We start from the raw sequence: 56,362 nt of genomic DNA on the forward strand, positions 1-56,362 counted from the left end.
ACCAGGGCGGTGCGGCCTTGCAGGGAAAAGTAGGGATGCATGGCGAATCCTGAGAACTGAGGTCTTTACACCCTAGTCGTCAGCCGCGGTCAGCGGAGCCATTATTTTCGAAGAGAATGAGGGGGCATTCGGCCTTGTAGGAGCTGGCCAGCGATGGTCGCTAACGATGACGCGTGTTTGCTGGATAATCGCGGCGTTGTCGAATCCATCGCGAGCAAGCTCGCTCCTACAGGGAACGGTTTACTGCGGGCGCACTCGCAGAGTCAGCCCCTTGAGGAAATTGCGCAGCAACTGGTCGCCGCACGGGCGATAGTTGGTATGGCCGAACTTGCGGAACAGCGCGCTCAGCTCAGGCTTGGACACCGGGAACTCGGCGGCCTTGAGGATCGCGTGCATGTCGTCTTCCTTCAACTCGAACGCGACCCGCAGTTTTTTCAGGATGATGTTGTTGGTCACCGGCACTTCGATCGGCTGCGGCGGACGGCTTTCGTCCTTGCCGCGCTTGAAGATCACCAGGCCGTCGAGGAAATGTGCCATGACTTCGTCCGGGCAGCGTACAAAGCCTTCCTCGTCTTCCTCTTTCTTGTCGAGATAGGTCACCAGGTCTGCCAGGGTCACGTCCAGGCCGCCGAGCTTGATGATCTCGATGACTTTCTTGTCGCTGATGTCGAGCATGTAGCGCACGCTGCGCAATACGTCGTTATGAATCATGTGTGCAGTCCTGATAATTCAGCTATGGGTGCCGCCGAAAACAGCAGCACCGAAAAGTGTGGCGGTGCGCAAAGCCTTAGAACTTCTCTTTGCCGGACAAGTAGCGCCATTGCCCCACGGGCACTTTGCCGATGGACACGCCGCCGATGCGGATGCGGCGGATGGCGACGACCTTCAGGCCGACGGCCTGGCACAGCAGGGCGATGATGCCCGGTTGCGGGTTCTTCATGGCAAAGCGCAGGCGGTTTTCGTTCTGCCAGCTGGCCTTGACCGTCGGCAATTCCTTGCCCTTGTAGGTCAGGCCATGGTTCAGACGGTTGAGGCCGTGAGCCACCATCTCGCCTTCAACCTCGACCACATACTCTTGCTCGATCTTGCTGGAGTCGGCGGTGAGCTTGCGCAGGATTTTCCAGTCCTGGGTGAACACCAGCAGCCCGCTGGCGTTGGCCTGCAGGTCGGTGCTGGCGGTCAGGCGCAGGAAGTGCCCACGCAAGGGGCGCTTGCCGTAACGGTGTTCTTCGCTCAGGGTCTCGGCGCCGAGGGTGGCCATGGCGGTGTCTGCGTCCATGCCGGCCGGCACGTTGAGCAGCAGGGTCACCGGTTCTGGCGCGGTGGCCTTGGCTTCTGGATCAAGCTCGACTTTCTGGGTGTCGACCTTGAATTGCGGCTCGTCGATGACCACGCCGTCGACGGTGACCCAGCCGCCCTCGATGAACAGCTCAGCCTCCCGACGGGAACAGCCGACGAGTTCGATGAGGCGTTTGGAGAGACGAATCGGGTCAGTCATGTCAGGGCCGTAACAAAAAGGGGGTGGGCATTGTACCTGCCTGGCGCCGGTTAATCCCGGTTCCATTTACGCTGTTTGACTTTTGTGGGAGCGGGCTTGCTCGCGAAGGCGGTGTGTCAGCTAACATAATTGTTGAAGTTGATGACCCCTTCGCGAGCAAGCCCGCTCCCACAGTGGTTTTGTGTTGTGTCAGCCATGTCGGGAGTGTTGCTGGCTTTGACGCATACGCATGTGCAACAACGGATACGGCTGGCCCATGCCATCGACTTCCGAGCGACCGATGACCTCGAAACCCTGTTTGAAGTAAAAGCCGAGGGCTTGCGGGTTCTGTTCGTTGACGTCCAGTTCATCGGCGTTCAGGTGTTCCAGGGCATAACGCAACAATTTCTTGCCCAGGCCCTGGCCACGATGGTCGGGGTCGATGAAGAGCATTTCGATCTTGCCGGCCGCGACGCCGGCGAATCCGGTGATGCGCTGGTTCGAATCCTTGGTGCAGATCAGCATCACCGAGTCGAGGTAGCGGGTCAGCACCAGGTTTTTCAGCAGTTCGATGTAGCTGTCGGGCAGGAAGTCGTGGGTGGCGCGCACCGAGGCCTCCCAGACCCGGGTCAATTCTTCGTAGTCGCCGAGTTTCGGCGTGTGGATGACCGAATGCTGACGCATGCCCGTCTGCCTCTTATGCAGTGGTTGATAGGAATCCTTCCATGTGCAAACGATAGCCGTAAAAAAGCCCCGCATCTCGTCAAGAGAGCGGGGCTTTTTGTATTTTTTGCGTTTAGATCTGTTCAGCCCACAGGTCGTATTCGTCGGCGTCGGTCACTTTGCACCAGACCTTGTCGCCCGGCTTGAGGTTGCTGCCGTTGTCGATGAATACGTTGCCGTCGATTTCCGGGGCATCGAAGAAGCAGCGGCCCACCGCGCCTTGCTCGTCGACTTCATCGACCAGCACTTCGATTTCACGGCCGATGCGCATTTGCAGGCGCGCCGAGCTGATGGCCTGCTGGTGCGCCATGAAGCGCTCCCAACGGTCCTGCTTGACGTCGTCCGGGACGACTTCCAGGTCCAGGTCATTGGCCGGTGCGCCTTCAACCGGCGAGTACTGGAAGCAGCCGACACGGTCGAGTTGCGCTTCGGTCAGCCAGTTCAGCAGGTACTGGAAGTCCTCTTCGGTTTCGCCCGGGAAGCCGACGATGAAGGTCGAGCGGATGATCAGGTCCGGGCAGATTTCGCGCCAGTTCTTGATGCGTGCCAGGGTCTTGTCTTCGAAGGCCGGGCGCTTCATCGACTTCAACACCTTCGGGCTGGCGTGCTGGAACGGGATGTCCAGGTACGGCAGGATCTTGCCGGCGGCCATCAGCGGGATCAGCTCGTCAACGTGCGGGTACGGGTAAACGTAGTGCAGGCGAACCCAGACGCCGAGGGTGCTCAGGGCTTCGCAGAGTTCGGTCATGCGGGTTTTCACCGGCGCGCCGTTCCAGAAACCGGTGCGGTATTTCACGTCGACGCCATAGGCACTGGTGTCCTGGGAAATCACCAGCAGCTCCTTGACGCCGGACTTGACCAGGCGCTGGGCCTCGTCGAGCACGTCGCCCACCGGACGGCTGACCAGTTTGCCGCGCATCGACGGGATGATGCAGAAGCTGCAGCTGTGGTTGCAGCCTTCGGAAATCTTCAGGTAGGCGTAGTGGCGCGGAGTCAGTTTGATGCCTTGTGGCGGCACCAGATCGATCAGCGGGTTGTGGTCCTGGCGTGGCGGCACGACTTCGTGCACGGCGTTGACCACTTGCTCGTACTGCTGCGGACCGGTCACGGCCAGCACGCTCGGGTGTACGTCGCGAATGTTGCCTTCTTCGACGCCCATGCAGCCGGTCACGATGACCTTGCCGTTTTCCTTGATGGCTTCGCCGATCACTTCCAGGGACTCGGCCTTGGCCGAATCGATGAAGCCGCAGGTGTTGACCACCACGACGTCGGCGTCCTGGTAGGTGGACACCACGTCATAGCCTTCCATGCGCAGCTGGGTAAGGATGCGCTCGGAGTCGACCAGTGCTTTGGGGCAACCCAGGGATACGAAGCCAACCTTTGGATTGGCCGGCGCAGGAGTGGTGGACATGTCTAACCTCGGTATTTTGTGACGCCGCTTGCCGGGCAGGGCAAAACCGACGGACGGGCGCTTGAATGGCGCCTCTGATCAAAAAGTGCGCAATTCTAGCGATGAGTCGCTCACTTGACCAGCTTTATGCGGGGAAATGCGACGAGTGCTGCGCTATGCTTCGCGCCGTTACGCTTTACTGGTTTTTTACAGTCAACTAAACGTCTGTAACCTGATGTAAAACAGCGCATGCTGCACGACAAAGCATAGTGCTTCTTTCAAACAAGCCCGGGTCTGAGAAGTAGGAGTGGTGGATGGGTCAGGCAAGTAGTCAGGCTGCCGGTGCCGAGCATTCGGCGGTGAAGCCGATCGGCATGCTGGTCGCGGCAGTCGGGGTTGTTTATGGCGATATCGGCACCAGTCCGTTGTACACCCTCAAAGAAGTGTTTTCCGGAGGCTATGGTGTGCCGGTCAACCATGACGGGGTGCTGGGGATCCTGGCGCTGATCTTTTGGTCGCTGATCTGGGTCGTGTCGATCAAGTACATGATGTTTGTGCTGCGCGCCGACAACCAGGGCGAAGGCGGGATCATGGCCTTGACCGCGCTGGCGCGGCGGGCGGCGGCGGGACACGCCAAATTACGCACGTTGCTGGTGGTCTGCGGACTGATCGGTGCGGCGTTGTTCTATGGTGACAGCATGATTACCCCGGCGATTTCCGTGCTTTCGGCAATTGAAGGCCTGGGCCTGGCATTCGATGGCATCGATCATTGGGTCGTGCCACTGTCGCTGGTGGTGCTGGTCGCGCTGTTTCTTATTCAGAGTCACGGTACCGCGCGGATCGGCATTCTGTTCGGGCCGATCATGGTGACCTGGTTCCTTGTGCTGGGCGCACTGGGCGTCTATGGCATCAGCCAGCATCCGGAAGTCCTGCAAGCGATGAACCCGGTATGGGGTGTACGTTTCTTCATGGTCCATCCGGGCATGGGCGTGACGATTCTCGGCGCCGTGGTGCTGGCATTGACCGGTGCCGAGGCTCTTTACGCGGACATGGGCCACTTCGGTCGCAAGCCGATCGCTCGTGCCTGGTTCATCCTCGTGCTGCCGGCGCTGGTGCTGAACTATTTCGGTCAGGGTGCCTTGCTGCTGGGCGACCCGGAAGCGGCGCGTAACCCGTTCTACCTGTTGGCACCGAGCTGGGCATTGATCCCTCTGGTCGGTCTGTCGACCCTGGCCACAGTGATTGCCTCACAAGCGGTGATTTCCGGTGCGTTCTCCCTGACCCGTCAGGCGATCCAGCTCGGTTACATTCCGCGTATGCACATCCGGCACACCTCCAGCGCCGAACAGGGCCAGATCTACATCGCCGCGGTGAACTGGGCGCTGATGGTCGGCGTGGTGCTGTTGGTGCTGGGTTTTGAATCCTCCGGTGCCCTGGCCTCGGCCTACGGTGTGGCGGTGACCGGGACCATGCTGATGACCAGTATCCTGGTGTCTGCGGTGATCCTGTTGCTGTGGAAGTGGCCACCGGTGCTTGTGGTGCCGATCCTGTTGGGTTTCCTGCTGGTAGACGGTGTGTACTTCGCCGCCAACGTGCCGAAAATCGTTCAGGGCGGTGCATTTCCGGTGATCGCCGGTTTCGCGCTGTTTGTGCTGATGACCACCTGGAAGCGCGGCAAGCAGTTGCTGGTCGAGCGCATCGATGAGGGTGGTTTGCCGCTGCCGATCTTTATCAGCAGCATCGCGGTACAACCGCCCCATCGCGTGCAGGGCACGGCAGTGTTCCTCACTGCGCGACCGGACGCCGTGCCCCACGCGCTGTTACACAACTTGTTGCATAACCAGGTACTGCACGAGCAAGTGGTGCTGCTGACGGTGGTCTACGAAGACATCCCGCGGGTGCCGCCATCGCGACGGTTCGAGGTCGATGCCTACGGCGAAGGTTTCTTCCGGGTGATCCTGCACTTCGGCTTCACCGACGAGCCGGACGTACCGAAGGCGTTGAAGCTGTGTCACCTTGATGAACTGGACTTCAGCCCGATGCGCACGACGTACTTCCTCAGTCGCGAGACGGTCATCGCCTCCAAGCTCGAAGGCATGTCGCGCTGGCGTGAGGCGCTGTTTGCCTTCATGTTGCAGAACGCCAATGGCAATTTGCGTTTCTTCAATCTGCCGCTGAACCGGGTGATTGAGTTGGGGACGCAGGTCGAGATGTAAGCGCCCCACAAAAAGCCCCCGTTGCCCTTGTGGCAGCGGGGGCTTTTTTGTGGGCGAGTGCAAAGCTGGAAGGCTATGAAGATCCAGTGTGGGAGCGGGCTTGCTCGCGAAAGCGGTGTGTCAGATTCATCTATGTCGCCTGATCCACCGTCTTCGCGAGCAAGCCCGCTCCCACAGGGGATCTGTGGTGTTCGAGAATCAGAAAGCCCCCGGAACCTTAAGGTAGCGAGGGCTTTTTGCAGGCTGTCAGATCACTCTGCAGCCGCCGTTTCCTTCACCTGCCGCTTCTCGATCACCTCCACCAGACGCTTGGCCAGCGCCGGGTAGTTCTCGTCGAAGTGGTGGCCGCCAGGCAGCTTGATGGCTTCGCCCACCGCGGTCTTGTCGGTGCAGCCACTCTCGTCGGTTTCTTCTTCGCCGTAGATGCACACCACTTTGGCGGCTGGCAGCTTGGCCATTTCCGGGCCGGTGGCGGCTTCCTTGCCGGCGTTGCCGAGCCAGCCTTCGACTTCGATTTCGAAGCTGCCGGTGCGGGCGAAGGCCAGCAGGATGATCGCGTCGACGCGCTGCTGTTCCGATTCGGCCAGGCGGTTGTAGATCGCCGGCAGAACATCGGCACCGAATGAGTAACCGGTCAGGATGAAGCGCTTGGTGCCCCATTTCTGCCGGTAGTGCTGCATCAGTTCGGTCAGGTCCAGTGCGCTTTGCTCAGGGCTCTTGTGCTGCCAGTAGTAGCGCAGGGTGTCGATGCCGACCACCGGGTAGCCGATCTTGGCCATCTCGCCCGCCACGTCGCGGTCGAGGTCGCGCCAGCCGCCGTCACCGGACAGGAACAGGGTCACGGTGTCCCTGGCCTGGCCGGCTGGCACTTCGACCACCGGAATCTGCAGGCCGCCAGCGGCTTTGTCGCCGCCGACGAGGATCTTGCGCAGTTCGTTGTTCAGTACTTGCGGCAGGTTGATGTCGTAGTCGCTGATGCTGGTTTCGGCGTTCGGTTGATCACGCACGAAGCCGGCACTGGTGTCGTCCGGGTTGTCGTTCCACGCGACCAGCCAGTGACCGTGGGCAGCGCTTTTGGGCAGCAGGTGAGTGCAGCCACCCTTTTCCAGGGCCAGGTCGACCGAGACGGCCTGGGCCTTGTCATTCTTCTGCTCGGACAACCAGCGCCAGGCCAGCACGGCACCCGGGCCGATGCCGCTGACCAGGGTTGCCGGGCCTTCGAGTTCTCTCAGGCCCGATTGCAGGGCGCGACTTTGCAGCAGGCAGTCCTTGGGCAGGATCACCTGGACAATCTGCGCCGAGCCACTGCGGCTCAGGGTCATCAATTGTTTGTCGCTGAGTTTCTGGTCTTCGTTGACCGCCACCAGCACCTGGGCGCGTGGCGTGGTGCCGGGGATGACACGGGTCATCGCCGCACCGTCGGTCGGGGTCAGCCATTCGAGGGTCGGTTCCGGTGCCGGGCGTTTCAGGTACCAGAAACCGCCAGCGAGAATCAGGGCCACTATCACCAGTGTGCCCAAAACATACCGCAAGGAGCGTTGAATCATCAGCGTTTCACCAATCCGGTCAAGCCGCCCGCGATCAGGGCGGCAGTGTCGGCCAGCGCAACCAGCGGATCGAGTCCGGCGGGCACGGCCATATAACGGGGTTCCCAATCAGGCTGGAACTTGTCTTTGAAGCGGCGTAAACCCTGGAAGTTGTACAGCTGCTCACCACGGCGGAATACCATCGAGCCCAGGCGCTGGGTCAATGGCGCGCCGCGACGGGGTTGCAACCCCGACAACGGCACCATGCCCAGGCTGAAACGCGCGTATCCATGGTTTTTATAATGTTGAATCAGGCCGACCATCATGAATTCCATGGTCAGCTTCGGCGCGTCCGGGTGCGCGCGCATCAGGTCGAGGCTGGCCAGGTCATGGCCGTAGGTCTCGAGCAAGTTGGCGAACGCCACCGGGCGTCCTTCGAAGCGAATCACCGCAATGCGGAAATACTTGAGGTAGTCATCGCTGAAACGGCCCAGCGAAAAGCCTTTCTCGCGGACGTTCTTGCCGGTCAGCCAGGCATCGGAAATCACCTTGAGTTCATCCATCGGCGCCTGGCCCGGTTCGAAGATCTCCAGCGACAGGCCGTCACGGGTGCCACGGTTCCAGGTGTAGCGCAGGTCCTTCATCTCCTTGCCCTTGGCTTCGAGATCAAAACGCTTGAGATCGACCCGGGCTTCTTCGCCGAGCTTGATCGCGGTCAGGCCGATGTCCATGTAGTACGGCAGGTTTTCCGCGCGTACCTGATAGAACACGGGGCGGGCGTGGTGGATGTCGCACAGGTCGCGGAACTGCCAGATCATTTCCGCCCGTTGCTGGCCCGGGCCGATCGGGTCATACAGCGCCACCAGGCTGCGGCCGCGACGGGCGTACATCAGGAATGCCTCGTCGTTGGGGTGGAACAGCAGCGCCTTGTCACCGGTCAGGGCCAGGCCGCCATCGGGTTGCGCGGAGGCCATGAGGATCTTGCTGGCGCGCTCCAGCTCCTCGGGTGTCGGCAGGTGAATGACCGGGCGCGCGGTGCGCAGCAACCAGGTCAGCGACACCACTACCAGCAGCACGGCGGCCCCGAGCAGTGAACGCAGGCCGCGAGGGGCATCGGCGTCCAGAGTGAATTGCCACCAGAGTTGATGACTGTACGGAACGTCCTGATAGGCGAACAGCAGCAACCAGATCGACGCCCCGAGCACGCACAGGCTTGCCACCAGGTACAGCGGCGAGAACGGTACTTCGGTCAGGCGGCTGGGGCGGTAGAACGAGCGGCGGAATACCCCGAGCAGGCTCGCCGTCAGCACCAGCAGGCTGGCTTCTTCCCAGTCGAAACCTTTGAGCAGCGAGAGCAGGGCGCCGACCAGCAACAGGATGGTGGTCAGCATCCACGCGGCCGACAACCGGCGGCGCAGGCCCTGGGCCAGCAACAGGCAAAGCACGCCGACCAGGCTGGCGCCGAAGTGCGAAGCGTCGACCAGTCGATGGGGGATCAGAAAGCCGATGTGTTCCAGGCGGGTGTCGATTTCCGGGGTGGCGCCGGAGAACAGCAGGACCACACCAGACAGAAACACTAGCACTGCCAGAATCGGCGCCGCCAGGCCCGAGGCCGCGCGCAATGTCTGGCGGGTCTGGAACAGGCGCTGACCTTCGTTGACCAGTAACAGCAGGCAGGCCACCAGCAAGGGCAGGACCACGTAGATCAGGCGATAGAGCAGCAGGGCGGCCGCCAGTGGCGCAGCACCCAGGGTGTCGGAAAAGGCCGCCAGCAAGATCGCCTCGAACACCCCGACACCGCCCGGCACGTGGCTGAGCACACCGGCAGCCAAGGCCAGCAGGTACACCAGAATGAACGCACCAAAGGGCGGCGTTTCCGGCAGCAGCAGATACAGCACCGTTGCGGCGGCGGCAACGTCCAGGGCGGTGATGATCAATTGCAGGAACGTCAGGCGAGTTCCTGGAAGGCGCAAGGTGCGGCGCCCGATCCTGACCAGCAGGTTGTCCGGGTAAGGCTGTTCCGGCAACCGGCGACGGTAGATACCGATGGCCAGCACCGAAAACAGCACGAGCACGGCGCTCGCCACTACGCCAAGCAATGTCTCGGAGAGTCCCAGGGCGGTGGCCGCGGCAGGCAGGTCGCTGAGCGTCGCCAAGGCGGCCAGCGGCGGTAGGGCGCAACCCAGCGAGAGGCTGGCGAACAGCGTCATGCGGGCGACTTCAGCCGCTCCCAGGCCATGACGGGCATAGAGGCGATAGCGCACCGAGCCGCCCGACAACATTGAAAGGCCGATGGCGTTGCCGATGGCAAAGGCTGTGAAGCCACCCAGCGCCAACTCGCGCGGTGCCAGGCTCACCCCGGCATAGCGGCTGGCCGACCATTCGTAGCCGAGCAGAATGATGAAGCCCACCACGGTTGCGCCCAGTGCGCCCATCAAGGCAGGTTTCGGAACTTCGAGGATCGAGTCGTGCAGTGCGTAAAGGTCGAGCTCGCTCAGCAGGTGGCGACAGGCAATCAGCGCGATCGCGAACAACAGCAGGGTGATCGCCAGGCCAATGGGTTGGCGGAATTTGCTCAATCGATCAAGCAGGTGCAAACGCTCAGCCTTGATCGGTTGTGTCGCTGTGACAGTGTCTTGTGAATCAGACGAGTTGGCGCGCATCAATCACCTCTTGGATTGTGCGCGACAGGATGGGGGTATCCAGCCAAGTTACCAATCCCTGTAGAAAAAAATAATCACAAATATTAATGCCTGTCACCGGGCGGCGGGGACGGCGCGACATCAGTCGTGAGGGCTTCAGCCTGCGATTGAGCATAGTCTGAACCCGGCGCATGGGGGGCCCCAAACGGCTTGCTGCACAGTGACAGATCATTGTTGCGAAAGGACTTTTTCAACAGATACAAAAAAGGCCACTCTTTCGAGTAGCCTTTTTGATGTTTGGTTGCGGGAGCCGGATTTGAACCGACGACCTTCGGGTTATGAGCCCGACGAGCTACCAGACTGCTCCATCCCGCGTCTGTGTGGCGGCATTCTATAGAGATACGCCGGGGTGTCAACCGTTAATCCTGAAGCAGGTCAAATAAACGTTGAATTGCGGCAAACGGTCGCAGCGATGGCCTAAGTTTCGGAATCAGAACGATTTCCGGTTTCGGTCCCGTTGAGCGTCCTGGCATTGTTTCGGCGTTCGGTGCTACAAAACGAGCGCGCACAAAAAAGGCCACTCTTTCGAGTAGCCTTTTTTGATGTTTGGTTGCGGGAGCCGGATTTGAACCGACGACCTTCGGGTTATGAGCCCGACGAGCTACCAGACTGCTCCATCCCGCGTCTGTGTGTCGGCATTCTATAGAGATACGCCGGGGTGTCAACCTTCAATTCAGATAAAACCTGTTCATCTTCAATCGGTTAGCTTGCCGATGAGCGGGTTGGTCCGCCTGTGAGGCAGGCGGAGCAAGGCCTGCGGCTCTATCGGGAATGTTTTTCTGATTGAAAAAATAAATTTACCAGCGACATTTCCCACGCGTCGAAAAGAACATTCAGACTACTGGTGCTATATACAGGTGTCGGTGAGATACTGGATGTCCGTCACACCAACACGCCTTTTCCTTGCCATGAACTCTGCTTTGCCATGACTCAGCGAAAGATCATCCACGTCGATTGTGACTGTTTCTACGCCGCCATTGAGATGCGTGACGACCCGCGTCTGGCCGGCAAGCCATTGGCGGTGGGCGGCTCGGCGGACCGGCGCGGGGTGATCGCGACCTGCAATTACGAGGCGCGGGCGTACGGGGTGCGTTCGGCGATGTCCTCGGGGCATGCCTTGAAGCTGTGCCCCGACCTGACCATCGTCAAGCCACGCATGGATGCCTATCGAGAAGCGTCCAGGGAAATCCACACGATTTTTCGCGATTACACCGACATCATCGAGCCGCTCTCGCTCGACGAGGCGTACCTCGATGTGTCGGACAGCGCGCATTTCGCTGGCAGTGCAACGCGAATTGCCCAGGACATCCGGCGTCGGGTCTCCAATCAGTTGCACATCACTGTGTCGGCAGGCGTGGCGCCGAACAAGTTTCTGGCCAAGATCGCCAGTGACTGGAAAAAGCCCAACGGGCTGTTCGTCATCACTCCGGACCAGGTCGAGGACTTTGTCAGTGGCTTGCCGGTGAGCAAACTGCACGGGGTCGGCAAAGTGACCGCCGACAAGCTGGGCAAGCTGGGAATCACGGATTGCCTGCAATTGCGCGAGTGGGACAAGCTGGCGCTGGTGCGAGAGTTCGGCAGCTTTGGTGAGCGACTCTGGAGCCTGGCCCGTGGGATTGATGAACGTGTGGTGCACAACGACAGTCGTCGTCAGTCAATCAGTGTCGAAAATACCTACGACGTTGACCTGCCGGACCTGAAGAGTTGCCTGGATAAGTTACCCGAGCTGCTGGAGACCCTGGCCGGTCGCATGGCGCGAATCGACAGCAGTTATCGTCCGGGCAAGCCATTCGTCAAAGTGAAATTTCACGACTTCACGCAGACGACATTGGAGCAGGCCGGGGCAGGGCGGGATCTGGGGAGTTATCAGTTGATGTTGACCCAGGCCTTCAATCGTGGCGGTAAAGCGGTGCGGTTGTTGGGGGTCGGTGTACGCCTGGAGGACTTGCGGGGCGGGTTCGAGCAGATGGAGTTGTTTGAGCGGTAGTGGAGGAATGAGGTTAGGCGGTGAATGTCTGGTCGCCTTCGCGAGCAAGCCCGCTCCCACATTGGATTTGTGAGCAATGGAAATCCAATGTGGGAGCGGGCTTGCTCCGGGCGGCGATCCGACGAAGTTTTTTGGCTTTAATTGAGTCCCGGATTCGCCACCAGTCGCTCGCCATTGCGGGCCAGCGACTTCAGGAACTCGGTCTGCAATTCTGGATCGTTGCGCGTCAGCTCGATCAGGCTCTGTTCCAGCTCACTGGCTTCCTCTTCAAGACCCAGCTCCGACAGGCGTTTGACCCGGTGGACCCACTGGCTGACTTCGTCACCTTCGAGATCGTCATAAATCAGCCCGTGGGCTTCATAGAGCTTGCTGCGCAAGGTGCTGCTGACGGCCAGGGTGGAATCGGCATGCACGTTGTCCTGGGCAGCCTCAACACGAATCAGCAAGCGGCTCAAATGATTGATGTCATGTTCGGCGAACGGGTTATCCAACAGATTCAGGCGCAACACGCCGTTTTTGTCGGTGGTCAGTTCGAAGGTTTCCTTGCCGGCCTTGACCTCGACCGGGCGCTCGCTCCAGGGCAGGCTTGAGTACTCCGTGCGTTTGTCGCGCTGGACTTCATCAATACCGGCCAGGTTCTGCTGCGCGCGGCCATGGGACTGCACGTTCATGAACGGGTTGAGCCCGGCAAAACCGTAGCTCAGCCAGTCCTTGGTCACGCTGTCCGGCAGATTGCCGAGGGCGAACACATTGACCACGTTGGCACCGACACCCGCCACCACGGCCACCGCGCCCAGCGGAATTTCGTAGATCTCCCGCCAGGGTTGGTACGGTGTATAGCGGTCATAGTGACGCGTGACTTCGTACTCGGTGACTTCGAAAGTCTTCTGCTCGTGGATTTTCACCCGCCGTTGCGGCAGCTCAAGCACCTTGGGCTCACCGACATCGATCTGCAGGCTGTGATCGAGCAGTTTGCGCTCGACCCGTTCCTCGTGCTCGCTGCGTTGTGACATGTGATTGGCACAGCCGCTGACCAGCAGGGTGCCGCACAAGGCGGCACCACCGAGGCCTAAGGTGTTTCGCTTGAACATGACGTCTCTATATCTGCTATCAGCGGCGGATGCGGGCCTGAAGGAAGGACAGTACGTCGGCGACCGGCAGCGCTTGTGCGTCGGCCTCGGTACGGCTCTTGTATTCCAGGTTGCCTTCGGCCAGGCCGCGGTCGCTGACCACGATCCGGTGTGGAATGCCGATCAGTTCCATGTCCGCGAACTTGATGCCCGGGCTGGTTTTCTTGTCACGGTCGTCCAGCAGCACTTCGAAGCCGGCAGCGGTCAGTTCCGCGTACAGCTTGTCGGTGGCTTCGCGAACCTGCTCGGTTTCGTAGCGCAGCGGCACCAGGGCAATCTGGAACGGCGCGAGCGTGTCGCTCCAGATGATCCCGTTTTCGTCGTTGTTCTGCTCGATGGCAGCCGCCACCACGCGAGACACGCCAATGCCGTAGCAGCCCATTTCCAGGGTGACCGGCTTGCCGTTCTCGCCCAGTACTTCGCACTTCATCGCTTTGCTGTACTTGTTGCCCAGCTGGAAGATGTGCCCGACTTCGATGCCGCGCTTGATTTCCAGGGTGCCTTTGCCGTCAGGGCTCGGGTCGCCGGAAACTACGTTGCGCAGGTCGGCAACGGTCGGAACAGGCAAGTCGCGCTCCCAGTTCACGCCGAAGTAGTGTTTGTCGTCGATGTTGGCACCGATGCCGAAGTCGCTCATCAGTTCGACCGAGCGGTCGATGATGATCGGCAGCGGCAGGTTCAACGGACCGAGGGAGCCGGCGCCGGCGCCAATGGCTTCGCGCAGTTCGCTTTCCGAGGCCATGACCAGAGGGCTGGCCACGCCTGGCTGGTTGGCGGCCTTGATTTCGTTCAGCTCATGGTCGCCACGGATGATCAGGGCAATCAGCTTGCCTTTCTCTTCGGCGTGCACCACGAGGGTCTTGATGGTTTTCTCGATCGGCAGGTTGAAGCCTTCGACCAGTTGCGCAATGGTCTTGGCATTCGGCGTGTCGACCAGGCGCAGTTGTTCGGTCGCAGCGGCGCGCGAGGTTTCCCGTGGCACGGCTTCGGCTTTCTCGATGTTCGCGGCGTAGTCGGAGCCGTTGCTGAACACGATGTCGTCTTCACCGGACTCGGCCAGCACGTGGAACTCGTGGGAACCGGCACCACCGATGGAGCCGTTGTCGGCTTCAACAGGGCGGAACTTCAGGCCCAGACGGGTGAACACGTTGCAGTAGGCCTGGTGCATGCGGTCGTAGGTGACCTGCAGCGAAGCCTGGTCAGCGTGGAACGAGTAGGCGTCCTTCATGATGAATTCGCGGCCGCGCATCAAGCCGAAGCGTGGGCGGATTTCGTCACGGAATTTGGTCTGGATCTGGTACAGGTTGATCGGCAGCTGCTTGTAGCTGCTCAACTCGTTGCGCATCAGATCGGTGATGACTTCTTCGTGGGTCGGGCCGGCGCAGAAGTCGCGGCCGTGGCGATCCTTGAAACGCAGCAATTCAGGGCCGTACTCCTCCCAGCGCCCGGATTCCTGCCACAGCTCGGCCGGTTGCGTGCTCGGCATCAACACTTCGAGAGAGCCGGCGGCGTTCATTTCTTCACGAACGACGGCTTCGACCTTGCGCATTACCCGCAAGCCCATCGGCAGCCAGGTGTACAGGCCCGAGGCAAGCTTGCGGATCATGCCGGCGCGCAGCATCAGCTGGTGGCTGATCACGACCGCGTCGGAAGGCGTTTCTTTTTGTGTGGCGAGCAAAAATTGACTGGTGCGCATGGTTGGCCGTTATCGATTGCTGATGACGAGAAATGACGGAGCATTGTACGGGCGAGATCCGCTGGCGTACAGGCGTGCGGTCGGTGGTGTGGCAGGAGGGCGCGATTCACTCGGCCCTCCGCGATTCTTCCTGCAGAAAAAACCTACGATTCTTCGGCTACCGGGGTCTGCACCGGTTCCGGGGTGGGTGTCGGGCCTGCGCGGCGGTTCTCCTGGAACCAGTGCAAGGCGATCAATAGCAGGGTCGGGACGCCCAGCAGGGCGGTAATCAGGAAGAAATCGTGATAACCGAACTTCTCCACCATGACCCCGGAGTAGCCGCCGATCAGGCGTGGCAGCAACAGCATGATCGAGCTGAGCAAGGCGTACTGGGTGGCGGAGAACTTGAGGTTGGTCAGGCTCGACAGGTAGGCCACGAAGGCCGAGGTGGCCAGGCCTGAACTGAAGTTGTCCAGGGAGATGGTCAGTACCAGCATGTTCAGGTTGGGGCCCATGTCGGCGAGCATCAGGAACAGGATGTTGGTCGCCGCGGATGCGATGCCGCCGATGAACAGGATTGGCAGGATGCCGAAGCGCACGATCAGCAGGCCGCCCATGCCGGCGCCGACCAGGGTCATGATCAGGCCGAAGATTTTGCTCACGCTGGCGATCTGGTCCTTGGTGAAGCCCTGGTCGATGTAGAACACGTTGGCCATCACGCCCATGACCGTATCGGACATCCGATAGGTGGCGATCAGGCCGAGCAACAGCAGTGCTTGCCAGCGGTATCGCAGGATGAAGTCGTTGACCGGCGTCAGCACCGGCGCCAGGCCACGACGGCCCATGGCCGAGAGGCACAGGGCGGTGAGCGTGATGTAGAGGATGGCCCTCAGGAGTGCGCGGTCTTCGAGCAGCAGGTCGAGCAGGCTCACACCTTCGAACAGTACGCTGGCGAAGTCGGTGTTGTAGAGCTGGGTGAACATGGCTGGCACGGACACCAGCAAAATGATCAGCACGAACACCGAGGCCAGTTGATGCATGAAGCTGTAGCGCCCGGCCTGCAGTTGCGTTCGCAACGGCACGGGTGGTTCGCGCATGAACAGGGACGTCAGCAGGGCCGGGACCATCAGTGCGCCGAACAGGATGTAAGTGCCGGCCCAGGCCGAATGCTTGTAGTTGAAGCCGGTGGAGCCAAAGCCTTCGGCGAAGTACAGCGCGCCTGCGGTGGCCAGCAGCGCAGCGACCCGGTAACCGGACATGTAGCTGGCGGCCAGGGCGGCCTGGCGATTGTCTTCGGCGATTTCCAGTCGGTAGGCGTCTACTGCAATGTCTTGCGTCGCTGATGCGAAAGCGACGACCACGGCAATGGCGATCAGCCAGGACAGATGCTTTTGCGGGTCGCAGAAGCCCATCCCGATCAGGCCCAGAATGACCAGTGCCTGGGACAATACGAGCCAGGATCGTCGTCGGCCGAGTTTGCCGAGCAATGGCAGTCGCCATTGGTCGAGCAGGGGCGACCAGACCCATTTGAAGGCATAGGCCAGGCCGATCAGGCTTGCATAGCCAATGGTTTCACGCGCCACGCCGGCTTCACGGAGCCAGACCGAAAGTGTCGAAAACACCAGCATGTAGGGCAGGCCGGCGGCGAAGCCAAGCAGCAACAGCACGAGTGTCGAAGGGCTGGCATAAGCGGCGAGCGCGGCGCGCCAGGTTTTACGGGGCATGGGCTGGAGTCTGCCTCAAGAAATACGGAAACAAAGCGCGCACTCTAACCGCTGTGCTCTACCGGACGCCAGCCATGGCGCTGAATATCAACACGATTATTCAGGACACTGATGCCCTCCATGCGTAATCGTGCGCGCTGCTCATCACCTGAAGGGCTGCCGACCGGCAGGCTTATACGCCCGTTTGCGCCCAGAACGCGATGCCAGGGCAGCTTGCTGTCGCTCGGCAATTGGCTGAGTGTGCGGCCTACCCAGCGAGCGGCGCGACCCAATCCTGCAAGCTCGGCCAACTGGCCATAGCTGACGACTTTGCCCTCGGGGACTTGCGCCAGAGTCAGATACAGCGCCGTGCGTCGGATTTGCGCTGCGCTCTCGGGGTCATCGGTTGGATCGGTCACGTCCGTCAGTCCTGAAGAAGTCTGCTTTACCGTCTGTAGAGTAATTCCTGTACGGTCGCTTGAGAAATGAACTCGGCAGAAATAGCCGGGTCAGTCCTTGTCAGGGCCTTATTCCTGCGGATAATGCCGATTTTTTCGCAATCCCGAGCCTGTATTTTGCTTATGTTGTCCAGATCCCTGCTATGTCTCGCTGTCCTTGGCGCCTCCACTCCCTTGCTAGCCGATACCGTGTGGTTGAACAACGGTGACAAGCTCAGTGGCAGGATCACGCTGTTCGATGGCGGCAAGCTGCTGATCCAGACCGAGTATGCCGGTGCGGTGACGATCGACTGGAAGCAGGTCAAGACCCTGGACAGCGATCAGGAATTGCTGGTCAAGCAGGATGCCTACACGGGTGAGAAATCCAGGTCGCTGAAAGCGGCGGACGCCGGCAAGGTCACGCTGGCCAATGGCGATGCACCGAAGACCGTCGAACTGGCGAGCATTCAGCAGATTCTCAAGCCAAAACCGGTGGTCGAGGATCTGGTGTGGAAAGGCAATGTCGATGTCGCGCTGGATTATCAGCGGGCGGAAAACGATACCGATGACTACGACATCGATTTCAAGACCAGTGCGCGCCACGGTCGCTGGCGGCATACCGCCGAAGGCGAATACAACCGCGAGTTCCAGGACGACGTGGTGACCACGGACAACTGGCGGGCCGAGTACTCCATCGACCGGTTCCTGACCGAGCAATGGTTCTGGCAGGGGCGCCTGGTGTACAAACGCGACAAGGTCGAAGACCTTTCCCGTCAACGCACCGTTGGCACGGGTCCCGGCTATCAGTTCTGGGATAACGAACTCGGGGCGTTCTCCCTGGGTTCGCTGGTCAACCGCACGGACTATGATTTCTCCGATGGCAGCAAGGAAAATTTCTACGCCCTGGCCATGACGTGGGACTACAGCCGCTACCTGATCGGCAAGCGTGTCGAGTTCTTCACCAATGGTGAGGTCGGCAAGCCGCTGTCGGATGTGGCCGACTACGCACTCGATGCCGAGATGGGGTTGCGCTACAAGGTGACTGACTGGGCTTCGCTGAACCTGAAGGCGGAGCGGGACATCATCAGTGGCACCGACGATGCGGATCTGGACAAGACGCGCTACACAGCAGGGTTTGGCGTGACCTGGTAATACGCTAAAAAATCGCAGCCTGCGGCAGCTCTGTAGGAGTTGCCGCAGGCTGCGATCTTTTTTTACCTGTGAAAAACACACAGGCACAAAAAAGCCCCGCTGTTGAGGGCGGGGCTTTTTACTAAAGCAAGTACAAGTTAGATAACTTGAACTTCTTCAGCTTGCATGCCTTTCTGACCGCGGGTAGCGATGAAAGAAACCTGTTGGCCTTCTTTCAGGCTTTTGAAGCCGTCGGACTGGATAGCTTTGAAGTGAACGAACAGGTCGTCACCGGATTGTGGGGTGATGAAGCCGAAGCCTTTTTCATCGTTGAACCACTTAACGGTACCGGTTTGGCGATTAGACATGGTGTAACTCCTTGAACAAAGATAACTGCGACTCAGGAAGAACCCTGGCCGAGACTGAGTGCAAAGAGCAGGAAAAATTCTTGTAGATGGTTGGATCGAAATTCAACATATCGTGTAGAGATTCTCAGTGACACAAGCAGCACAGTGACGCCACCTTAACCCTTTTTCCGGGACGTGCCAATGCTTCTTGCGAAGGTTTCTCTGTTTTAAGGATCGGCGGTGTGACGGTTCGTCGCCAATGCGCGTAATTCCTGCCTGTTCGGCGAGAATTTCACCCCGGACTTTGAACCCGGCGGCGCGCCCGGTAAGATGCCGGACAGAATTTTTCGACCTCGCAATTCAGGACACCCGCCATGAGCATCAAATCGGACAAGTGGATTCGCCGCATGGCGCAGGAACACGGCATGATCGAGCCTTTCGTCGAGCGCCAGATGCGTGGCAGCGACGATAGCCGTGTGATCTCCTACGGCGTGTCGAGCTACGGCTACGACGTGCGTTGCACCAATCATTTCAAGGTGTTCACCAACATCAATTCGGCCATCGTCGACCCGAAGAACTTCGATGCCGGCAGTTTCGTCGACATCCACAGCGACGTGTGCATCATTCCGCCGAACTCCTTTGCCCTGGCCAGCACCGTCGAATACTTCCGCATTCCGCGCAATGTATTGACCATTTGCCTGGGTAAAAGCACTTACGCGCGCTGCGGCATCATCGTCAACGTCACGCCGCTCGAGCCTGAGTGGGAAGGTCACGTGACCCTGGAGTTCTCCAACACCACCAATCTGCCGGCGAAAATCTACGCCAACGAAGGCGTGGCGCAGATGCTGTTCCTTGAGTCGGACGAAGAGTGTGAAGTGTCCTACAAGGACCGTGGCGGCAAGTATCAGGGCCAGCGTGGCGTGACCCTGCCGCGCACCTGAGTCAACCGTCTGACAAATGTCGGGAATTCCTGAGCGGGGGTACACTCTATGGAGTGTACTGTTCCGATCCGCGCAAGGCGGGTCGGGCCATCGCCCAGGAGTGCCGAATGAAGATCGATCCGCGAATCAGTGCCGAACTGGCAAGGCTTGAACCCAATCAGGTTGGCGTTCTGGCCTGGTCCTTGTTGGCACATCCGCCCGTCAGCATGGCAGGGGGTATCCCCGGCCAGCCTGATCCTGATACCCCGAATGAACAGCCGATGGAGCCTGGCGAACCTACTTTGCCGGATGAGCCACCACCCGCGCCTGTTGTCTGATAGTTCAGACGCTATAGATCAAAAAAAGTGGGAGCGGGCTTGCTCCGGGCGGCGATCCGACGAAAGCGGAGTATCAGTGGCATTCATGCCGCCTGACACACCGCTTTCGCGAGCAAGCCCGCTCCCTCAGGTTTTTCTGTAGACGTTACTTCAGGTTGCCACTGAGGAACTGCTTCAACCGCTCGCTTTTCGGATTGCCCAGCACGTCTTCCGGCGCGCCTTCTTCCTCCACCAGGCCCTGGTGCAGAAACAGTACCTGGCTCGATACTTTGCGGGCAAAGCTCATTTCGTGGGTCACCATGATCATGGTCCGGCCCTCTTCGGCCAGGCCCTGGATCACCTTGAGCACTTCGCCCACCAGTTCCGGGTCCAGCGCCGAGGTCGGTTCGTCGAACAGCATGACTTCCGGTTCCATGGCCAGTGCGCGGGCAATCGCCACCCGTTGTTGCTGGCCGCCGGACAGGAATGCCGGGTACTGGTCCGCCACACGGGAGGCCAGCCCTACCTTGTCGAGGTAGCGCCGGGCGCGGTCCTCGGCTTCTTTCCTGTCGCAGCCCAGCACCCGGCGCGGCGCCATGGTGATGTTTTCCAGCACCGTCATGTGGCTCCACAGGTTGAAGTGCTGGAACACCATGGCCAGGCGGGTGCGAATCCGCTGCAGTTCATCGGCATCGGCCACGTGCATGCCGTGACGATCCTTGATCATGCGGATGTTCTGCCCGTCGAGGCTCATGGCGCCGTCGTTGGGTTGTTCCAGGAAGTTGATGCAACGCAGAAAGGTACTTTTACCCGAGCCACTGGCGCCGATCAGGCTGATGACGTCGCCGGTCTTGGCCTTGAGCGAAACACCTTTGAGGACTTCATGGTCGCCATAGCTTTTATGCAGGCCTTCGATGGTCAATTTGTACATGGGGCGTGCATCCTCAAGGCGAAAGTAGATAGCCGCTGCGATAGGCTTCGGTGCCCGCGACGTGGGCGATCACCATGCCGGCGGTGGCCATGCGGCGCAGCGAGCGGGCGTACATCAGCCCGGCGGCGGTGCAGTGGACGGGAGTGACGTGATCGTTGATCGGATCAATGACCTCGGCGATCAGTTGCCCCGCTTCCAGGTATTGCCCCGGCAGTGCGGTGAACACCAGCAGCCCGCCGGCAGGCGTGGCTACCGGTTCTACACCGGCCAGCGGTGTCGCCGGATAGGGCAGGTCGGGCAGGGGGGCGGATTCGCCGGCGATCGCGCCGAAATGGATCAGGTAATCGATCAGTGCCTGGCAGTCACGGTTCGCCAGCGGATGATTGACGTCGCCCTGACCGCGCAATTCGACGGTCACCGAAAAACTGCCCGGTGGAATGTCGAAGTGTTCGCCGAAGCGCTCTTTCAACTGCCACCACAGCAGGGTGAAGCATTCATCGAACGACTGGCCGCCAGAGTCCGTCGCCAGCAGGCTGGCTTCGGCGCCGATGTAACGGGCCAGCGGCTCGACCTGCGGCCAGGCCTCCGGGGTGGTGTACAGATGCGCGACCGCTTCGAAGTCGCAATGCAGGTCGAGCACCATGTCGGCGTCGCAGGCCAGTCGTTGCAGGGTCAGGCGCTGGGATTGCAATTGGGTGTCGGCAGTCTGTCGGGCCAGCGCTTCGCGCAGGCTGCTGCGGATCAGTTGCCGGTTGTGCTGCGGATCGTCACCGAGCTTGCCCTCGATCGCGTTGCCGACCTCTTCACTGAGGTCGACGAACCAGCGGTTGAAGTTCTGGCCGCTTTCCAGTTCGTAGCGGCCCAGTGGTACATCCATCAGCACCTGTTCCAGACCCACCGGGTTGGCGATGGGTACAAGCACGATTTCGCTGCGCAGGCGACCGGCGGCTTCCAGCTCTGCCAGGCGTTGCTTGAGGTGCCAGGCCACCAGCATGCCGGGCATTTCGTCGGCGTGCAGAGAGGCCTGGATGTAGATCTTGCCGTTGGCCGGTTGTGGGCCGAAGTGAAAACTGTGGATCTGTCGTGCGGTCCCCGGCAGCGGGGCCAGCAGGTCATGTTTCTGGTGGCGCATCTGTTGTTCCTGAAGCAGGTTGAGACCTAGTGGGTCGGCCCGAGGAAGGCCAGCCATCGGCGTTCGGCAAGGCGGAACAGGCCGACCAGTGCAAAAGTGACGGTCAGGTAGATCAGCGCAGCGATGCCGAACGACTGGAAGGTCAGGAATGTCGCCGAGTTGGCGTCCCGCGCGACTTTCAGGACGTCGGGGATGGTCGCGGTGAAGGCCACGGTGGTCGAGTGCAGCATCAGAATCACTTCGTTGCTGTAGTACGGCAACGAGCGACGCAGGGCCGACGGCATGATCACGTAGGCATACAGCTTCCAGCCTGTCAGGCCGTAAGCCTTGGCCGCTTCCACTTCACCGTGGGCCATGCTGCGGATTGCCCCGGCGAAAATCTCCGTGGTGTAGGCGCAGGTGTTCAGAGCGAAGGCCAGGATCGTGCAGTTCATCGCATCGCGAAAGAATGCGTCCAGTACTGGCTGGGCCCGAATGGTGGCCAGGCTGTAGATCCCCGTGTAACAGATCAGCAACTGGATATAGAGCGGCGTGCCACGGAACAGGTAGGTATAGAACTGCACCGGCCAACGGATGTAGAAGTGCGGCGACACACGGGCGATGGACAGCGGGATCGACACGATAAAACCAATGAAGATCGACGCGCTGAGCAGCCACATCGTCATGGCCAGGCCAGTGATGTTGTTGCCGTCGCTATAGAGAAAGGGTTTCCAGTATTCCTGCAGAAGTTCGATCATCGTACGGCCTCCCGGGTACCGGCGGAGTAACGACGCTCAAGCCAGCGCAGGATGATGTTGGACGCGCTGGTGATCACCAGGTAGATCAATGCGGCAAGCACCAGGAAGTAAAACAGCTGATAGGTGCTTTTGCCGGCGTCCTGGGCGGCCTTGACCAGGTCGGCGAGGCCGATGATCGACACCAGGGCGGTGGCCTTGAGCATCACCATCCAGTTGTTGCCGATCCCCGGCAGGGCATAACGCATCATCTGCGGGAACACCACGATCCAGAAACGCTGGCCGCGCTTGAGGCCATAGGCGGTGGCCGCTTCAACCTGACCCCGTGGGACGGCGAGGATCGCGCCACGGAAGGTTTCGGTGAAATACGCACCGTAGATGAAGCCCAGGGTAATGACCCCGGCACTGAACGGGTTGATCTCGATGTATTCCCATTCCATGTAATCGGTAAAGGAGGTCAGCCAGGTTTGCAGGCTGTAGAAGATCAACAGCATCAGGACCAGGTCCGGAACGCCGCGAATGAGGGTGGTGTAGAACTGGGCAGGCACGCGCATCAGTTTGACTTTTGACAGCTTGGCACTGGCGCCGAGCAGCCCGAGCAACACGGCCACCAACAGCGACAACGCCGACAACTTGATCGTCATCCAGGTGCCTTGCATCAGCAGCGGACCGAAGCCCTTGAGGCTGAAGGCAGAGAGCCCCAGATTTTCTAATAGGTTTTCGAACATAAATCAGCAACCTGATCGGATGAAAAAAGCGCCCATCGCAAGATGGGCGCCGGGCATTATTTGCCGCTGTACAGATTCAGATCGCCAAAGTGTTTCTTCTGAATGGTGGCGTAGGTGCCATCATCGTGTAACGCTTTGATACCTTTATCCAAAAGTGCTTTCAGCTCGGTGTTACCTTTCTTAATGCCGATCGCGGTTTTGGCTGGCAGCAGTTCGCTGTCGACAGGCTTGCTGACTTCGTAGCCTTCACCTTTTGGTGACTTCAAGAAGCCCAGTTCGGCTTGCAGCATGTCCTGGATCGCTGCGTCGAGACGGCCGGAAGTCAGGTCGGAATACACCTGATCCTGATTCTGATAGGCCTGGGTTTTTACGCCGGCCTTGTCGAGAACGGCTTTGGCGTAGGCTTCCTGGATGGTGCCTTGCTCGTAGCCTACGGTTTTGCCCTTCAGCGAAGCGATGTCCTCGGTCAGGCCGGAGCCTTTCTTGAACACATAGGCGGTTGGGCCGGAGAACAGCTCGCTGGAGAAGTCGATGACTTTTTCACGGGCTTCGGTAACGGTCATCGACGAGATCACGCCGTCGAATTTGTTGGCTTTGAGGCCAGGGATCATGCCATCGAAGTCACTTTCGACCCACTTGCACTTGACCTTCAGTTCGGCGCAGATCGCGTTCCCCAGATCGATGTCGAAGCCTACCAGGCTGCCATCGGCCGCTTTCGACTCGAACGGTGCGTAGGAAGGGTCAACGCCGAAACGCAGTTCTTTGTATTCTTTCGCCATGGCGGAGCCAGCAGCCATGCACAATGCCAGTGCAGAAAGGGTCATCAATGCTTTTTTCATTATTCAATCCCTAAAACCAATATGAGCGCTCGTGGCGCAGAATTGTTGTTACTGGAAAGCGTAAGACCTGTTGAAAGTAGCAATTTCCGAACCAGAGTGCCGAACAAGCGTTTTAAAAGGTGTCTGGAAATAACCGGAGACAGATTTATGCACGAAAACGGGCGCAGGGAAATGGCCGCACCAGTTCGACTCAAAAAGAAAAATATTTGAGGATGAATAGAGGGGGTAGCTGAGCAGATTTGCAAACACCTGCATCTGGGGTTGCCAGCGGCAGATCGGCAGGCCAAAGGTCGACTCGGTGACTTGTTAGCTCTGAGGTTGGCGCGGGGCGAGAAGTTCTATCGGGCCTTATGAGCGGATGAAAACCAGTGTGGGAGCGGGCTTGCTCGCGAAGTCGATTGAACATTCAAAACAAGTGTTGAATGTTCAATCGCCTTCGTAGGAACGCCGCCCGGAGTAAGCTCGCTCACAGCGATCAGTGTTACTTGCCGGGTGTCAGTGTCAGACGATTCTTGCCATAGGCGTTGTCGAAGTTCTGCGGCTGCATCGGCAGGCTCATGTACTGGCCCTTGAGCCAGGGTTCGATGCTGTTGAGGTAGTTTGCACTGGCCGGGTTGCCGGACTGACCGGTGCCGTTCTGCGCCATCAGCGGTTCAGACTGGCCGAAGTCGACGATAAAGCGCATGGCGGGCGCCAGCGTGGTGTTGAAGTCCTGGCCCCAGGCGAACGCGGCGGTGTTGAGTGTGGTGTGATCGCCACCGGCCGGCAGCGGACCGCGTACCGTCTGGCCGCTGCCGTTCTTCCATTCATAGCGGTGCAGTTTGCCCCACTGCCAGGCTTTGTGATCGCCGCCCAACTGGCTGTCGCCGGCGCTGATCGCTGCAGCGAGGCTGCGGGCGAGGATGGCCGGTTTGTCTTCTTTCTGCGCGGTGCGCACGTCATCCCAGAACGGGCTGTCCTCACGCCCGAGCAAGTGATCGGCCTGGGCCGCGTAGGACAACTTGCCATCGGCGACAAAGGCCCTCCACGCAGGGCTGCTTTCCGGGCCCAGTTCATCGAGGAAGATCTGCCGGGTGCTTTCCTGCAGGAACAGTTCGTAGATGGCCGCATCGGTGGAAGTCGGGCTGAGCTTGCCATCGAACGCCATCAAGCGGCTGTAGGCTTCGTGTGCCTTGGCGCGATCGGCCGCCGGCAAGGCGTCGATGGCTTGTTTGAGTGGCTGGGCCATGCCCGGTGTTTCGAACATTTTTTTCAGCTTGGCCGCGAAGGTCGTGGTCTGGTCGTACTGCATGGCGATCAGGCTGCGGCTGTCGTGTTTGCCTGCGCCGGCCAGTTCGGCCAGACGCTCGCCGCGCTCCGGAGCGGCCCAGGAATTGGACAGCTGCATGCCGTAGCCATGGGGGATGACCCGCTGATTGGCGGTGCCGAGCCAGCCTTGGGCCGGGTCCTGGTCGTACGGGTGCAGCATCGGGTCGGCATAACCGTCCCAGTCATATCGACCTTCCCAACCCGGCGAGGGCAGCAGGCCTTCGCCTTCGCGGCGGTTCGGATAGCGGCCGGTGACCTGCCAGCCGATGTGGCTGGCGTCGGCAAACACCAGGTTCAGTGCGATGGCGCGGATTTCGCGGCTGGCATCCGATGCTCTCTCGGCGCTCTGGGCGCGGGACAGGTCGAAGAACGCGTCCAGGGTCTTGTCGTCGGTGAAGTTCGGCATCTGCAAGGCCAGGCCGAAACCATTGGCCAGCGTGGTGCCTTGGGCGCTGTTGAGCAGCGGGCCATGGCGGGTTTCGTACACCGCCTCGCGAATCGGCCGCTGGCCTTTGACGAAATAGGTTTCGTTGCGCACGATCACCGGCTGCCACTTCCCGGCGTTTTCGTAGGCAAGTCCGTTGCCCTGGCGCTTGACCTTCTCCAGGAACAGGTCCTGGTTGTCGCCCATCACGGACGCCATGCTCCACGCCACTTTACCGTTGAAACCACCGAGCACCATCGGCAGGCCCGCGATGGTCACGCCGGACGCCTGATACTTCGGTGCGCGAATCTGCACGTAACTGAACAATGAAGGCACGCCCAGCGGGCCGTGACTGTCACTGGCCAGCAGGCTCTTGCCGCTGCGGCTGCGTTGCGCGGCGATGGCCCAGTTGTTCGACGAGGTGGCGCCCAGCAGGCTCAGGTCCGACAGTTGTCCCGTGGCTTTGCTGAGTTCGGCCAGCCCCGGTACTTGCCCGTTGAGCTTGAGGCCCTGGAGTTTTTCGCTCTCGGCGACCGGCAGTTTTTCATCGGGGGCGGACGGCGTCAGCCACGCCAGTTTGTCGGTGGTGACGGTCTGGGCCAGTACCAGCGAGGAAATCTCTTCCGGCAGGTTGGTCGACTGGCTGAAGTTCAACAGGCAGAAAATCAGCGCCGAATCTTCCGGCTGCCAATATTCAGGCTGGTAGCCGGTGGCCGCGAGGTCCGCCGACAGCTTGTCGCGGTAGCGGAAAAGGTAGGCGTTGACACCCCGCGCGTAGACTTCGAAGAAACGCTTGAGGCGCGGCGAAGAGGCCTTGTACAACTCGCCGGCACTTTTCTTCAGGTTGACCGCCCGCATGTAACGGTCGGCATCCAGCAGGTCCGCGCCGTGCATCTCGGCCAATCGGCCCTGGGCCAGCAGGCGCAGGGTGACCATCTGCGTAATGCGGTCGCTGGCATGTACGTAACCTAGGGTGAACAGCGCGTCGTGGAAGCTGTTGCTTTCGATCAGCGGCATGCCCATGGCATTGCGACGCACCGAAACGTTCTGCGCCAGGCCCTTGAGCGGTTGCACGCCGGAGGTCGGCGGGAGGGTGTCCTGGGCATTGAAGTTCTGACAACCGGTCAGGCTCAAGACGCCCGCCACTGCTGCGGCAACGCCGAACCGGGATAGAAAATGAGTAAGGGCTGGCGAGGCCATGGCAAAGCTCCTGCGGGGGGTAGAGGCGGTGGGGCGCAATAAAGGCGCTACGTTAGTGAGCGGGAGGTGGCCGCGCAAGCGGGGTACAAGGTTATTTCGGGATTTGTCAAAGATCGGCGTATCCCGGTAGGAGCTGCCGAAGGCTGCGTTCTTTTGATTCTCGACAGTGGCTTGCCAGCCGTAACCGGTGATGTTGAAGTGCGACACGGTCAACAATCCTGGGAGAAAAACCGGCATGGAGCTCAAGGCAAACGCGGCACTGATCATCATCGATCAACAAAAAGGCATCCTTCACCCCAGGCTTGGCCGCAGGAATAATCCTCAGGCCGAAGAGCGCATGCTGGAGTTGCTCGGTCATTGGCGACGCACCGCTCGGCCGGTGATTCATGTGCAGCACCTGTCCCGCTCGGAGGACTCGGTGTTCTGGCCGCAGCAGTCGGGCGTGGAGTTTCAGGAGCGGTTCGCGCCAATGGCCGGTGAACGCTTGATCCAGAAGCAGGTGCCGGATGCGTTTTGTTCGACGGGGCTGGAGACGCAGTTGCGCGAGGCCGGGATCGGGCAGTTGATCATTGTGGGTGTCGCGACCCACAACTCGGTGGAGTCTACGGCGCGCACCGCAGGCAACCTGGGGTTTGATACCTGGGTGGCCGAGGATGCGTGCTTTACCTTCGACAAGGCTGATTTTTTCGGCCATGCCCATAGCGCCGAAGAGGTGCATGCGATGTCGCTGGGGAATCTGCACGGCGAGTATGCGACGGTGGTCAGCGCTGCCACCCTTCTGATGGATGACTGACAACTAATGTGGGAGCGGGCTTGCTCGCGAAGAGGGCCTCAGCTTCAACATCGTTTTTGCCTGACACACCGCTTTCGCGAGCAAGCCCGCTCCCACAAGGGAACTGCATTCACAGCACAGGTCTGCTCGCGAAGACGATCAACAGGCGAAGCAAGTCTTCGCCCGAAGCATCAAGCGCCGTGGCACTTCTTGAATTTCTTGCCGTTGCCGCATGGGCACGGATCGTTGCGGCCGACGTCTTTCAGGGCATTGCGCACCGGTTCCTGGTGGGCGTGGCCGCAGTTTGGACCGTGGACATGGCCGTGGTCGTGATCATGGTGGTGATGGTCATGATCGTGGTTGCAGTCAGGGCCGTGGACATGGGGTTGCTGGGTCATCGGTGTTGCTCCGGAATTAAATCGGCGGCGATTATCACGCCATTGCGCGCCAGGTGCACGTAGTGGGCGATGAATATACCGGTTTCCAGTTCACCTTCCAGACGATAGGGAATGGGTTGGTCGGATTTTTTCAGCAGTTTGGCCAGATCCCGGACCTTGGACCACAGGTTTGTGCGGATCGGCACCTTGAAGTAGGCACTGTGCCTGGGGCTGATGGTGAACCAGTGTTCGTACTCGCCGTCGGCCAGCAGTATGTCACCCAGGTGAACGCGGTACTCCAGACTGCGCACCGTCAGGTCACTGTCGTTGGGGTTGTCGATGCGAAAATGCAGGAGGAGTTTCTGCTCCAGCAGTTTGGCGCTGACCACTTCGACCTTCACCAGATGGACCTCGGGGTCCGGCAAGTCGTCGTCGAACCACGACGCACAGCCGCCAAGTCCCAGTGTCAGGAACAGGGTGAGCAGACAGCGTGCGCAGCGGCGGATGATCATCGTGGAGTTTCTCCCTTGAGTCCCAGTCTAGACCCAAAGGATCGCAGCCTTCGACAGCTCCTGCGGGGTGGGCAGTCATTCCATGGACTAGCTGCTGAAGTAACCCGCACAACATTTCTTGAACTTCTGTCCACTGGCACACGGGCAGGGGTCATTGCGCCCGAGTTTGAGTGGCACGGTCGGGTCGATGAAATACCAGCGCCCGGTGTTCTGTACGAACGATGAGCGCTCTCGATGGCTGTGCTCGCCACTGCTGTCGTGCCACCGCGCGGTGAAGGTCACGAAAGCGTGTTCAGGCTGGCCACCCAGCACTTCGGAGCTTTCCACCTCAAGGCCCAGCCACGTGCTTTGCGCGCTCCAGTCGCTGATCGATTGACGGTCCAGGCCGGCCTGTTGGGCGGGCAGGGTGGTGGCCACCAGATAGTCGACCAACCCCAGCACGTAGGCGCTGTAGCGCGAGCGCATCAAGGCTTCGGCGCACGGCGCCGGGTGTCCGGCATGGTAGTGACCGCAGCAGGCATCAAGCAGGGTGCCGCTGCCGCAAGGGCAAATGGATGTACTCATTGCATTACCACCAGTATTTCCCGAAGTTTTCCGGATTGGCCCAGAAGCGCGAGTTGAGCCAGTCGGGGACTTGTTTGTATTCAAGCAGATCGTAGGTAAACAGGGTCAAGACCTGTTCGTCCCGTTGAAAGCGTTCGCTGGCTTGCAGGGCCAGGGAGAAAAAGTCCGTTTCCTGCCAGCCACAAGCCGGCAGGTCCGCCAGCACGGCGATGCGGCTGGCGTTGAGGTTGCGGATGCCGCCCAACAGGTTGAGGCCGTCGCGCTTGGGCAAGTGCTCCAGGCAATCGACCACCAGGGCCAGGTCGAATCGGCGGGCCGCCAATTCGTCGGGCAATGGGCCAGGGGCCGCGAAAGCCACGCAGCTGTCCGGGTGCGCGAGTTTGAATGCTTCCAGTGCCGGGAATTCGCTGGCGCCGATCAACAACAGGCGCGCGGGGGCATATCGGTCAAGTAACGCGGCCAGTGCCTGCTGCGGCGTGCGTGAAGAAATACCTGCAATCATCGAAGATCCTCAATCAGATCTGCCAAGACTAGCCTGCCCGGACGTTCGGGCCTAGAGCGGCTTGGCGACAAATGCGCCAAGCTGCCGTTAATGCCTGAATAAACAGCATGGCCTATTGCTGGCGGAGTTTAATACTCGGGTCTTTACTACCTGAATCGGTTCTAAGCCGATCCTTCAGGAGAAAACTAGATGAGCATAGTTCGGACAGCATTACCCTTGGTTCTGCTAACCAGTGTGTTGACTGGTTGCGCAGGTTTGCAGAAAACCGACTGGCCGACCTGTGCGGCGGTTGGTGGTGTCGTGGGCGCGGGCCTCGGTGCGACCGAAAGCTCGGCATGGGCAGGGTATGGTGCTCTGCTCGTCGGCGGTACGGCAGCGGCTTATTGCTGGGTGCACGGTGATGGCGATGAAGACGGCGACGGTGTGCCGGATAGTCGCGACAAGTGCCCGGGCACGCCTAAAGGCGTTCAGGTCGATGCCAACGGTTGCCCACCACCAGCGCCTGTGGTTGAAGAAGTGGTTGTGGTCAAGGAAGAAACCATCGTCATCCGCGATGTTCACTTCCAGTTTGATAAAGCCACGCTTACCTCGTCCGATAAACAGGTCCTCGACAAGATTGCCACTCGCCTGAAAGCCGAAGCCCCGACTGCTCAACTGACCGTAACCGGTCATACCGACAGCGTGGGCAGCGACGCCTACAACCAGAAACTGTCGGATAAACGCGCCCACTCGGTGGTTGAATACCTCATCGATCAAGGCGTACCTCGCAGCAACTTCGTGTCGGTGGTCGGTGCCGGTGAAAGCCAGCCGGTAGCGGACAACAAAACCGCTGACGGTCGTGCACAGAACCGTCGTACGGAAATCAAAATCCAGCGTTAAACGCCCCTCGCATCCGCGCCTTGTGCAGTCGCGGATGCGGGTCTTTACTCCTGTGTAACCGGTATGGGCCGGTGACACAGGAGCTTTCAATATGATCGTTCTCACAAGGACCGTCTTGCCGGTTCTGCTACTTGGCAGCCTCTTGACCGGCTGCGCGACCCACAGCGATGGCACTGCCCCCCTCAATCAACGCACCTGGCCAATCTGCAGCCTCATCGGCGGCCTGGTCGGCGGTGGTCTGGGCGCAATCGAGAGTGGCGCCTGGGCCGCGGGTGGTGCGGCGCTGGGTATCTTGTCCGGCGGCTTGATTTGCTATGCCCAGGATGGCGACGAAGATGGCGACGGCGTTTTCGACCGGCGTGACCGTTGCGCTGATACTCCTGCCAATACCCTGGTCGACCATCGCGGTTGCCCGGTGCCGCTGTACCCTGACCGCGTCCAGACCGAGCCTGCGCAAACCCAAGTCATTACGCTGAGCGATGTGATGTTTGTCTTCAATCAATCCGACTTGACCCCGACGGCCAAGAGTGAACTGGATGCGATGATGAGCCAGTTCGAGGATGCCGATGTGGTCAGCATCAAGGTGGTCGGCCATACCGACAGCGTCGGGTCGGATGCCTATAACCAGGCCTTGTCGGAGCGACGCGCCAGCAGCGTGGCGGAATACTTGATCAGCCAGGGTGTGGCGCCGAACAAAGTCACCAGCGAAGGCAAGGGTGAAAGTCAGCCGATTGCCGACAATGAAACGGACGAAGGTCGTGCGAAAAACCGTCGCGTGGAACTGCATATAAACCGCTGAGCCAAGAGATAGAGCCGTCGAGCGATAGTTGTCAGCGCTGCGACGGCCGTTCGGCGCCTTCATGAAGATTTTTCCGTTGCCCTCTGGCTTATCCCGCGCGGAAGCCGTTACTGTGCGCCCAAACAATAATTCTCATCGGGGGAGCGTATGAAAGTCTTATGGGGGCTGGGGCGGTTGTTGACCCTGCTGTTCTGGTTGGTGGTGCTGGTCAATCAGCTCACGCCATTTGTCTTTCCGCTGCACCTGTTGGTCAATCTGGCCGGCGGCCTGTTGGGGTTCATCCATCTTCTGGAAGCACTGTTGTGCTATCGCAGCCTGCGAGGTCGCGCCCATCCCTGGCTTGACCGCCTGAAGATCGTTATTTTCGGTGTATTCCACCTGCAAACCATTCCAGCCCCCGGCGCTTCGAAGGCTTCCCATGCGTAAACTCTGTCTGCTCGCTGCACTCATCAGTCCATTGGCCAGCGCACAGGTGGTGAGTGTCGAACCCAACTCGCTGATGCGCTTGCCCAACACCGCCAGCACCCTGCAACTGGAACGCCTGGAAGTGGCCGATTACGGCACCTTGCTGATTCCTTCGAACGTCACCGAAGTTACCGTGGGTGAGTTGCATCTTGGACGTGAAGCGCGCATCGCCATTGTGCCGGGAGAGCAGGCGCTGGCGCTGAAGGTCCGTCGCGCTGATTTGTCCGAAGGCAGCCAGATCACCGCGCGTGGCGCGCCCGGGACCTATCAGAAAGCCGCCCGCTCCGGGCGCAATCTTGATTTGCAGATCAGGACACTGAATGCACCGCAATTGTTGGTGGACGCACGAGGCGGCGCAGGCGCACCGGGATTTGTCGGCCTGGATGGCGCCAACGGTCGGGACCCTGGCTGCACCTGGGGCCAGGCCGGTCGCGGTGCCGATGGCAGTGATGGCAGCAATGGTCAACCAGGCGCGCCGGGTGCGTTGGTCAGGCTGGCAGTGCCCCACGACTTTCCGGCAGACCGGATCAAGGTGCAGGTGGCTGGCGGTGCCGGTGGCCTGGCCGGCCCGGGCGGCAAACCGGGGGCTGGCGGCAAGGCCAAGGGCTGCCTGGTCTACAAGGCCGATGGCGGCAAGAGCGGCAAACCTGGCGCCGACGGGCAGCCGGGGTCTGAAGGTGCGGCGGGTTCGGTGACTGTGCAGCGGTTATAAGAGACGCCAAGAACCCGTGGCGAGGGGGCTTGCCTGTGGCGAGGGGGCTTGCCCCCGTTGGGCCGCGAAGCGGCCCCAATTCCGGCAATCGCAATACTGCTGAAAGTTAGCGGTTTCTGGTTTTACGACTGCTTCGCAGCCGAACGGGGCGGTGCGGCGATCCGACAAGCCCCTCGCCACAACAGCATCTCCGGCCACAGGTACTTCACAACATTGGCCGAGCCGCCGCAATCGCCACCACAGCCAACCCCACCAACAGATTGATCCCCACCAACCGGCGAATCCGCCCCAGCACACTGGCACCCGCCGGCCAATCCTGTTCGGCCACGGCGGTGCGCAGCTCCGGCAGCATCAGCGCCTGAATGCGGATAAACAGCGCGGTCATCACCACATACAGGCCCATCATCACTTGCACATAGCGCGGTGCGGCTTCAAAACCGTTGAAGTGCATATGCAGCATGCCCACGCCGCTGACCGGCAACAGCACCACCGCCACCCAGACCCAGCGGAAAAAACCTTGAAACACTTCTACCCACAACTTCAGCCGGGCAGGGCCTTCAAGTGCCGTGATCGCGGCGGGGCGCAGGACCATCCAGGCGAAAAACATGCCGCCGACCCAGACCAGGGCCGCCAGTACATGCAGGCTATATATGAGGCTAAAAGGTGTCATTCGGATACTCCGTTCTGCGCAGGATTCATTAGCGGGGTATGATAGCCGTCGATCCGAACCACTGAAAATTTATCCAGCGTTTTTTGCGCCCGACAATCCATGATCAGCACCGAACTCAAAACCACGATCCAGGGCGCCTACTCGCGTTTTCTCGAAGCCAAGAGCCTCAAGCCGCGCTACGGCCAACGCCTGATGATCGCCGAAATCGCCAAGGTCCTGGGTGACATCGACACCGACGACGAAGGCCGGCGCAGTGGCGACCCCGCGATTGTCGCGGTGGAAGCCGGCACCGGTACCGGCAAGACTGTGGCCTACAGCCTGGCGGCGATTCCCACGGCCAAGGCCGCCGGCAAGCGCCTGGTGATCGCCACGGCCACCGTGGCCCTGCAGGAGCAGATCGTCTACAAGGACTTGCCCGACCTGATGCGCAACAGCGGGTTGAATTTCAGCTTCGCCCTGGCCAAGGGGCGCGGGCGCTACATGTGCCTGTCCAAACTCGACATGTTGCTCCAGGAAGGCCACGCACAGACTGCCACTGCGCAACTGTTCGAAGAAGAAGGCTTCAAGATCGAGGTCGACGAGGCCAGCCAGAAGCTGTTTACCAGCATGATCGAGAAGCTCGCCGGCAATAAGTGGGACGGCGACCGCGACAGTTGGTCCACTGCCCTGGAAGACGCCGACTGGGCGCGCCTGACCACCGATCACAGCCAGTGCACCAACCGTCATTGCCCGAACTTCGGCCAGTGCGCTTTCTACAAGGCCCGCGAAGGCATGGGCAAGGTCGACGTGATCGTCACCAACCACGACATGGTCCTGGCCGACCTGGCCCTGGGCGGCGGCGCCGTACTGCCGGACCCGCGCGACACCATCTACGTGTTCGACGAAGGCCATCACCTGCCGGACAAGGCCATCGGCCACTTCGCCCATTACACGCGCCTGCGCTCCACCGCCGACTGGCTGGAAACCACCGCCAAGAACCTCACCAAATTGCTGGCCCAGCACCCGTTGCCGGGCGACCTGGGCAAGTTGATCGAGCAGGTGCCGGAGCTGGCGCGGGAGATCAAGACCCAGCAGCAGTTCATGTTCACCGCGTGCGAGCAGATTGCCGATTTCAAACCCGGCGAAGACGTCGAAGGCCGCGAGCGCCCGCGTCACCGATTCGTCGGCGGGGTGATTCCCGAGCACATGCGTGAAATGGGCATCGAACTGAAGAAAGGCTTCGCACGGCTGACCGACGTGTTCACCCGCCTGACCGACCTGCTCAAGGAAGGCATGGACGGCGAGGTCAACATTGGCATCGCCAGCAACCAGGCTGAAGAGTGGTACCCGCTGTTCGGCAGCCTGCTGTCGCGCTCTTCCGGCAACTGGGAGCTGTGGACCGCCTTCACCGTCGAAGACCCGGAAGACAACCCGCCCATGGCCCGCTGGCTGACCCTGGCCGAAAGCGGATCGCTGTTCGACATCGAGGTCAACGCCAGTCCCATCCTCGCGGCGGAAATGCTTCGCCGTAATCTGTGGAACGTGGCGTATGGCTGCCTGGTGACGTCGGCGACCTTGACCGCCCTCGGTACCTTCGACCGCTTCCGCATGCGCGCCGGCCTGCCGAAAAAAGCCGTGACGGCGGTGGTGCCAAGCCCCTTCCATCATGCCGACGCCGGTGTGCTGCGGGTGCCGAACCTGAACGCCGATCCCCGTGATGCCGCGGCACATACCGCCGCGATCATTCGTGATCTGCCGGAACTGGTCGAGGGCTCGCGGGGCACGCTGGTGCTGTTTTCCTCGCGTAAACAGATGCAGGACGTGTTCGATGGCCTGGACCGCGACTGGCGCAAGCAAGTGTTCATTCAGGGCAACCTGTCGAAGCAGGAAACCCTGAACAAGCACAAGGCGCGGGTCGATGGCGGGGATTCCAGCGTGCTGTTCGGCCTGGCGAGCTTCGCCGAAGGGGTCGACTTGCCTGGTGCCTATTGCGAGCACGTGGTCATTGCCAAGATTCCATTCTCGGTACCCGATGATCCCGTTGAGGCGGCGCTGTCGGAATGGATCGAAGCACGGGGCGGCAATCCGTTCATGGAAATCTCCGTACCGGACGCTTCGCTGAAACTGGTCCAGGCCTGCGGTCGCTTGCTGCGCACCGAAGAAGACCGCGGCACCATCACCTTGCTCGACCGGCGCCTGGTGACCCAGCGCTATGGCAAAGCCATCCTCAACGCGTTGCCGCCGTTCCGTCGAGAAATTTCCTGAAGCACCGGTGGGCAGTTTTGCCCACCGCGTTGTCTATCTCTCTGCCACCGCTTTTTCACTGGCCCATTGAGGTCGTTAGGGAGAATTTCGTTCTCATGATTTGCCGTTCGTTGCCTGCCGTATTTGCCCTGTTGTTCGCAACACCGCTGTTGGCCGCCCCCGCCAGCCAGCAGACGCTGTTCAACTTTGTGCGCCCCGCCGACGTGGTCCAGGTGGCGACACAGGACGCCAGCCTGCCGCAATCCAACGCCGAGCAAACCCCTGAAGGCGAAGTGTTGCGCCGGGTGACCTTCAACCCGGTCGCCCGGCCGACGTTGCGCCTGACCCCGCAAACCGGTGCCTGGGACTGGTCGCAGTCAGGCGTCATGAGCCTGCGGATCCAGAGCGCGATGAACTGGGCCTTGACCCTGTACGTGACCATCCAGAGCAACGACGGCAAGACCCTGGTCAGTCGCGTCGATTTGCCAGCCGGGCCTGCGCAAACCCTGTTGGTGCCGCTGCAAGCGACATCACCCCTGAGCCAGGGCATGAAGGCCGGCCCGCCGATGCCGATGACCGTTGAGGGCCAGCGTGTGTTGCTGGCCAGCAGCACCGGTGAGCTGGATCGCAGCCAGGTGGTGTCCGTGACGTTGTCGATGGACCAGCCCAAAGCCGCGCAAAGCATCCTGTTGGAGCGCTTTGGTGTGCAGGACGGCGAGTCGGTCAGCCAAGTCGTGTATGGCGGGTTGGTGGATGCGTATGGCCAGTCGACCCGGGCCAAATGGCCGGAAAAAGTCAGCAGCGACGAGCAGATGAAAAGCGCCGCCGCCAAGGAACAGCAACAACTGAAAACCTGGCTCGCTGAGCGTCAGAAGTCTTCGCTGGACAAATTTGGCGGATTGACCAAAGGCCCGTCGTTCAAGGCCAGCGGCTTTTTCCGCACCGAAAAGCGCAACGGTCGATGGTATCTGGTGACGCCTGAAGGCCATCCGTTCTACTCCCTTGGGGTCAATACCCTGGCCCCGGATGTCAATCAGACCTATGTGGCCGGTCGCGAGTGGATGTTCGAGTCCCTGCCCAAGGCTGACGAGGCGCTGGTCAGCCACTACGGCGAAGGCGACAACCGCGGCGGCAATGGTGCCGATCAAGGGCGCGGCTACAATGCCGGGCGCTGGTACGACTTCTACGGTGCCAATCTGCAACGTCTGTATGGTGATCCTTGCGCGTTGGGCAGCGAAACCAAAGCGGGAGTCGCCGCAGCGGCCAAGGCGGATGCGGTTGAAGCGACAGCGACCAAGGCTGCGGAGCAACCCGTCGCTCCTGCAACCGCCGAGTCCGGCGTCGCCGAAGCCGCCAAGACTGAAGCGACGGTAGCAACAGCGGCAGAGCCAACATCTATCGAACCGTGCAAAGCGTTGTTCGACGAGCAGCGCTGGGCCAGTCACACCCTTGATCGCCTGCAGGCCTGGGGCTTCAACACCATCGGCAACTGGAGCGCCCCGGTACTGGGCAACGCCGATCGCGTGCCATATACCTTGCCGCTGTCGATCGTCGGCGACTACGCCAGCATCAGCACCGGTACCGACTGGTGGGGCGGCATGCCCGATCCGTTCGACCCGCGTTTTGCCATGGCCACCGAGCGTGCAGTGGCGATTGCCGCCCGCGATCACCGTGATGATCCGTGGCTGATCGGTTACTACGTCGACAACGAACTGGCCTGGGCCGGTCCCGGGGATGATCCGAAAGCCCGTTATGCCCTGGCCTACGGCACCTTGAAAATGACCACCGACGTGCCGGCCAAACGTGCATTCCTCAAGCAACTGCGGGACAAGTACCGCAATCAGGCGGGCCTGTCGAAAGCCTGGGGCATTGATCTGCCCGCCTGGGAGTTGATGGAAGATCCAGGGTTCGTGCCACCGCTGCCGAGCGCCGAGCACCCGGAAATCGAAGCCGACTTCAAATACTTCCAGAAGGTCTTCGCCGACACTTACTTCAAGACCATCTCCGACTCTCTCAAGTGGCACGCGCCAAACCAGCTGCTGCTCGGTGGCCGTTTCGCCATCAGCACGCCGGAAGCCGTGGAGTCCTGCGCCCAGTATTGCGACGTGCTGAGCTTCAACATGTACACCCTGCAACCCCAGGACGGTTACGACTTCGCCAAACTGCGCAGTCTCGACAAACCGGTGCTGATCAGCGAGTTCAATTTCGGTTCGGCTGATCGTGGGCCGTTCTGGGGCGGCGTCACGCCGTTGGCGAAGGAGGAGGACCGTGGTGCGGCATATGCCAACTTCCTCAAGCAGGCAATGAGCGAGCCGTCGATTGTCGGTGTGCATTGGTTCCAGTATCTCGATCAACCGGTCACCGGGCGCCTGCTTGACGGTGAAAACGGTCACTTCGGGTTGGTGGGCATCACGGATCTGCCGTTCCAGGGCTTTGTCGACAGTGTGCGCAAGAGCAACCTGGCGACGGTTGAACAATTGGGCAAAGAGGTCGGGAAGGCTGCAGTTGACGCCGACAAAGCCAGCCACGACGCCGAGGGTGGTCGCAAGGCCGAGGCCGGCAAGGGGCCGGGGAAGGGCGCGGGTGGGCATTCTGGCAATGGCCATTAATCGCTGAAACCGCGTCATCGCTCTTCGCGAGCAGGCTCGCTCCCACTTTGGAATGCATTCTCCTGTGGGAGCGAGCCTGCTCGCGAAGGCGTCATTAGCATCACCACTGCATTTCAAGTTGATGTCAAAGCGACCGCCCGGCCCAACCCTGTTCCCAAAACCCTCAAGGGCTGGAACAATGCCCGCCACTTTGTAGAGCGTTAATCCGGGGAGTTGCGGGTGCAGATTCAGGGTCATTACGAGCTTAAGTTCGAAGCGGTGCGAGAGGCTTTCGCGGCGCTGTTCGACGATCCCCAGGAGCGTGGCGCAGCGTTGTGCATTCAGATTGGGGGCGAAACCGTCCTCGATCTGTGGGCCGGCACTGCGGACAAGGATGGGGCCGAGGCCTGGCACAGCGACACCATCGCCAACCTGTTCTCCTGCACCAAGACCTTTACCGCCGTCACCGCGCTGCAACTGGTCGCCGAAGGCAAGCTGCAACTGGATGTGCCAGTGGCGCGCTACTGGCCCGAATTTGCCGCAGCCGGCAAAGCGTCCGTTACCTTGCGTCAACTGCTCTGCCATCAAGCCGGCCTTCCGGCATTGCGCGAGCTGCTGGCCCCCGAAGCCCTCTACGACTGGCAAACCATGGTCGACGCCCTGGCCGCCGAAACGCCGTGGTGGACGCCGGGCGAAGGCCACGGGTATGCGGCGATCACTTATGGCTGGCTGATCGGCGAATTGCTGCGCCGTGCCGACGGTCGTGGGCCGGGGGAATCCATTGTCGCGCGGGTCGCCAAACCGTTGGGCCTGGACTTCCATGTGGGGCTGGCCGACGAAGAGTTCTATCGCGTGGCCCACATTGCGCGGGGCAAGGGCAATGTCGGCGATGCCGCCGCCCAGCGCCTGCTGCAAGTGACCATGCGTGAGCCAGCGGCCATGACGACCCGGGCATTCACCAACCCGCCGTCGATCATGACCAGCACCAACAAGCCCGAGTGGCGACGCATGCAGCAGCCGGCAGCCAATGGCCATGGCAATGCCCGTAGCCTGGCCGGTTTCTACGCTGGTCTGCTCGACGGCAGCCTGCTGGAAAGCGAAATGCTAGATGAGTTGACTCGTGAGCACAGCCTCGGCGAGGACAAGACTTTACTGACCCGGACCCGTTTCGGCCTGGGTTGCATGCTCGATCAACCGGACGTTGCCAATGCCACCTTCGGCCTTGGCCCGCGGGCGTTTGGTCATCCGGGTGCCGGCGGCTCCATCGGCTTTGCCGACCCGGAGCACGATGTAGCCTTCGGATTTGTGACAAATACCCTGGGTCCCTACGTCTTGATGGACCCGCGCGCGCAAAAGCTGGTGCGGGTTCTGGCCACTTGTCTGTAAAGGCGGCTGTCGGTCATCAGGGCTGGAACCCGATAGCCTTTTCAGTTTCAAAACATCAGTTTGTGCGGGCCGACGTGGCCTGATTTTTTTGACTTCATTCTTGTGGATATCCAATGTCATCCAATAAAACCCTCGCCTTGGCCCTGTGCTTCGCCATTACCGGTTGCGCACAGACTCCACAGAAAGACGCGACGGCACCTGTCGCCAAGACTGAAAGCGGCAGCCACTGGTACTGGCCGTTCGGTTCCGACGACAGCGCCGGCAAGCCTGTGGTCAAGCCGGAGGTGAAGCCTGAAGTCAAACCCGTGGCGGTAGCCAAGGCCAAGGCCGAAACCGAGAGTGGCAGCAAGTGGTGGTGGCCGTTCGGCGGTAACGAGCAGAGCGCCTCGAAGGCCGTGCCGATGCCTGACCCGAAAGTCACCCAGGCCTGGCTTGACGACTACGAACCGCGTCTGCGCGAGGCGGTCAAGGACAGCAACCTGCAACTCGAGCGCCGCGAAAACGTGCTGGTGGTGACGGCGCCGGTCGAGGGCTCGTTCAACCCTGACCGCCCGGCCATGCTGCTGCCGGTCACGCTCGGTCCGTTTACCCGCGTTGCCAAGATCCTTGAAGCCGATCCAAAGACCGCTGTCTTGGTCCTCGGCCACAGCGATACGTCGGGCGCGGCGCCTGCCAACGTCAAGCTGAGCCAGGAGCGTGCCCAGTCCGTTGCGGCGATTTTCCGTCTCAGTGGTTTGCAGCGTGATCGCCTGATGCTGCGTGGCCTGGGCGGTGATGCGCCGCGTGCCGCCAACGACAGTGCGCAAGGTCGTGCGTTGAACCGCCGTGTGGAACTGCTGGTGACCCCGCAAAACACCATGGTCGCGCTGCTGAGCAAGTACAACATGCCGGCTCCAGCCCCTGTGAGCATGGTTGCAGCCGCTGACGTCAAGCCGGTCGCCAAGCCTGTGACACCGGCCCCGGCGACTAAGAAGGCTGCTGTTCCAGCGACGAAAAAAGCCCCGGCGAAAAAAGCGGCGGCCAAGAAAGCACCTGCGAAAACCGCAACGCCGGCGAAGAAAACCACGCCAGCCAAAGCCTCCACGGCTGACAAGAAAGTCGCCGCCACTGATACTGCAAAGCAGTGATCCGTTAACCAAAAGGAATGCGCCATGACCCAGGGCCTGGCTGATATGCGTCGTGACTACACCCGTGATGGCCTGACCGAGGCGCAAGCCCCGGCCGAGCCGTTTGCGTTGTTCCACCATTGGTTCGCCGACGCGGTGAAAACCGAACAGGCACCGGTGGAGGCCAACGCCATGACCCTGGCCACCGTCGACCAGGACGGTCGACCGCACTGTCGCATTCTGTTGCTCAAGGGCCTGGACGAACTGGGTTTCACCTTCTTCACCAACTACGAAAGCGCCAAGGGCCAGCATCTGGCCGCGAATCCGTTCGCGGCCATGACGTTTTTCTGGCCGGCGCTGGAGCGTCAGGTGCGCATAGAAGGGCGGGTGGTGAAGGTGACGCCTGAGGAGTCCGATGCCTATTATCAGGTCCGTCCTCTGGGCAGTCGCCTGGGAGCCTGGGCATCGCCGCAAAGCCGCGTGATCGCCGATCGTGGCGAGCTCGAAGCGCTGCTCAAGGACACCGAGCAACGTTTCAGCGACTCCCAGCCGCATTGCCCGGAACACTGGGGCGGTTATCGCCTGTTGCCGGAGCGCATCGAGTTCTGGCAGGGCCGCCCGAGTCGCCTGCACGACCGCCTCAATTACCGCCAGCAGGGCGCCGACTGGATTCTTGAACGTCTGGCACCCTGAGCAGTCTACCGATCGGGATAGCCTGCCGCAGCGGCCTCCAGCCACTTCGGCAGGTCTCGACGCTTGATCTTCTGCGCCTGCGCACTCGCCAATTGTTCGAGCATGAAGGCTTTTTTCTGCTCATCCTTGCCCGCCAGCGCTAGCGCCAGGTCGCGGTCCATCCAGCGCTTTATCCGCACGTACAGCCACCCGTGGAAGTACAGTCCAGCGACGGTAGTAACGAAAATGATAAAGTAGTCCATGAAAGTCCTTGGCCGGTGGGGCAGTTTCCGATTTTGCCGCTACTGTGCGAGTTCGTGAAGGCACCTTAACGGAGCCTGAATCAAAGCAATTTTACCCGGGCGGTGCCGTGACAAGCGTCAAGCTGCGGAGTTTAATGAACATCTGTTTCTTTGGAGTTGATGCTATGCGTAAGTCTGTTCTGCTGGTTGCTTCCTTTTCCACGATGGCGATGTTGCTCACTGGTTGCCAATCGAGCCTGACCGGTGACTCCTACTCCCGTGACGAGGCGCGTCGGGTGCAGACCGTTCGCATGGGTACCATCGAAGCATTGCGTCCGGTGAAAATCGAAGGCACCAAAACCCCGATCGGCGGCGCTGCAGGCGCAGTGGTTGGCGGCGTTGGCGGCAGCGCCATCGGTGGCGGCAAAGGCAGTATCGTTGCTGCGGTCATCGGTGCAGTCGCTGGCGGCCTGATCGGTTCGGCCGCAGAAGAGGGTATGACCCGCACCCAGGGCGTGGAAATCACCGTGCGCGAAGACGATGGCAGCATGCGCGCCTACGTTCAGGAAGTTCAGCCGAACGAAGTGTTCCGTGTTGGCGAGCGTGTTCGCATCGCCAGTGTGAATGGCACCAGCCGCGTTTCGCACTAAGCGCAAACACTGGATAAACAAAAACCCGATCAGGTGACTGATCGGGTTTTTTGTTTTCGCGGTTTATCAGGAGGCCAGACCGGAGCTCTTGCGACTCGCCATCGCGGTCACCCCATAACCGATCAGCGCGGCCAGAATCGAACCGGTCAGGATTCCCATGCGGTCCATCCCGGCGAAATCACTCACGCCCGGCTCGAAGGCCAGTGAACCGACGAACAGACTCATGGTGAAACCAATGCCGCAGAGAATCGCCACGCCCAGTATCTGGCCCCAATTGGCGCCTTGGGGCAGGGCGGCGATACCGGTTTTCACGGCCAGCCAGGTCAGGCCGAAGACACCCACAGTCTTGCCCAGCAACAGCCCGATGGCGATACCCATGGGAACGTGATGAGTGAAACTTTCGACGGTGACGCCGCTCAGGGACAGGCCGGCGTTGGCGAAGGCGAACAGCGGCAGGATGCCGTAGGCGACCCACGGATGCAGGGCGTGTTCCAGGGCCAGCAGTGGCGAAGGTTCGGCATTTTTTGTGCGCAGTGGAATGCAGAAAGCCAGGGTTACGCCGGCCAGCGTGGCGTGGACACCGCTCTTGAGCACGCAGACCCAGAGAATCAGACCAATGATCATGTACGGCCCGAGCTTGACTACGCCAAGCCGGTTCATCCCGATCAGCGCAGCAATACAGGCGGCGGCCAGCGCCAGGGACAGGGTCGACAGGGCACCGGAATAGAAGATCGCAATGATGATGATCGCGCCGAGGTCGTCGATGATCGCCAGGGTCATCAGGAACAGTTTCAGCGAAACCGGAACCCGTTTGCCAAGCAACGCCAGCACGCCAAGGGCGAAGGCAATGTCGGTCGCGGTCGGGATCGCCCAGCCGTTGAGGGCCGGTGGCGTGTCGCGGTTGAGGTACCAGTAGATCAGCGCCGGCACCACCATGCCGCCAATGGCCGCCGCGCCAGGCAGGACGATTTGCGACGGTTTGGACAACTGGCCGTCGAGGACTTCGCGCTTCACTTCCAGGCCGATCAGCAGGAAGAACAGCGCCATCAGGCCGTCGTTGATCCATAGCAGCAACGGCTTGGCGATTTTCAGTGCGCCGACCTGGGCCACCACCGGAGTGTCCAGCAGGCCGTTGTACAGCCACGATAGCGGTGAGTTGTTGATGAACAGAGCCAGAACGGCAGCGGCGATCAGTAACAGACCGCTGGCAGCTTCCAACTGAAAGAAACGCGTGAAAGTGCTACGCAGAGGCAAGGTCGCTCTCCATCTGTGAATTCAAAAGGTGTTACACCCTAACAAGTACTGTTAGTTGTTAAAACAAAAGTTATATTCTTTTTTGTTATATACCGTTACAGGGCGATCCGTCGCCACCGAGCTGAGCCTAGCAGTTGCCGGACGTATTGGATCGCAGCTGTACCTGTGCCGGATGCAGGATTTTTCCTAAGCTGGTTGGATGGGCCTCGTACAAAGGCCAACTCCTGCCGATTCAACGAGAAAACCATCATGAGCGACAACCGACAGTGGTCCCGCGAGGCGATCCGGATCATCGAAGCTGATTATCAGCGCAGCGCCGACACCCACTTGATCCCCTTGCCGCTCCCGGGTTTTCCGGGCATCGAGTTGTATTTCAAGGATGAGTCCAGCCATCCCACGGGCAGCCTCAAGCACCGCCTGGCTCGTTCGCTGTTCCTGTATGCGCTGTGTAACGGCTGGCTCAAACCCGGTGCACCGGTCATTGAGGCTTCCAGCGGTTCCACGGCGATTTCCGAAGCGTACTTTGCACGCATGCTGGGCTTGCCGTTCATTGCGGTGATGCCGGCGACAACCTCAAAGGAAAAGATCGCGCAGATCGCCTTCTACGGTGGCCAAAGTCATCTGGTCGACGACCCGACCCAGATCTACGCCGAGTCCGAGCGTCTGGCTCGTGAGCACGACGGGCACTTCATCGATCAGTTCACCTACGCTGAGCGCGCCACCGACTGGCGAGCGAACAACAATATTGCCGAGTCGATTTTTCAGCAGATGCGATTCGAGCAGCATCCCGAGCCGAGCTGGCTGATTTCCAGCCCCGGTACCGGAGGCACCACGGCCACACTGGGCCGATACGTGCGTTATCGCCAGCATTGCACTCGCGTGCTGTGTGCCGATGCCGAGCGTTCGGTGTTCTTCGATTACTACCAGACTGGCGATGCCAGCCTGCGACTGGACCACGGTTCGCGCATCGAGGGCATTGGCCGGCCGCGTGTGGAGGCGTCGTTTCTGCCCAAGGTGATCGACGCCATGGTCAAGGTGCCGGATGCCCTGTCACTGGCGGCCATGCACTACCTGGCGGAACGCCTGGGACGCCATGTGGGCGGGTCGAGCGGGACCAACCTGATCGGCGCCCTGATGGCCGCTCAGCACATGAAAGCGGCAGGGGAGACGGGGTCGATGGTGGCGATTCTGTGTGACAGCGGCGAACGCTACGCCACGACCTATTACGATCCGCAGTGGCTCAAGGCCCAAGGGTATGAGTTGAGTGGTTTGATGGCTGCGGTCGCGGCGACGGTGGAGCGGGGTGAGCCGCTGCCGGACTCGGTTCTGCGCGCCAATATCTGACACACAGAAGATCAAACGTGGGAGCGGGCTTGCTCGCGAAAGCGGTGGATCAGCCAACACATATGTTGGATGTGAAACCGCCTTCGCGAGCAAGCCCGCTCCCACATCAGGCTGGTATCAGGCGTCGAGACCGAGGATATCCCGGGCCACTGCTTCTGCAATCCGAATCCCGTCCACACCCGCCGACAGAATCCCGCCCGCATAACCGGCACCTTCACCGGCCGGGAACAAGCCTTTCACGTTCAGGCTCTGCATCGACTCATTGCGGGTAATACGCAGCGGCGAGGAGGTGCGGGTCTCGATGCCGGTCAACACCGCGTCGTGCAGCGAGTAACCACGAATCTGCTTCTCGAACGCCGGCAAGGCTTCGCGAATCGCTTCGATGGCGAACGCCGGCAGTGCCAGCGCCAGATCACCCAGGGCAACGCCTGGCTTGTAGGACGGCTCGACACTGCCCAGTTCGGTGGACGGCTTGCCCGCGATGAAATCGCCGACCAGTTGCGCCGGGGCTTCGTAGTTGCTGCCGCCCAGCACAAAGGCGTGGGATTCCAGGCGTTCCTGCAGTTCGATACCGGCCAGCGGGCCGCCCGGATAATCGACTTCCGGCGTGATGCCGACAACGATTCCGGAGTTGGCATTGCGCTCGTTACGCGAGTACTGGCTCATGCCATTGGTGACCACGCGGTTCGGCTCGGACGTCGCCGCCACCACGGTGCCGCCCGGGCACATGCAGAAGCTGTAGACCGAACGGCCGTTCTTGGCGTGGTGCACCAGTTTGTAGTCGGCGGCGCCGAGTTTCGGGTGCCCGGCGTACTTGCCCAGCCGCGCGCGGTCAATCAGCGACTGCGGATGCTCGATGCGGAAACCCACCGAGAAAGGCTTGGCCTCCATGAACACGCCACGGCCGTGGAGCATGCGGAAGGTATCGCGGGCACTGTGGCCGAGGGCCAGGATCACATGCTTCGAATGGATCTGTTCACCGCCATTGAGTTCGACGCCGACCAGTTGGCCGTCTTCGATCAGCACGTCGGTGACACGCTGCTGGAAGCGTACTTCGCCGCCCAGGGCGCGAATCTGCTCACGCATGTTTTCCACCACGCCGGTCAGACGGAACGTACCAATGTGCGGCTTGCTAACGTAGAGGATTTCTTCCGGTGCGCCGGCCTTGACGAACTCGTGCAGGACCTTGCGACCGAGGAACTTCGGATCCTTGATCTGGCTGTAGAGCTTGCCGTCGGAGAATGTCCCCGCGCCGCCTTCGCCGAATTGCACGTTGGATTCCGGGTTGAGCACGCTTTTGCGCCACAGGCCCCAGGTGTCCTTGGTGCGCTGGCGGACTTCGGTGCCGCGTTCGAGGATGATCGGCTTGAAGCCCATTTGCGCCAGCAGCAGCCCGGCGAAAATCCCGCACGGACCGAAGCCGACGACAATCGGACGTGCGCTCAGGTCGGCCGGTGCCTGGCCAACCATTTTATAGCTGACATCCGGCGCCACGTTGACGTTACGGTCATCGGCGAACCTGTGCAGCACCGCCGCCTCGTCGCGAACTTCAAGGTCGATGGTGTAGATGAAGCACAGCTCGGAGGACTTTTTACGCGCATCGTAGCTGCGCTTGAACAAGGTGAAATCGAGCAGGTCATCGCTGGCGATCCCCAGGCGCTGCACGATGGCAGGGCGCAGGTCTTCATCGGGATGGTCGATCGGCAACTTGAGTTCGGTGATTCGTAACATGGCGGGATCCGGTTCGCGGGGCGCACAACTGCGCCAGGGCGTTTGAAACCCGCGATTATAAGCCGCAAAGGCGCAGGCCCGTGAGGCTTAAACGATCAGTCGTCGCGCGATCCGCCGAAATACCCGCAGCCGCGCTGTACCTGACCGTCGATGCGCAGCTCGGCGCTCATGTGCTGGATGCTGGCGGTGCTGCTGTCGACGCAGCGTTGCGGTGCAACCCACAGTTCGATGTGCTGGTTGTTGGCTTCGGTGCTGAGGTTGAAACGGCCATCGCCCAGTTGCTCTTCGACGTAAGGCAGGGCCAAGGGTGGCTGGCCGGCCCGGTCGATGACCATGCCTTTGCCGCTGACTTTCACGCTCCATTCCGGGCTGTGGCCGGCGGCACGCAGGATCAGCAGCTTGAAATTCGGATCGTCGCACGCGTTGCTCGAGCGCTCGACGCGGTACAACTGCTCCAGATCGAGCTGGCCGTCACCACCGCTGCCGGCCACAACCCGCCCGCGCACGTCGGCAAACAGCTTGCCCTGCTTGTCCGCCAGGCTGACGGCCTGCTGCAGGACGCTGGTACCGCCGGTGTCGTTGACCACGTAGCGCGCAGACTGGTTGCACGGCTGGAACAGCAGTTTGCCGTCCGACGCAATCAACTGGCCTTGCATGCGTGTCTGGCCGACATGGGAGGCGTTCTGCCGCTCACCCTCGAACAACTGGCAAGCGGCGAACAGCGGAAGCAGGGCAACGAGGACTAAGGAACGGGCAACACGCATCTTGGGGTCTCCTGACAAGTGCTGCCACGTTACTCAGGCTGACCGTTCATCACAAGGCTGGAGTGGGGCTCTGGCAAAGGGAAGGGCGATTTGCGGCAACATCTTGTGAATTATTCCGATGCCGAGTGTCAGGATGCCAAAGGTAAGCTGCCGTTTTTTTGCAGGAAGCGGATATGAAACAGGCAATGGGCTGGAAGATCGGGTTGTTTCTGCTGGTGATGACGGGAGCCACGGGCAGTCACGCTGCCGAGATCAATTTGTCTTCGGCAACCGACTTCACCCGGATGGAGTTGCTGTTGAAGGACCACGACAGACTTCATTCGGTGCTGGAGATGAATGTCACGCTCAGTCCTGAGGCAGCTGAGCGTATGCATCGCATTACCCGTGAGTCGATAGGCCAGAAATTGACGCTGTCGATCAATGGCTGGAAGATTTCTACGGCGACGGTGCAATCGGCCTTGGGCTCGCAGTTCCAGGTGTCCATCCCGAAAGCCATCGCCAAAGACCTATTGCCCACGTTGGTTGATTGAGCTTGAACCGACTCAGCCTACGTGAAAGGTCTGACCCGTTTGCAGGCCTTCTACGCTTTTGGCGTAGGCCAAGGCCACATCTAGTGCAGGCACCGGCTTGAAGCCACGGAAGTACGGTGCGTATTTGCCCATGGCTTCGACGAGGACGTTGGGGCTGATCGAGTTCACCCGCAGGCCCCGCGGCAGTTCGATGGCGGCGGCGCGAACGAAGCTGTCCAGTGCACCGTTGACCAGCGCCGCCGAGGCGCCACTGCGAATCGGGTCGTGGCTGAGTACGCCGGTAGTGAAGGTGAACGACGCACTGTCATTGGCGAAGTCGCGCCCGATCAACAGCAAATTGACCTGGCCCATGAGCTTGTCTTTCAGGCCCAGGGCAAAGCTTTCTTCGGTCATCTCGTTGAGCGGTGCGAAGGTCACGTTGCCGGCGGCGCAGATCAGCGCATCAAACTTGCCGGTCTGCTCGAACAATTTGCGAATCGAGGCGCTGTCACTGATGTCCACCTGAAAATCGCCGCTGTTGCGGCCAATCCGGATGATTTCGTGGCGTTGCGACAGTTCCTTGTCGACTGCCGAGCCGATGGTGCCGTTTGCGCCGATCAAAAGAATTTTCATGGGGCTGATCCTCGTATGGGTTGAACGAGGTATCAGTTTAGGGTGGTTTTTTTCGTAGATAAGCGAGCTAATAGGCAACCTTTGGTTTTCAAATGGAAACAATCCATGAGCGAGATGGATGACCTGGCCGCGTTCGCCGTATTGATCGAAGCGGGAAGTTTCACCCTGGCGGCACAGCAGCTCGGTTGCAGCAAAGGCCAGCTGTCCAAGCGCATCAGCCAGCTGGAAGCGCAGTTTTCCGTGGTGCTGTTGCAACGTACCACTCGCCGCTTGAGCCTGACCGCCGCTGGCGCTGCGTTGTTGCCCCAGGCCCAGGCGCTGGTGGTGCAAGTCGAGCGGGCACGCCAGGCCCTGGCGCGACTGAAGGACGACATGGCCGGACCGGTGCGGATGACGGTGCCGGTGTCGCTCGGGGAAACCTTCTTCGATGGCCTGTTGCTGGAGTTCTCGACCCAGTATCCCCAGGTGCAGATCGAGCTGGAGCTCAACAACAACTACCGCGACCTGTCCCGCGACGGCTTCGACCTGGCGATTCGCTCTGAGGTGGCCCTTGACCAGCGACTGGTGGCGCGCCCGTTGCTGGCGTGGCAAGAGTTGACCTGTGCCAGCCCGGCCTATCTGGAACAATACGGTGAACCGCAAACACCCCAGGCGCTGGCCGAACATCGCTGCCTGCTCAACAGTCATTACAGCGGCCGCGAAGAATGGCTGTATCACCAGCAGCATGAGTTGTTGCGGGTGCGGGTGTCGGGGCCGTTCGCCAGCAACCACTACAACCTGTTGAAGAAAGCCGCACTGGTTGGCGCCGGTATTGCGCGCCTGCCCTCCTACTGTTTGCCAGCGGAGCTGGCGGACGGGCGTTTGCGATGGCTGCTACGCGACTATCAGACCCGCAGCATGCCGATGTACCTGGTGCATCCGTATCAGGGTGGTTTGCCCAAGCGTACGCAGGTGCTGGCGGATTATTTGATTGGCTGGTTCAAGCGTAGCGGGGAGGTGCTGGACCGGTTGTAATGGATTGCACAAAACCTGTGGGAGCGGGCTTGCTCGCGAATGCGGCGTGTCAGACAACAACCATATCGACTGACCCTCCCTATTCGCGAGCAAGCCCGCTCCCACAGGGATCTTCAACGTTGTGGAAAAGGTGTCAGGCATAAAAAAACGGCCCGCAAAGGCCGTTTTTTTGTTCACCGCAAAGGCTCAACCACCGAGGTACGCTTCGCGCACTTTCGGGTCGGTCAGCAGCGCTTCACCAGTGCCTTGCATCACTACCCGGCCGTTCTCCAGAACGTAGGCACGGTCAGCGATTTTCAGTGCCTGGTTGGCGTTTTGCTCGACCAGGAACACCGTCACACCGTCCTTGCGCAGCTGTTCGATGATGTCGAAGATCTGCTGGATGATGATCGGCGCCAGACCCAGCGACGGCTCGTCGAGCAGCAACAGCTTGGGCTTGCTCATCAGTGCACGGCCGATGGCGAGCATTTGCTGTTCGCCGCCGGACATGGTGCCGCCACGCTGGTTGAAACGCTCTTTCAGGCGTGGGAAAAGTCCGAGGACCTTGTCCATCTGTTCCTGATAGTCGCCCTTGGCGGTGAAGAAACCGCCCATCGACAGGTTTTCTTCCACGGTCAGCCGGGAAAACACCCGACGACCTTCCGGTACCACGGCAATGCTCTTGCGCATGATCTGCGAGGAGTCCTGGCCGACCAGTTCCTCACCCATGTAGCGGATGCTGCCACTGTGGGCCCGCGGCGAACCGCAAAGCGTCATCAGCAGCGTGGACTTGCCGGCACCGTTGGCGCCGATCAGGGTCACGATCTCGCCCTGGCGGACTTCGACGTTGACGCTGTGCAGGGCCTGGATCTTGCCGTAGAAGGTGGAAACGTTTTCGAACTGCAGCATTTACGCTTCCCCCAGGTAGGCTTTGATCACTTCAGGATTGTCGCGGATCTGTTCCGGCGTGCCGTTGGCCAGGGGCGTGCCCTGGTTGATCACGACGATGTGGTCGGAAATGCTCATGACCAGTTTCATGTCGTGTTCGATCAGCAGGACGGTCACGTTGTGCTCTTCACGCAGCACACTGATCAGCGCCTTGAGGTCTTCGGTTTCCTTCGGGTTCAGGCCTGCGGCCGGTTCGTCGAGCATGAGGATCCGTGGACGGGTCATCATGCAGCGGGCGATTTCCAGGCGACGTTGCTGACCGTAGGCCAGGGTGCCGGCCGGACGGTTGGCGAACTCACGCAGATTGACCTTGTCCAGCCAGTACTCGGCGTATTCCATGGCCTCGCGCTCGCTCTTGCGGAACGACGGGGTCTTGAACAGGCCGGACAGGAAGTTGGTGTTCAGGTGACGGTGCTGGGCGATCAAGAGGTTCTCGACCGCGGTCATGTCCTTGAACAACCGTACGTTCTGGAAGGTCCGCACCACGCCTTTGAGGGCGATCTTGTGACCCGGCAGGCCTTCGATCGGCTCGCCGTCCAGCAGGATGCTGCCGCCGCTCGGCTTGTAGAAGCCGGTCAGGCAGTTGAACACGGTGGTCTTGCCGGCGCCGTTAGGGCCGATCAATGCCACCACTTGTTTCTCTTTCACGCTCAAGGCCACGCCATTGACCGCCAGCAAGCCGCCGAAGCGCATGCTCAGGTTTTCTACTTTAAGGATCTCGCGGCTCATTTGCGCAGCTCCATGTGAGGACGTTGCATGGGCAGCAGACCCTGAGGGCGCCAGATCATCATCAGTACCATCAAGGCACCGAACATCAACATGCGGTACTCACTGAACTCACGCATCATTTCCGGCAGCAGGATCATCACCACGGCAGCCAGGATCACGCCCAGCTGCGAGCCCATGCCACCGAGCACCACGATGGCGAGAATGATCGCCGACTCGATGAAGGTGAAGGACTCAGGTGTCACCAGGCCCTGGCGAGCGGCGAAGAAGCTGCCGGCGAAACCGGCGAAGCTCGCACCCAGGGTGAAGGCCGACAACTTGATGATGGTCGGGTTCAGACCCAGGGCGCGGCAGGCGATTTCGTCTTCACGCAACGCTTCCCAGGCACGGCCCAGAGGCATGCGCAGCAAGCGGTTGATGACGAACAGGGCGAACAACGCGAGGAACAACGCAACCAGGTAGAGGAAGATCACCTTGTTGATCGAGTTGTATTCCAGGCCGAAGTACTCGTGGAAGGTTTGCAGGCCTTCCGCAGCCTTGCGTTCAAAGGTCAGGCCGAAGAACGTCGGCTTCTCGATGTTGCTGATGCCGTTCGGGCCGCCGGTGATGTCGGTCAGGTTACGCAGGAACAGACGGATGATTTCACCGAAGCCCAGGGTCACGATCGCCAGGTAGTCACCACGCAAGCGCAGCACCGGGAAGCCCAGCAGGAAGCCGAAAGTGGCCGCCATCAGGCCGGCAATCGGCAGGCAGATCCAGAAGCTCAGGCCGTAGTAGTGCGACAGCAGCGCGTAGCTGTAGGCGCCGACGGCATAGAAACCGACGTAACCGAGGTCGAGCAGGCCGGCCAGGCCGACCACGATGTTCAGGCCGAGGCCGAGCATCACGTAGATCAGCACCAGGGTCGCGATATCCACCGCACCGCGAGAGCCGAAGAACGGCCAGACCAGGGCACCGGCGATCAGCGCGATGATGATCCAGCGTTGCGTGGTCGGCAGGGTCAGGAAGTTGCTGGCCTTGGCCGGAATCAGCGGCATGCCTGGCGACGAACGCCAGGCCGAGCTGATCTGCTGGTCGAACAGCACACGCAGGAACATCAGCACCGAACACACCGCGATGGTGATCAGGGTGGCGTCGCTGGTGCCATGAACTTCGAGGTTGATGCCGACGATGGTCAGCTTCAGACCGAGTACCGGGTAGGCCACGGCCCACACCAGCAAGGCGCTGAACAGCGCCTGTTTAAGATTCCTAGTCATACCTTCTCAACCTCCGGACGGCCCAGCAGGCCGGTTGGCCGGAACAACAGCACCAGAACCAGCAGGCCGAACGCCACGACGTCCTTGTACTGGTCGCCGAAGATATCGGCACCAAAGGCTTCTGCCACACCCAAAACGAGCCCGCCGAGCATGGCGCCCGGAATGCTGCCAATACCGCCCAGTACCGCTGCGGTGAAGGCCTTGAGGCCGACCAGGAAACCGGCGTTCGGGTTGATCACGCCGTATTGCATGCTCAGCAGTACGGCCGCGATGGCCGCCAGCGCGGCACCGATGACGAAGGTCAGGGCGATGATGTTGTTGGTGTTGATACCCAGCAGGTTGGCCATCTTGATGTCTTCGGCGCAGGCACGGCAGGCGCGACCCAGGCGAGAGCGGGAGATGAACAGCGTCAGGCCGAGCATGGCGACCAGGGTCACCACGAACACCACGATTTGCATGTAGGAAATCAGCACTTCATGTGCGCCACCTGGGCCAAAGGCAATATTGCCCGGAATCAGGTTGGGAATGGATTTGTCCTTGGAGTCTTGCGCCAGCAGAACGGTGTTCTGCAGGAAGATCGACATGCCGATGGCGGAGATCAGCGGGATCAGACGGTTGCTGCCGCGCAAGGGGCGGTAGGCGATCCGTTCGATGCTGTAGCCATAGGCACTGGTGACAACGATGGTTGCAAGGAAAGCGGCGGTCATCAACAGCGGAACGCTGTCGAGTCCCAGCATGGCCAGCCCGGCGATGGCGATGAACGCCACGTAGGAGCCGATCATGTAGACCTCGCCGTGGGCGAAGTTGATCATTCCAATGATGCCGTAGACCATCGTATAGCCGATGGCGATCAGGGCATACGTGCTGCCAATGGTCATGCCATTAACCAGCTGTTGGAAAAAGTGATAGATGTCAGGCATTACAGCGCTCCTAAAAACCTGATACGCATTTCACTGGTGGAGTCATTTTCCCGCCCGAGCCCCGTGGATCTGCATCCACTTCGAATTCGGGGTTTGCCAGCGAACCGCTGATGACGGTTTTGAGATTTTCAGGTGGGGAGACTGGCGGATCACGCCAGCGCGGCCCAAGTACGTTCGTAAAACAAAGCCCACGGCACGCCGTGGGCTTTATTGGCAGTCAGTCAGGCAACGCCTTACTGAGGCTTGGCTTCAGTTTTTGGTTTGCCGAAGTGCCACTCGTAAACCACAAATTTGAAGTCCTTCAGGTCACCTTTCTCGTCGAAGCTCAGGTCGCCGGTAGGGGTCTTGAAGGTGCCTTTGTGGATGGCTTCAGCCACTTTGGCGGAGTCTTCGGACTTGGCAGCCTTGATACCGTCGGCAATCACGGTCACAGCCGAGTAGGCCGGGAACACGAATGGACCGCTCGGGTCTTCTTTCTTGGCTTTGAACGCATCAGCCAGGGCAACGTTGGCCGGATCCTGGTCGAAGGATTTCGGCAGGGTCACCAGCAGACCTTCGGAAGCGTCCTTGGCGATCTGCGAAATGGAGTCGTTACCCACGCCTTCCGGACCCATGAACTTGGCTTTCAGGCCTTTTTCCTGAGATTGACGCAGGATCAGACCCAGCTCAGGGTGGTAGCCGCCGTAGTAGACGAAGTCGACATTGGCTTGCTTGAGCTTGGCGATCATCGAGGAGAAGTCTTTGTCGCCGGCGTTGACGCCTTCGAACACGGCAACCTTGACGCCTTTGCCTTCCAGGGTTTTCTTCACGGCGCTGGCGATGCCTTCACCGTACTGCTGTTTGTCGTGCAGGACAGCAACGATTTTCGGTTTGACGAAGTCGGCGATGTAGTTACCGGCGGCAGGGCCCTGGGCGCTGTCCAGACCGATGGTACGGAAGACCATTTTGTAACCACGGGCGGTGATGTCCGGGCTGGTGGCAGCCGGGGTGATCATGATCACGCCTTCGTCTTCGTAGATGTCCGAAGCCGGTTGAGTGGAGCTGGAGCACAGGTGACCAACCACGAACTTGACGCCGTCGTTGACGACTTTGTTCGCGACCGCCACGGCTTGTTTTGGATCACAGGCGTCATCGTATTCAACGGCTTCGAGTTTCTTGCCGTCTACGCCGCCTTTGGCGTTGATCTGCTCGATGGCCATTTTGGCGCCACTGAACTGCATGTCGCCGTATTGGGCTACAGGACCGGTTTTAGGGCCGGCGATGCCGATCTTGATGGTGTCAGCTGCGAACGAATGGCTGGCAACCCCGGCCAGAACCATAGCGGCAAACAGTTTGGAAATCTGCTTAGTAGCCTTAGTCATAGTGCTCCACTCTTACTGTTGTAGTTTTTATAGTCCTGGCGCCGTTGGCAGCAGAACCGGGTCAGATATCTACGACATCCCCCGGAAATGCCCCCCGGCAACTGTACCGGTACAGTGTAGAGCGCCGATTGTCAGCCTGGGAAGCTGGCGCCAGGGGGCAAAACTTGGGGGTGTCGCTATTTTGAAAGAAAAAGACAGAATTGCGGCGGAGATTTGAAGGGCTTATAGCCAGATTCCGTGCATTCCTTGGCTTTCCTGCTCTTTTCGTTCAGTGACACAAATTGCATCTGGGTTTTTCTGCCAGACCACCGACGTTATCATTGCGTCGATTTCTTTTCCGGACCGGACCCATGACTGAAGAACCTAGCACCCTCTATGCCAAGCTGCTTGGTGAAACCGCATCTATTACCTGGAAGGAACTGGAGCCGTTCTTTGCCAAGGGTGCCCTATTGTGGGTCGACCCGAGCCTGGATTTGATCGCCGCGGCAGAGGCCGTAGCAAGTGATGAAGGTGAGAAAGTGGCTGCCTGGCTGGCCGAAGACAAACTCGCCAAGCTGTCTGAAACGCGGGCGCTGGATCTTTTTGAACGTGATCCGCAGTTGTGGGCCGTGGTTGTTTCGCCCTGGATTCTGATCCAGGAAAGGGCGCAGGTTTAAAAAACTGCACCGGCCAGGTGCGCTCCTTTCAGGCAGGAAAGTGTGTAGCCGAGTAGCGTGATGGCAGGTTGCCGTAGAGAAAGGCCACAGCCTAACGGTGACGTAAACGTAACGGGAACAGTTGAGCGAGCAACTGAACGGCTGCTCAATTGTTTCTGGATGTTGATTTGTGTTGTTTTCAATACCGCTTTCGCGAGCAAGCCCGCTCCCACATTCGACTGCGTTCTTCCTGAAGAACACCGTTAAATGTGGGAGCGGGCTTGCTCGCGATTGGGGACGACGCTTAGTAAGCGGTCTTGCCCGTATGGTTATTCAGCGAAATAACCTTGGTCTTGCCGATGCGGTGACGATAGATCTCGCGCAGGTATTTGATCGATTTCTTCACGCAGTCCCGGGACAGGCGGATGTCGTTGATCGAAACGAACTTGTCCTTGTCGTTGATCAGTTCACGGTACTTCTTCTCGTACATCGGCTTGATCGCGTACCAGTTGGTATCGAGGATCTTCGCCGGATTCTCGAATTCGTTGAGCAACTCGTCGATCCGGTCTTCATCGAACTGTTCGTTGATGATGAAGTCCAGGATCGAGTTATCCAGAGTCTCGTCGAAACGGTACGGATTCTTCGCAAAGCAGCGCTTGATGAAGGCCACGATCAACGTCAGGAAATCGTCCGACAGGCACGGGCTCTTGGCAATCAGGGTGGTCAGGGACAGGTTGGCCGAGGCACCGATCACCAGCGCGTAGCGCTTGAGCGTGGTGTTGGGGAACAGGCTGTTGAGGTGGGTCTTCAACCGGTTCAGGTCCATGTAGGACAGCTTGTAGTCCTTCGGCAAGGAAACGATCGACACTACCGACGAGCAATTCTTGAAGAAGTGCAGGTCGTGCAGGGCTGCCGCGTCGTAACCCGAGTTCTTGTACTGCTCCAGCGACGCGCGATAGCGCTTGGACTCGATCGGCAACAGGCTGATGCCTTCGATGGCCTGGGTGACCTTGTTGAAGTGCGGCAGGTCGATCGAACGGAAGAACAGGTCGTCGATATTCAGGCGCGCCGGCTCTTTCTCGAATACCTTGAATTTGTCGCTGCTCGGCGGCGGGGTTTCCGGCACCACGGACTCGGCATAGGCAATCGCAACCGGGCCGGCCAGGCTCATGAACAGGTCGTTGGCGTCCAG

General features: G+C 60.3%; 54 protein-coding genes and 2 tRNA genes (2 of these 56 cut by a window edge). 20 read left to right on the forward strand and 36 right to left on the reverse strand.

Translation table 11 applies throughout. The annotated features are described in order from the left end of the window. From BSF40_RS10485 to rimO, 5 genes are all read right to left on the reverse strand, one after another. Positions 1-41, reverse strand: the start of a protein-coding gene (locus BSF40_RS10485; RefSeq protein ID WP_095965058.1) for an SDR family oxidoreductase. 730 nt of this gene lie to the left of the window's left edge; the window shows 41 of its 771 coding nt (coding positions 1-41); its start codon is at positions 39-41; the stop codon falls past the left edge of the window. A gap of 199 nt (positions 42-240) precedes the next feature. Continuing rightward, positions 241-711: a DUF1456 family protein gene (locus tag BSF40_RS10490; protein ID WP_007971161.1), complete on the reverse strand. Its 471-nt coding sequence runs from the start codon at positions 709-711 to the stop codon at positions 241-243. A gap of 76 nt (positions 712-787) precedes the next feature. Then, complete coding sequence (locus BSF40_RS10495; protein WP_095965059.1) at positions 788-1,498, reverse strand: rRNA pseudouridine synthase; 711 nt, start codon at positions 1,496-1,498, stop codon at positions 788-790. A 189-nt stretch (positions 1,499-1,687) separates the two neighbouring features. Beyond that, the gene (locus BSF40_RS10500; RefSeq protein ID WP_095965060.1) at positions 1,688-2,161 is read right to left on the reverse strand and encodes a GNAT family N-acetyltransferase; all 474 of its coding nucleotides are present in this window, start codon (positions 2,159-2,161) and stop codon (positions 1,688-1,690) included. 112 nt (positions 2,162-2,273) lie between these two features. Next, a complete protein-coding gene (rimO, locus tag BSF40_RS10505; protein WP_025110809.1) occupies positions 2,274-3,611 on the reverse strand; it encodes a 30S ribosomal protein S12 methylthiotransferase RimO in 1,338 nt (445 codons plus the stop codon). 293 nt (positions 3,612-3,904) lie between these two features. Between rimO and BSF40_RS10510 the strand changes: the two genes are divergently transcribed. Then, the gene (locus BSF40_RS10510; RefSeq protein WP_095965061.1) at positions 3,905-5,806 is read left to right on the forward strand and encodes a potassium transporter Kup; all 1,902 of its coding nucleotides are present in this window, start codon (positions 3,905-3,907) and stop codon (positions 5,804-5,806) included. A gap of 251 nt (positions 5,807-6,057) precedes the next feature. On the opposite strand, the gene BSF40_RS10515 is transcribed toward BSF40_RS10510, so the two are convergent. From BSF40_RS10515 to BSF40_RS10530, 4 genes are all read right to left on the reverse strand, one after another. Beyond that, positions 6,058-7,353, reverse strand: coding sequence for a virulence factor family protein (locus tag BSF40_RS10515; RefSeq protein WP_095965062.1), 1,296 nt, complete (start codon positions 7,351-7,353; stop codon positions 6,058-6,060). Then, positions 7,353-9,995: a bifunctional lysylphosphatidylglycerol flippase/synthetase MprF gene (gene mprF / locus BSF40_RS10520; protein ID WP_095965063.1), complete on the reverse strand. Its 2,643-nt coding sequence runs from the start codon at positions 9,993-9,995 to the stop codon at positions 7,353-7,355. The genes BSF40_RS10515 and mprF overlap by 1 nt, the downstream gene beginning before the upstream one ends. Before the next feature lie 277 nt (positions 9,996-10,272). After that, positions 10,273-10,349 (reverse strand) — tRNA-Met (locus BSF40_RS10525). Between the two features lie 232 nt (positions 10,350-10,581). Then, a tRNA-Met gene (locus tag BSF40_RS10530) sits at positions 10,582-10,658 on the reverse strand. A 301-nt stretch (positions 10,659-10,959) separates the two neighbouring features. Between BSF40_RS10530 and dinB the strand changes: the two genes are divergently transcribed. Next, positions 10,960-12,021: a DNA polymerase IV gene (dinB, locus tag BSF40_RS10535; protein WP_095965064.1), complete on the forward strand. Its 1,062-nt coding sequence runs from the start codon at positions 10,960-10,962 to the stop codon at positions 12,019-12,021. A 137-nt stretch (positions 12,022-12,158) separates the two neighbouring features. Here the strand turns inward: dinB and BSF40_RS10540 are convergent, their stop codons facing one another. The 4 genes from BSF40_RS10540 to BSF40_RS10555 form a co-directional block, all read right to left on the reverse strand. Continuing rightward, positions 12,159-13,112, reverse strand: a complete 954-nt coding sequence (locus BSF40_RS10540) for a hypothetical protein (protein ID WP_095965065.1) — start codon at positions 13,110-13,112, stop codon at positions 12,159-12,161. A 19-nt stretch (positions 13,113-13,131) separates the two neighbouring features. Then, the gene (locus BSF40_RS10545) at positions 13,132-14,847 is read right to left on the reverse strand and encodes a proline--tRNA ligase (RefSeq protein ID WP_095965066.1); all 1,716 of its coding nucleotides are present in this window, start codon (positions 14,845-14,847) and stop codon (positions 13,132-13,134) included. Between the two features lie 143 nt (positions 14,848-14,990). Then, a complete protein-coding gene (locus BSF40_RS10550; RefSeq protein ID WP_095965067.1) occupies positions 14,991-16,550 on the reverse strand; it encodes an AmpG family muropeptide MFS transporter in 1,560 nt (519 codons plus the stop codon). Positions 16,551-16,594: 44 nt separating this feature from the next. Further along, positions 16,595-16,948, reverse strand: coding sequence for an MGMT family protein (locus BSF40_RS10555; protein WP_095965068.1), 354 nt, complete (start codon positions 16,946-16,948; stop codon positions 16,595-16,597). A gap of 162 nt (positions 16,949-17,110) precedes the next feature. On the opposite strand from BSF40_RS10555, the gene BSF40_RS10560 reads away from it, so the two are divergent. Next, the gene (locus tag BSF40_RS10560; RefSeq protein WP_095965069.1) at positions 17,111-18,118 is read left to right on the forward strand and encodes a DUF481 domain-containing protein; all 1,008 of its coding nucleotides are present in this window, start codon (positions 17,111-17,113) and stop codon (positions 18,116-18,118) included. Positions 18,119-18,255: 137 nt separating this feature from the next. Here the strand turns inward: BSF40_RS10560 and BSF40_RS10565 are convergent, their stop codons facing one another. Further along, positions 18,256-18,465, reverse strand: coding sequence for a cold-shock protein (locus tag BSF40_RS10565; RefSeq protein WP_002554837.1), 210 nt, complete (start codon positions 18,463-18,465; stop codon positions 18,256-18,258). Between the two features lie 353 nt (positions 18,466-18,818). Between BSF40_RS10565 and dcd the strand changes: the two genes are divergently transcribed. After that, the gene (gene dcd / locus BSF40_RS10570) at positions 18,819-19,385 is read left to right on the forward strand and encodes a dCTP deaminase (protein ID WP_007940589.1); all 567 of its coding nucleotides are present in this window, start codon (positions 18,819-18,821) and stop codon (positions 19,383-19,385) included. Between the two features lie 107 nt (positions 19,386-19,492). Further along, positions 19,493-19,702, forward strand: coding sequence for a hypothetical protein (locus tag BSF40_RS10575; protein ID WP_015093806.1), 210 nt, complete (start codon positions 19,493-19,495; stop codon positions 19,700-19,702). A 145-nt stretch (positions 19,703-19,847) separates the two neighbouring features. Here the strand turns inward: BSF40_RS10575 and BSF40_RS10580 are convergent, their stop codons facing one another. From BSF40_RS10580 to BSF40_RS10605, 6 genes are all read right to left on the reverse strand, one after another. Then, on the reverse strand, positions 19,848-20,612 hold the full coding sequence (locus BSF40_RS10580; RefSeq protein ID WP_095965070.1) for an ABC transporter ATP-binding protein: 765 nt from the start codon (positions 20,610-20,612) through the stop codon (positions 19,848-19,850). A gap of 13 nt (positions 20,613-20,625) precedes the next feature. Then, the gene (locus BSF40_RS10585; RefSeq protein ID WP_095965071.1) at positions 20,626-21,744 is read right to left on the reverse strand and encodes a succinylglutamate desuccinylase/aspartoacylase family protein; all 1,119 of its coding nucleotides are present in this window, start codon (positions 21,742-21,744) and stop codon (positions 20,626-20,628) included. A 26-nt stretch (positions 21,745-21,770) separates the two neighbouring features. After that, entirely contained in the window at positions 21,771-22,481 is a 711-nt protein-coding gene (locus BSF40_RS10590; protein ID WP_095965072.1) for an ABC transporter permease, read from the reverse strand. Next, positions 22,478-23,206 (reverse strand): ABC transporter permease, encoded by a 729-nt coding sequence (locus tag BSF40_RS10595; RefSeq protein WP_095965073.1) that lies wholly within the window; start codon positions 23,204-23,206, stop codon positions 22,478-22,480. Before BSF40_RS10595 ends, BSF40_RS10590 begins: the two co-directional genes overlap by 4 nt. Positions 23,207-23,262: 56 nt before the next feature. After that, complete coding sequence (locus BSF40_RS10600; protein ID WP_095965074.1) at positions 23,263-24,045, reverse strand: transporter substrate-binding domain-containing protein; 783 nt, start codon at positions 24,043-24,045, stop codon at positions 23,263-23,265. Positions 24,046-24,526: 481 nt separating this feature from the next. Next, positions 24,527-26,977: a penicillin acylase family protein gene (locus BSF40_RS10605; RefSeq protein WP_095965075.1), complete on the reverse strand. Its 2,451-nt coding sequence runs from the start codon at positions 26,975-26,977 to the stop codon at positions 24,527-24,529. A 235-nt stretch (positions 26,978-27,212) separates the two neighbouring features. On the opposite strand from BSF40_RS10605, the gene BSF40_RS10610 reads away from it, so the two are divergent. After that, positions 27,213-27,770 carry a cysteine hydrolase family protein gene (locus BSF40_RS10610; RefSeq protein ID WP_095965076.1) on the forward strand — a complete coding sequence of 186 codons (558 nt, stop codon included), beginning with the start codon at positions 27,213-27,215 and terminating at the stop codon, positions 27,768-27,770. A gap of 170 nt (positions 27,771-27,940) precedes the next feature. On the opposite strand, the gene BSF40_RS10615 is transcribed toward BSF40_RS10610, so the two are convergent. The 4 genes from BSF40_RS10615 to BSF40_RS10630 form a co-directional block, all read right to left on the reverse strand. Next, positions 27,941-28,147 (reverse strand): SEC-C metal-binding domain-containing protein, encoded by a 207-nt coding sequence (locus tag BSF40_RS10615; protein ID WP_007955014.1) that lies wholly within the window; start codon positions 28,145-28,147, stop codon positions 27,941-27,943. Continuing rightward, a complete protein-coding gene (locus BSF40_RS10620) occupies positions 28,144-28,638 on the reverse strand; it encodes an LEA type 2 family protein (protein ID WP_095965077.1) in 495 nt (164 codons plus the stop codon). Before BSF40_RS10620 ends, BSF40_RS10615 begins: the two co-directional genes overlap by 4 nt. A gap of 87 nt (positions 28,639-28,725) precedes the next feature. Further along, complete coding sequence (locus BSF40_RS10625; protein ID WP_015093816.1) at positions 28,726-29,202, reverse strand: YchJ family protein; 477 nt, start codon at positions 29,200-29,202, stop codon at positions 28,726-28,728. A gap of 4 nt (positions 29,203-29,206) precedes the next feature. Beyond that, entirely contained in the window at positions 29,207-29,704 is a 498-nt protein-coding gene (locus BSF40_RS10630; RefSeq protein WP_007971634.1) for a DUF6231 family protein, read from the reverse strand. A gap of 189 nt (positions 29,705-29,893) precedes the next feature. Between BSF40_RS10630 and BSF40_RS10635 the strand changes: the two genes are divergently transcribed. The 4 genes from BSF40_RS10635 to BSF40_RS10650 all read left to right on the forward strand — a co-directional run bounded on the left by BSF40_RS10635 (position 29,894) and on the right by BSF40_RS10650 (position 32,559). Continuing rightward, positions 29,894-30,583 (forward strand): OmpA family protein, encoded by a 690-nt coding sequence (locus BSF40_RS10635; protein ID WP_095965078.1) that lies wholly within the window; start codon positions 29,894-29,896, stop codon positions 30,581-30,583. Between the two features lie 91 nt (positions 30,584-30,674). Further along, positions 30,675-31,382, forward strand: coding sequence for an OmpA family protein (locus tag BSF40_RS10640; protein WP_095965079.1), 708 nt, complete (start codon positions 30,675-30,677; stop codon positions 31,380-31,382). Positions 31,383-31,529: 147 nt separating this feature from the next. Then, positions 31,530-31,808 carry a DUF1145 domain-containing protein gene (locus tag BSF40_RS10645; RefSeq protein WP_015093819.1) on the forward strand — a complete coding sequence of 93 codons (279 nt, stop codon included), beginning with the start codon at positions 31,530-31,532 and terminating at the stop codon, positions 31,806-31,808. Continuing rightward, positions 31,801-32,559 carry a hypothetical protein gene (locus tag BSF40_RS10650; protein WP_095965080.1) on the forward strand — a complete coding sequence of 253 codons (759 nt, stop codon included), beginning with the start codon at positions 31,801-31,803 and terminating at the stop codon, positions 32,557-32,559. Before BSF40_RS10645 ends, BSF40_RS10650 begins: the two co-directional genes overlap by 8 nt. A gap of 205 nt (positions 32,560-32,764) precedes the next feature. Here BSF40_RS10650 and BSF40_RS10660 read toward each other — a convergent pair whose 3' ends face one another. Continuing rightward, positions 32,765-33,229 carry a CopD family protein gene (locus BSF40_RS10660; RefSeq protein ID WP_095965082.1) on the reverse strand — a complete coding sequence of 155 codons (465 nt, stop codon included), beginning with the start codon at positions 33,227-33,229 and terminating at the stop codon, positions 32,765-32,767. Between the two features lie 99 nt (positions 33,230-33,328). Between BSF40_RS10660 and dinG the strand changes: the two genes are divergently transcribed. The 5 genes from dinG to pdxH all read left to right on the forward strand — a co-directional run bounded on the left by dinG (position 33,329) and on the right by pdxH (position 41,225). Continuing rightward, positions 33,329-35,473, forward strand: coding sequence for an ATP-dependent DNA helicase DinG (dinG, locus tag BSF40_RS10665; protein ID WP_095965083.1), 2,145 nt, complete (start codon positions 33,329-33,331; stop codon positions 35,471-35,473). A gap of 95 nt (positions 35,474-35,568) precedes the next feature. Then, a complete protein-coding gene (locus BSF40_RS10670; protein ID WP_095965084.1) occupies positions 35,569-38,061 on the forward strand; it encodes a beta-galactosidase in 2,493 nt (830 codons plus the stop codon). Positions 38,062-38,280: 219 nt separating this feature from the next. After that, a complete protein-coding gene (locus BSF40_RS10675; protein ID WP_095965085.1) occupies positions 38,281-39,426 on the forward strand; it encodes a serine hydrolase domain-containing protein in 1,146 nt (381 codons plus the stop codon). 113 nt (positions 39,427-39,539) lie between these two features. Continuing rightward, positions 39,540-40,553 carry an OmpA family protein gene (locus tag BSF40_RS10680; RefSeq protein ID WP_095965086.1) on the forward strand — a complete coding sequence of 338 codons (1,014 nt, stop codon included), beginning with the start codon at positions 39,540-39,542 and terminating at the stop codon, positions 40,551-40,553. 24 nt (positions 40,554-40,577) lie between these two features. Further along, positions 40,578-41,225 carry a pyridoxamine 5'-phosphate oxidase gene (gene pdxH, locus BSF40_RS10685; protein WP_095965087.1) on the forward strand — a complete coding sequence of 216 codons (648 nt, stop codon included), beginning with the start codon at positions 40,578-40,580 and terminating at the stop codon, positions 41,223-41,225. Between the two features lie 5 nt (positions 41,226-41,230). Here the strand turns inward: pdxH and BSF40_RS10690 are convergent, their stop codons facing one another. Further along, positions 41,231-41,467 carry a hypothetical protein gene (locus BSF40_RS10690; protein WP_095965088.1) on the reverse strand — a complete coding sequence of 79 codons (237 nt, stop codon included), beginning with the start codon at positions 41,465-41,467 and terminating at the stop codon, positions 41,231-41,233. Positions 41,468-41,631: 164 nt separating this feature from the next. On the opposite strand from BSF40_RS10690, the gene BSF40_RS10695 reads away from it, so the two are divergent. After that, positions 41,632-42,096, forward strand: a complete 465-nt coding sequence (locus tag BSF40_RS10695; RefSeq protein ID WP_007971612.1) for a glycine zipper 2TM domain-containing protein — start codon at positions 41,632-41,634, stop codon at positions 42,094-42,096. A 66-nt stretch (positions 42,097-42,162) separates the two neighbouring features. Here BSF40_RS10695 and nhaA read toward each other — a convergent pair whose 3' ends face one another. Beyond that, positions 42,163-43,350 (reverse strand): Na+/H+ antiporter NhaA, encoded by a 1,188-nt coding sequence (gene nhaA / locus BSF40_RS10700; protein ID WP_095965089.1) that lies wholly within the window; start codon positions 43,348-43,350, stop codon positions 42,163-42,165. A 246-nt stretch (positions 43,351-43,596) separates the two neighbouring features. Here nhaA and BSF40_RS10705 point away from each other — a divergent pair, with 246 nt between their 5' ends. Then, positions 43,597-44,694: a PLP-dependent cysteine synthase family protein gene (locus BSF40_RS10705; RefSeq protein ID WP_172435695.1), complete on the forward strand. Its 1,098-nt coding sequence runs from the start codon at positions 43,597-43,599 to the stop codon at positions 44,692-44,694. A 117-nt stretch (positions 44,695-44,811) separates the two neighbouring features. Here the strand turns inward: BSF40_RS10705 and BSF40_RS10710 are convergent, their stop codons facing one another. Then, positions 44,812-46,425 carry an NAD(P)/FAD-dependent oxidoreductase gene (locus BSF40_RS10710; protein WP_095965091.1) on the reverse strand — a complete coding sequence of 538 codons (1,614 nt, stop codon included), beginning with the start codon at positions 46,423-46,425 and terminating at the stop codon, positions 44,812-44,814. 95 nt (positions 46,426-46,520) lie between these two features. Then, a complete protein-coding gene (locus BSF40_RS10715; RefSeq protein ID WP_095965092.1) occupies positions 46,521-47,189 on the reverse strand; it encodes a COG3650 family protein in 669 nt (222 codons plus the stop codon). A 173-nt stretch (positions 47,190-47,362) separates the two neighbouring features. Here BSF40_RS10715 and BSF40_RS10720 point away from each other — a divergent pair, with 173 nt between their 5' ends. Further along, positions 47,363-47,719: a hypothetical protein gene (locus tag BSF40_RS10720; protein WP_095965093.1), complete on the forward strand. Its 357-nt coding sequence runs from the start codon at positions 47,363-47,365 to the stop codon at positions 47,717-47,719. Positions 47,720-47,731: 12 nt separating this feature from the next. On the opposite strand, the gene BSF40_RS10725 is transcribed toward BSF40_RS10720, so the two are convergent. After that, on the reverse strand, positions 47,732-48,331 hold the full coding sequence (locus tag BSF40_RS10725; RefSeq protein WP_095965094.1) for a short chain dehydrogenase: 600 nt from the start codon (positions 48,329-48,331) through the stop codon (positions 47,732-47,734). Positions 48,332-48,436: 105 nt separating this feature from the next. Between BSF40_RS10725 and BSF40_RS10730 the strand changes: the two genes are divergently transcribed. After that, positions 48,437-49,345, forward strand: coding sequence for a LysR family transcriptional regulator (locus BSF40_RS10730; RefSeq protein WP_095965095.1), 909 nt, complete (start codon positions 48,437-48,439; stop codon positions 49,343-49,345). A gap of 186 nt (positions 49,346-49,531) precedes the next feature. Here the strand turns inward: BSF40_RS10730 and BSF40_RS10735 are convergent, their stop codons facing one another. The 5 genes from BSF40_RS10735 to BSF40_RS10755 form a co-directional block, all read right to left on the reverse strand. Beyond that, positions 49,532-50,233, reverse strand: a complete 702-nt coding sequence (locus BSF40_RS10735; RefSeq protein WP_015093834.1) for an ABC transporter ATP-binding protein — start codon at positions 50,231-50,233, stop codon at positions 49,532-49,534. Beyond that, a complete protein-coding gene (gene livG / locus BSF40_RS10740; RefSeq protein ID WP_007976644.1) occupies positions 50,234-51,001 on the reverse strand; it encodes a high-affinity branched-chain amino acid ABC transporter ATP-binding protein LivG in 768 nt (255 codons plus the stop codon). Then, positions 50,998-52,254, reverse strand: a complete 1,257-nt coding sequence (locus tag BSF40_RS10745) for a high-affinity branched-chain amino acid ABC transporter permease LivM (RefSeq protein ID WP_095965096.1) — start codon at positions 52,252-52,254, stop codon at positions 50,998-51,000. Before BSF40_RS10745 ends, livG begins: the two co-directional genes overlap by 4 nt. Beyond that, positions 52,251-53,174, reverse strand: a complete 924-nt coding sequence (livH, locus tag BSF40_RS10750) for a high-affinity branched-chain amino acid ABC transporter permease LivH (protein WP_007976647.1) — start codon at positions 53,172-53,174, stop codon at positions 52,251-52,253. Before livH ends, BSF40_RS10745 begins: the two co-directional genes overlap by 4 nt. 233 nt (positions 53,175-53,407) lie before the next feature. Beyond that, the gene (locus BSF40_RS10755; RefSeq protein ID WP_095965097.1) at positions 53,408-54,535 is read right to left on the reverse strand and encodes a branched-chain amino acid ABC transporter substrate-binding protein; all 1,128 of its coding nucleotides are present in this window, start codon (positions 54,533-54,535) and stop codon (positions 53,408-53,410) included. A gap of 350 nt (positions 54,536-54,885) precedes the next feature. On the opposite strand from BSF40_RS10755, the gene BSF40_RS10760 reads away from it, so the two are divergent. Next, positions 54,886-55,191: a DUF2288 domain-containing protein gene (locus tag BSF40_RS10760; protein WP_015093837.1), complete on the forward strand. Its 306-nt coding sequence runs from the start codon at positions 54,886-54,888 to the stop codon at positions 55,189-55,191. A gap of 283 nt (positions 55,192-55,474) precedes the next feature. Here BSF40_RS10760 and BSF40_RS10765 read toward each other — a convergent pair whose 3' ends face one another. Further along, positions 55,475-56,362 carry the 3' portion of a hypothetical protein gene (locus BSF40_RS10765; RefSeq protein WP_095965098.1) on the reverse strand. Its footprint extends 1,311 nt past the window's final position, so the window shows 888 of its 2,199 coding nt (coding positions 1,312-2,199); its start codon lies beyond the right edge, outside the window; its stop codon occupies positions 55,475-55,477.

Source organism: Pseudomonas sp. ACN5 (assembly GCF_002303975.1).
GTDB classification, from domain to species: domain Bacteria; phylum Pseudomonadota; class Gammaproteobacteria; order Pseudomonadales; family Pseudomonadaceae; genus Aquipseudomonas; species Aquipseudomonas laurylsulfatiphila.

Coding starts and splice junctions, on each gene's coding strand:
- BSF40_RS10490 (WP_007971161.1), bottom strand. CDS start 711: ATGATTCATAACGACGTATTGCGCAGCGTGCGCTACATGCTCGACATC.
- BSF40_RS10495 (WP_095965059.1), bottom strand. CDS start 1,498: ATGACTGACCCGATTCGTCTCTCCAAACGCCTCATCGAACTCGTCGGC.
- BSF40_RS10500 (WP_095965060.1), bottom strand. CDS start 2,161: ATGCGTCAGCATTCGGTCATCCACACGCCGAAACTCGGCGACTACGAA.
- rimO (WP_025110809.1), bottom strand. CDS start 3,611: ATGTCCACCACTCCTGCGCCGGCCAATCCAAAGGTTGGCTTCGTATCC.
- BSF40_RS10510 (WP_095965061.1), top strand. CDS start 3,905: ATGGGTCAGGCAAGTAGTCAGGCTGCCGGTGCCGAGCATTCGGCGGTG.
- BSF40_RS10515 (WP_095965062.1), bottom strand. CDS start 7,353: ATGATTCAACGCTCCTTGCGGTATGTTTTGGGCACACTGGTGATAGTG.
- mprF (WP_095965063.1), bottom strand. CDS start 9,995: ATGCGCGCCAACTCGTCTGATTCACAAGACACTGTCACAGCGACACAA.
- dinB (WP_095965064.1), top strand. CDS start 10,960: ATGACTCAGCGAAAGATCATCCACGTCGATTGTGACTGTTTCTACGCC.
- BSF40_RS10540 (WP_095965065.1), bottom strand. CDS start 13,112: ATGTTCAAGCGAAACACCTTAGGCCTCGGTGGTGCCGCCTTGTGCGGC.
- BSF40_RS10545 (WP_095965066.1), bottom strand. CDS start 14,847: ATGCGCACCAGTCAATTTTTGCTCGCCACACAAAAAGAAACGCCTTCC.
- BSF40_RS10550 (WP_095965067.1), bottom strand. CDS start 16,550: ATGCCCCGTAAAACCTGGCGCGCCGCGCTCGCCGCTTATGCCAGCCCT.
- BSF40_RS10560 (WP_095965069.1), top strand. CDS start 17,111: ATGTTGTCCAGATCCCTGCTATGTCTCGCTGTCCTTGGCGCCTCCACT.
- BSF40_RS10565 (WP_002554837.1), bottom strand. CDS start 18,465: ATGTCTAATCGCCAAACCGGTACCGTTAAGTGGTTCAACGATGAAAAA.
- dcd (WP_007940589.1), top strand. CDS start 18,819: ATGAGCATCAAATCGGACAAGTGGATTCGCCGCATGGCGCAGGAACAC.
- BSF40_RS10575 (WP_015093806.1), top strand. CDS start 19,493: ATGAAGATCGATCCGCGAATCAGTGCCGAACTGGCAAGGCTTGAACCC.
- BSF40_RS10580 (WP_095965070.1), bottom strand. CDS start 20,612: ATGTACAAATTGACCATCGAAGGCCTGCATAAAAGCTATGGCGACCAT.
- BSF40_RS10585 (WP_095965071.1), bottom strand. CDS start 21,744: ATGCGCCACCAGAAACATGACCTGCTGGCCCCGCTGCCGGGGACCGCA.
- BSF40_RS10590 (WP_095965072.1), bottom strand. CDS start 22,481: ATGATCGAACTTCTGCAGGAATACTGGAAACCCTTTCTCTATAGCGAC.
- BSF40_RS10595 (WP_095965073.1), bottom strand. CDS start 23,206: ATGTTCGAAAACCTATTAGAAAATCTGGGGCTCTCTGCCTTCAGCCTC.
- BSF40_RS10600 (WP_095965074.1), bottom strand. CDS start 24,045: ATGAAAAAAGCATTGATGACCCTTTCTGCACTGGCATTGTGCATGGCT.
- BSF40_RS10605 (WP_095965075.1), bottom strand. CDS start 26,977: ATGGCCTCGCCAGCCCTTACTCATTTTCTATCCCGGTTCGGCGTTGCC.
- BSF40_RS10610 (WP_095965076.1), top strand. CDS start 27,213: ATGGAGCTCAAGGCAAACGCGGCACTGATCATCATCGATCAACAAAAA.
- BSF40_RS10615 (WP_007955014.1), bottom strand. CDS start 28,147: ATGACCCAGCAACCCCATGTCCACGGCCCTGACTGCAACCACGATCAT.
- BSF40_RS10620 (WP_095965077.1), bottom strand. CDS start 28,638: ATGATCATCCGCCGCTGCGCACGCTGTCTGCTCACCCTGTTCCTGACA.
- BSF40_RS10625 (WP_015093816.1), bottom strand. CDS start 29,202: ATGAGTACATCCATTTGCCCTTGCGGCAGCGGCACCCTGCTTGATGCC.
- BSF40_RS10630 (WP_007971634.1), bottom strand. CDS start 29,704: ATGATTGCAGGTATTTCTTCACGCACGCCGCAGCAGGCACTGGCCGCG.
- BSF40_RS10635 (WP_095965078.1), top strand. CDS start 29,894: ATGAGCATAGTTCGGACAGCATTACCCTTGGTTCTGCTAACCAGTGTG.
- BSF40_RS10640 (WP_095965079.1), top strand. CDS start 30,675: ATGATCGTTCTCACAAGGACCGTCTTGCCGGTTCTGCTACTTGGCAGC.
- BSF40_RS10645 (WP_015093819.1), top strand. CDS start 31,530: ATGAAAGTCTTATGGGGGCTGGGGCGGTTGTTGACCCTGCTGTTCTGG.
- BSF40_RS10650 (WP_095965080.1), top strand. CDS start 31,801: ATGCGTAAACTCTGTCTGCTCGCTGCACTCATCAGTCCATTGGCCAGC.
- BSF40_RS10660 (WP_095965082.1), bottom strand. CDS start 33,229: ATGACACCTTTTAGCCTCATATATAGCCTGCATGTACTGGCGGCCCTG.
- dinG (WP_095965083.1), top strand. CDS start 33,329: ATGATCAGCACCGAACTCAAAACCACGATCCAGGGCGCCTACTCGCGT.
- BSF40_RS10670 (WP_095965084.1), top strand. CDS start 35,569: ATGATTTGCCGTTCGTTGCCTGCCGTATTTGCCCTGTTGTTCGCAACA.
- BSF40_RS10680 (WP_095965086.1), top strand. CDS start 39,540: ATGTCATCCAATAAAACCCTCGCCTTGGCCCTGTGCTTCGCCATTACC.
- pdxH (WP_095965087.1), top strand. CDS start 40,578: ATGACCCAGGGCCTGGCTGATATGCGTCGTGACTACACCCGTGATGGC.
- BSF40_RS10690 (WP_095965088.1), bottom strand. CDS start 41,467: ATGGACTACTTTATCATTTTCGTTACTACCGTCGCTGGACTGTACTTC.
- BSF40_RS10695 (WP_007971612.1), top strand. CDS start 41,632: ATGCGTAAGTCTGTTCTGCTGGTTGCTTCCTTTTCCACGATGGCGATG.
- BSF40_RS10710 (WP_095965091.1), bottom strand. CDS start 46,425: ATGTTACGAATCACCGAACTCAAGTTGCCGATCGACCATCCCGATGAA.
- BSF40_RS10715 (WP_095965092.1), bottom strand. CDS start 47,189: ATGCGTGTTGCCCGTTCCTTAGTCCTCGTTGCCCTGCTTCCGCTGTTC.
- BSF40_RS10720 (WP_095965093.1), top strand. CDS start 47,363: ATGAAACAGGCAATGGGCTGGAAGATCGGGTTGTTTCTGCTGGTGATG.
- BSF40_RS10725 (WP_095965094.1), bottom strand. CDS start 48,331: ATGAAAATTCTTTTGATCGGCGCAAACGGCACCATCGGCTCGGCAGTC.
- BSF40_RS10730 (WP_095965095.1), top strand. CDS start 48,437: ATGAGCGAGATGGATGACCTGGCCGCGTTCGCCGTATTGATCGAAGCG.
- BSF40_RS10735 (WP_015093834.1), bottom strand. CDS start 50,233: ATGCTGCAGTTCGAAAACGTTTCCACCTTCTACGGCAAGATCCAGGCC.
- livG (WP_007976644.1), bottom strand. CDS start 51,001: ATGAGCCGCGAGATCCTTAAAGTAGAAAACCTGAGCATGCGCTTCGGC.
- BSF40_RS10745 (WP_095965096.1), bottom strand. CDS start 52,254: ATGACTAGGAATCTTAAACAGGCGCTGTTCAGCGCCTTGCTGGTGTGG.
- livH (WP_007976647.1), bottom strand. CDS start 53,174: ATGCCTGACATCTATCACTTTTTCCAACAGCTGGTTAATGGCATGACC.
- BSF40_RS10755 (WP_095965097.1), bottom strand. CDS start 54,535: ATGACTAAGGCTACTAAGCAGATTTCCAAACTGTTTGCCGCTATGGTT.
- BSF40_RS10760 (WP_015093837.1), top strand. CDS start 54,886: ATGACTGAAGAACCTAGCACCCTCTATGCCAAGCTGCTTGGTGAAACC.